Source organism: Treponema sp. R8-4-B8 (assembly GCF_054786175.1).
In genome coordinates, this window is sequence record NZ_BDHE01000002.1 from 57,672 (window position 1) to 107,625 (window position 49,954).

The window sequence follows — 49,954 nt, forward strand, 5'->3', positions numbered from 1 at the left end:
AAGGTGGTGGATTATGAACAATACAAGAAAAAGAAAAGAATTGAATGAAAACCTCACGATTTATTTAAAAGAAATGAATCGTATTCCGATGCTTAGCAGGGAAGAAGAGGAGTTAACCGCCCGTGAGGCGGCGGCTGGCAACAAAGCTGCCAGAGAGAAACTTATTAACGCTAATTTGCGCTTTGTTATTACAATAGCAAAAAAATACCAAGGGCTTGGGCTTCCCCTGGAAGATTTGATTAGCGAAGGCAATGTAGGACTTGTTAATGCGGCGGATCGCTTTGATGTTGAGAAAGGTTATCACTTTATATCTTATGCCGTATGGTGGATACGTCAGTCTATTTTAAACGCCCTCTGTGAGAAATCCAGAATGATAAGGCTTCCTGTAAACTGCGCGGCGGATCTTGTTAAAATTGAAAAAGCCGGGAAAATGATTGAGAAGCAGCTTTCACCGGAAGAAGAAATTAATGAAATTGCGGAAATGTTAAATATGGATAAAAACCATGTTAAGGAAATCGTCAATATTTCCAGAGAAATTGTTTCGTTGAATAACAATGTTAATAACAAAGAATTGCAATTGATGGATTATATTGAAGATAATCAGTATATATCCCCGGATAAATATGCGGAACAGAGTTACATGAAGGACGATATAAATAAAGTTCTTGATACCCTGAACGAAGATGAAGCTAACATTATCCGCTGCCATTACGGTCTTGGACAGAAGGAAATGTCATTGAATGAGATTGGCGCTTATTACAACCTGAGTAAAGAGCGTATCCGTCAAATTGAAGAAAAAGCCATTACAAGGCTTAGAAACCCAAAACGCGCCGATAAACTGGAGGCTTATGTTGCGTAATCAGTATACCGTATATAGAAAAGCACCCGGAAAAACGGGTGCTTTTTTTTCAGTGTTTTACTGTTTTTTCATGGTTACAGTGTATTTTGGTTTGTCTTCCCTAACAATGTCCAACACCACATTATTGTTGGTAAGATTCGCTTTAAATGAATAGTTCTTTTCGGTTTCAAAACAAGAAAATGAAATACCGGGTTGGGCGCCGTCAACAAAAACTTTAAAATTCTGAATTTTACCGGAAAAGTCAAAATAAACATCGCCGGTGTTAACGTTAAGGATTCTTATGTTGTTAGACGAAAATTCCCAAACAGCGTCCCAGTTGGGATCAAGCCATTTTCCTATCGGGAATTGTCCCAGTTGGACAGACTGTGCGAATACTACTGTCGCCGCAAAAAGTAAAACTAATATGATGATTAATTTTTTCATAATTTATCTCCTTTATTTGTAATTTTGCTTAATTATAGCAGAATAAATGGAAAAGTCAAGGAATGAATTTTGCACACAAATTGATAAATAAATGTAATTCTACCGTTGACATTATGCTTTTCTACCCATAAACTTAATATATGAATATATCCACATATACGGTTAAACCGAAACTTCCCCCAGTTTTAAAACCTTTGGAGGAGATTGCCCGAAATCTCTGGTTATCTTGGAATTATGACGCAGTTCAGCTTTTCATCAGATTAGACTATGACAGCTGGCTTTCGTCACAACAGAGTCCTGTGCGGACGCTTGGCATGGTGAGCCAGGAAAGGCTTGCACAAGCCGCCAAGGACGATTCCTATCTGGCGGCGTTAAAAGAAGTATATGACAGGTTTCAACGTTATAAAAAAGGAGAAACCTGGTACAGAGGCGGCCATAAGGATGTGGTAGCGTATTTCTCGATGGAATACGGAATGGATGCGTCCTTGCCTATTTATTCAGGCGGTCTTGGAATTCTTTCCGGTGATCACATGAAGACTTCTTCGGATTTAGGTCTGCCCCTTGTCGGTATCGGGCTTTTGTACAGGCAGGGTTATTTTACGCAGATGTTGAACGCCGACGGTTTCCAGCAGGAGAGTTATCCTGAAAACGACTGGTATAATATGCCTGTCGAGAAAAAAATCGGCAAAGACGGACTGCCTTTAAAAATTACTGTGGAATTGGCGGGCAGGCATGCGGTTGCCCAAATTTGGGAAGTTAAAGTAGGCCGTTCTTCACTGTACTTGTTGGATACAAATATCGAAGAAAACACACAGGATATGAGAAATATTACCTCGGCGCTTTATGGCGGTGATAAAGAGACCCGTATGCAGCAGGAAATTTTATTGGGTATCGGCGGTATCCGCGCCCTGCGGGCATTGGGAATTAATCCGGCGGCTACTCATATGAACGAAGGACATGCCGCGTTTATGGGGCTTGAAAAGATTCGTGAAATCATGAGCGAAATGAGTTTTTCTTTTGAAGAAGCGCGTGAAGCGGTTTGGCCGACAAGTATTTTTACTACCCATACTCCTGTTCCGGCGGGAAATGAGCGTTTTGATATCGCCATTATGGACAAATATTTCCGTTCATGGCCTCAGGTTTTGGGTATTTCATGGAAAGATTTTCTGGGTCTCGGCAGGATCAATGTAAACGACGAACAGGAAACTTTCTGCTTAACAGTTCTTGCGTTAAAAATGGCAGCCTATGCCAACGGTGTCGCAAGGCTTCACGGAGTAGTATCTCGCGATATGTGGAAAGGTCTGTGGCCGGGGCTTCCGCTTAATGAAGTGCCAATCCATCATGTTACAAATGGCGTTCATACGCGCACATGGATTTCTTCAGGTATGCTCGATCTTTTAGACAGGTATTTTGGACCTCACTTTGAAAGTAAGCCTACAGAACTGAATATTTGGGAGCGCATGGATCGTATCTCCGATGAAGAATTGTGGCGCACTCATGAACGCAGAAGAGAACGTCTTGTCGCTTTTGTGCGCGAGCGTATCCGCGAACAGTATAAACGGACAGGCGCGGTAGAGCGGCGGATTCGTCAGGCGGAAGATGTACTTTCTCCTTACACGCTGACTCTTTGTTTTGCGCGCAGGTTCGCAACTTATAAACGCGGTAACCTGCTTCTTCGCGATCCTGAACGCCTTTTACGGCTGGTAAGGGATAATGATCGTCCTGTACAGTTGATCTTTGCCGGTAAAGCGCATCCGCATGACATGCCGGGCAAGGAATTAATTCGCGAAATAATTCATTTTGCCGAAAAGTACGATGTAACAAACCGTATTGTCTTTGTTGAAAATTACGACATGAGCGTCGCGAAATATTTAACATCAGGCGGTGACGTATGGCTTAACACTCCCCGCCGTCCTATGGAAGCGTCCGGCACAAGCGGCATGAAGGCCGCGATGAATGGCGTTCTTAACTGTTCAATTTTGGATGGTTGGTGGGACGAAGCGTACAATGCTCAGGTTGGCTGGGCAATTGGCCACGGCGAACAGTACAACGATGAAAAACTTCAAGACGATGTTGAAAGCAAAGCATTATACGATTTGCTGGAACGTGAGATTGTTCCGATGTTCTACGACAGAGGGCGTGACGGTCTTCCGCGAGAATGGATAAAAATGATGAAAGACTGCATGAAGCAAATTGGGCAGTCGATGGCGTCCCACCGTATGTTGATGGATTACTCAAATCAATTTTACTTCCCCGCGCTTAAAAATTTCCGCCGTTTCAGCAAAGACGAATATGCCGAAGCAAAGTCACTCGCTGCGTATTTTAGCAAACTGCAGGAGTCATGGAACAACTTAAAAATAGTTAAGATTGATTCCAACGCCAAGCCGGTTATGCAGCGTGGCGATATGCTGACTGTTACGGCCTACCTTGATTTGGGCACTGTTTTACCTAACGACTTGCAGGTTGAATTGTACCACGGCACAGTGTCGAATCAGACTAGGGAAATTGTCGATGCGAGAAAGACAGAAATGAAGTGGCTTAAGAGCGATGGCAATTTAAACTTGTATCAAGTTCGCATTGAATGTATGGATACGGGAATGCAGGGGCACACGGTGCGTATTCTGCCAAAACATGACGCTTTGATTCATCCTTACAGATGTGGGTTTATTAAGTGGGCGTAAAGCCATAATAAATAGGCAGTTTCCTTGATAACCTGCCAATAGTTAAAACAGGGAGTTTTCTATGCAAAATCCAGTCTCTTTCAAGTATCTTGATGTGGTTGCGTCATTTTTTGTTGTTATCTTAGTGGTTAGCAATATTGCGTCTTCGGCGAAAATTGTCGATATTGGCATTTCGATTTTTTCAATCCCGCTTGCTTTTGACGGCGGGACGATTCTGTTTCCGTTTGCCTATGTGCTGGGCGATGTACTAACCGAGGTTTACGGGTTTAGGACGGCGCGGCGGGTTATTTTTACAGGATTTGCGGCTTTGGTATTAACCACTGTGGTTTTCTTTGTGCTGGGAAAATTGCCGTCGGAAGCGGGATGGGAAGCGGCAACTGGCGGAGATACCGCATTTAGCGCCATTCTTGGCGGGATTAGTTATGGCGGTATTGTGCTTGCAAGCCTGTCCGCTTATCTGGTTGGCGAACTTTCCAACGCGATAATACTTTCAAAACTGAAAGTTAAAATGAAGGGGCATCTTCTCTGGGTACGCACTATCGGTTCTACTTTGGTTGGCGAATTTCTGGATACGGCGATTTTTGTGCTGATAGCAAGCGCCGCCAGAGTCTTTAGCTGGGAAATATTTTGGTCGCTTGTTTTAACAAATTATATATTGAAATGCGGGATTGAAGCGGTTGTAACTCCTTTTACTTATTGGGCATCAGGGTTTTTAAAACGGAAAGAAGGGATTGATATTTATGATAAATAGTGATAACTTTTAACATAAGGAGAAGTTTTTTATGAAAAAGTTATTTTTTGTTCTTATTGTGTTTTGTATTGCTGGAACGTCTTTATTTGCGTGGGAACCGCAAGACCTTACAAAATTTCCACTTGGTCAGGACGGAAAAAGCTGGCTTTTAAATTTTGGTATAGGATTTGATAGTGGCATAGGATTACTTGGTAAAGATGATACATATATTCCGCCAATACGCGTATCATTAGATCGAAATATCGGAATAGGTGATAAAAAGCTTCCGTTTTTTGCAGGAGGTATTCTTTGTTATTCAGGGTATGGTTACAAGTATACAGGGTATTTATCGATGCTGATGAGTAAGACTGAATATTTTAGAAATCGTTTATCTTTAGGTGGGCGTTTTGGTTACCATTTTAATTGGAATATAAAAAATCTTGATACTTATGCAGTTACTACGGTAGGCTTGACTATTATTACCGAAGAAACAAAATATAGAAATAAAAGTCCCGATAGTAACGTTGAAGGCGAGTTCTTATTTGGTATTGATTTAGGCGCTCGTTATTATATAAATAATTGGTTTGGTTTCTGGGCTGAAATTGGATATTCTGCTAATAGTTTTTTAGATATAGGACTGACCTTTAAATTTTAGCCAAGTAACAGATGCCAGATTAATCGCCTAATATTTCATATAACCTATCAAGGTCTTCCATTGAATAATAGTCAATATGTATTTTGCCTTTGTTCATGTCGCCCTCTATTACTACCTTGGTTCCCAATTTGCCGATAAACTTTTCTTCCATTGCGCCTACTTCGGGCGGGCGTTTTGAAGCTTTGCTTTTATCTGCGGTTTTTGGCTTGTCTTGTTTTTCAATATTTATTACCGCCGCCCGCTTTTCGGTTTCCCTAACTGAGACATCGTTTGTAAGTATTTCCCTGTAAAGTTTATCCCTTGATTTTACGTCAATTACAGATAATAGCGCCCTTGCGTGTCCTGAGCTTACTTTACCCTCTTCGATGCTTTTTTGTATTTCAATGGGCAGTTTAAGAAGCCGTAGCGCGTTTGCGACAGTCGATCTGTTTTTTCCCACCCGTGCCGCAAGCTCGTCTTGGGAGAGATTTGAAAAGTCCATCAGGTTTTTGAATGCCGCCGCTTCTTCGATAGGGTTTAAATCGCTGCGCTGGATATTTTCTATTAGCGAAATTTCAAGACGCTTTTGATCGGTGTAATCGCGAATAATTACCGGGACCGTATCAAGGCCGGCCAGTTTTGCGGCGCGTGTTCTGCGCTCACCTGCGATTATTATGTAAGCGCCATCTCCCGTGTCCGCCGCAATTATTGGCTGTATGATGCCGTAAGTTTTTATTGAGTCAGCCAATTCCTGAAGTTCGGTCTCGTCAAAATTTTTACGGGGCTGGCCGGGATTGGGGACAAGTTTGCTCACTGGTAATTGAACAATGTCCTGCGCTTTATTTCTGGAAACGGTTGCGGGAGAGGAAACAGTTTGATCTTCAACCGGCGCGGCGGAAGATTCGTTATCGTCATTATTTTCCAGTAATGCGTCAAGGCCTTTTCCCAAACCGATTCTACGCGCCATTTGTCCCTCCTGTCTTGCGGAGCAGTTCTTGTGCAAGAGCGTGATATGCCCTGGCTCCGGGACATTGCGGGTCGTAAAGAGAAATTGGCATTCCGTAGGAGGGCGCTTCTGAAAGACGGATATTTCGCGGAATGATTGTATTTAAAACCGTGTCTTTATAAATGGCGCTGACCTGCTTGATTACGTCGTTTGCAAGCCTGGTTCTTGGGTCGTACATTGTAAAGAAAATGCCGCCGATTTTCAAAGACGGGTTCAGTCCTTTTTGAATAAGTTTGGTTGTGTGTAAAAGCTGTTTAAGCCCTTCCATGGCGAAGTATTCGCACTGCATTGGGATAAGTACCGAATCCGCGGCGGCTAGACCGTTCATTGTAAGCTGGCCCAGGCTGGGAGGGCAGTCAATCAGTATAAAGTCATATCTGTTTTTAATCGGGGTCAGGACTTTTTTAAGAAAGAAGTTACGCTCTTTCTGGTCAATTAACTCTACCGCCGCGCCTGAAAGATCGATGCTTGCTGGAATTACGTCCAATTTTTGAACGGCGGTTTTTTTTATTGCCTGTTCGGGAGTTGCCGTGCCGGAAAGCAATTCATAAATTCCGGGCTTAGGCGGATTAGCGCCGATGCCGCTTGAGAGGTTAGCCTGCGCGTCAAAATCAACCAAAAGGACGTTTTTTCCGGCATCCGCGAGATACGCCCCAATGTTTATTGCCGAGGTAGTTTTTCCAACGCCGCCTTTTTGGTTTACAAAGACGCAAATCTGTCCCATAGCTAAAATGTAGCAAATTAATAAACTTTTTTCCAGTCTGCCGGATTTTGATTTTTATATAAAACACTACAGTCTATCGGTCTGTATTGTATGCAAAAAGATAACCTTTTCAACTACTCTGAGCATGGTTTGTGTAAGAGTATAAAATCTTCCCTACACGATCTATATGCGCTTTCAATTCGGGATTTGATAATTGTGCATAAATTGAAACATCAACTAAATAAGGTATATCCGAATCGTCAATATCACCGGTAATATGCAAAAAATCGGTATGGGTAAAAGTTTTATCAGATTTTAGAGATATGTCTATATCGGAACCTGTACGGTAATTTCCTTTCGCTCTGCTACCGTAAAGAATGACTTCATTAATACCGGAATACTTGCAAAAAATTGAATCAAGTGTTTTTAAGGTTCTGTCGGACAATCCGTATTTCATATATTTAATTATAAGACCATGATGATTTTTTGTCGATACTCCCCACTCCCAGCAATCAGTTTCTTGGATTATAATGAATGATGGTATGGATTTTGTAGCGATAGATTTTGAGACAGCCAAGAAATCTCAGGAAAGCGCGTGTTCTGTCGGATTGGTCAAATTTCTGGACGGGAAGGCGGTCGATACTTATTATTCGCTGATACGCCCGCCCAGTCTTTATATTCGCCCTGATTTTACGATGATTCACGGCTTGACTGTTGATGATGTAAGGGACGCGCCAAAGTTCAATGATATTTGGGACAGCGGAATAAAGCCGTTCATCGGCGATTTGCCGTTGGCGGCGCATAATGCTCCTTTCGATATGGGCGTACTTTATGCGGTTCTTGACTGGTACGGGTTGGAAATCCCTTCGTTGCCGTATTTCTGCACCTGCAATCTTTCCCGCCGTGTATGGCCGCATCTAAAATCTCACGCTTTAACCGCATTGGCAAAACACTTCGGCATTGTCTACGACGCGCACAACGCGCTTGATGACGCGATGACTTGCGGTAAATTGGTAATAATGTCTGCGGAGAAATTGGGCTGTTCAAGTGTTGATAAATTGCTTTCAACTGTTGGGTTGGGATTTGGGATGCTTGGGTAAGGATTACTACACGATGTATGCCCAAAGAATTAATAGCGAAAAATATTATCACTCTATATAAAAGCCGTGCATACGCAAAGCCCTTCCGGTGATTAGTGGCGTGACATTATTTATCTCTATAACAACTCAAGCAACTTGCGTATTTTTTCTTTTGTTTGCTCTTTCGTGTTAGTATCAAAAGGTTCGGGAAAAAAATCTTGAGGATTCACTTTTAGGGCATCGGCAATTTTAATCAACGTAAGGACGGAAGGTTGTTTTTTCCCTTTTTCTAAATTGGCAATGAAACTCTGTGTTAAATTTGAACGCAGGGACAATTCCATTTGAGAAACCCCGTTTTTAACGCGAATTTCCTTTATTTTATCAATAATGTACTGTAACTGCCCACTTATATCCATGAGATATAAATAATACTCTATAGATATTGACACAATGTTCCATAGAATATAATATATATTCTATGGAAATATGAAATTTTCATACGAAAATAAATAAACCAAATGTTAAAAGGAGTGAGTTATGAAAAAATTATCTGTTTTTGGGGCAGTCATTGCTATAGCGTGTGCCGCAGTATTTACAGGATGTTCTTCTACAAACGAAGCGCAGAGGAACAGTCAAAATTGGGGAGCTTTTGGAGATGTTCTTGTCCCCGTGAAAGATTTCGAGTCCAAGGGAATTGTATTTACCGAAATTTCTTTTACGGTTAATGACGATGGAGAAATTAAAGGCAAGACATTCACGTATCAGGAATTGTTGAAGGCAGCGCAAAAGGTTGGAGCAGACGCCATCGTCAACGTAACAATCGACAAGGTGGTTGAAAAAGTAACGAAAGAGATGGGGTTTTCAAAAGACGCTGAGATAAAAGAAACATGGTACGGTTCTGCGCTTGCCATAAAATACACCACCGCGCTCACACAAAGCGATATTACTGTCAGTCCTATTCGCAATCGCACATTTAACAACGGAGCAGCTTCCACCTCTTCACAAGAAGAAAGAACAAGTTTGCTGGAACAACTTCAACAAAAATCGAGAAAAAAATGAAAAGATATTTAATCTTGGCGCTGTTACTGGCATTTATAACTGCAGGAGCGTTTGCCACAGACGTTGGTGTTGGTCTTATGTTTGGCATTGGGAGTAGAACAAGCCATGACTATAATGGTTATGATGATAGGGAATATACAAGCAGTGATTTTGGGTTAACCGGATTTTTTGGCTGGAAGTATTTTGATTTTATTTTAGGGTTATCATCTATAACTGCATCCGGTGAGGTTTCTTACAACTATATTGTTTTTCATACCGGTTTTGATTTTAAGATACCAATTACCATTTCAAATAAAATAAGAATCTACCCAATGATAGGTTTTGATTTTGCTTGTGGAGATGGACTTGAATTTTACACATTTGGACCGCATGGTGGCATTGGGGCGGATTTTCTTCTGTTTGGAAATATGTTTGTGCGGGGCAATCTCCTGTACGATTACCACTATCGTGAGTGTGTAGTCAATGATACTATGGAGATGAGCGGAATAGGAGGCAATGTTTTAATAAAAGCGTGCGCGGGCTGGAGGTTTTAATCCTACCGGGACACGCAATGTATCTGACATCACTTTTCCCTAGTGTCGTTATGCGACATTTATACGCTACCAGTAGTAGTCTATTGCTAATTGTTAATTGCTCATTCCTAATTACTGCTAGAAGATGTATGCCCAATAAAATCCTTAAGTACAGTCATGGCAGGGCTGCGGGTGGCAAAAACATCTTCTGTGGGTTCTACGCCGTAAGAGACTTTGGAACAAAACAAAGAAAATTCAGAGAAAAAACGTCCGGCGACAAACCCTAGATAAAGCTTTCTACCTAACGCTATTTAGTCGCCGGAAGGCTCACAGCCAAACAAACGCACGGCGTAGCCGTGTAGATCAATGATGCCGCCCGCTGAGAGCACCAATAAATGCCGCAGTCCCCAATAAAAGCAAGGCCGCCTTTAGGTGGCCGCCAGTGCGAGTCGGACTCTCCCAGAGTTTTTGCCACCCGCAGCCCTGCCCTGCCTGTACTAAATAAATTCTTTAGGCATACATCGTGTAGCGGTCATAAGCAACGCGCCCCACGATTGCTTTTGTCTGTTTTTTTTGCTATGCTTTTCTTATGGATTTTAAGATTCTTCCTCCCACGGATGACTGGATTTTTAAGCTTCTCTTTGGTGATGAACGCAATAAAAGCATGCTCATCGACCTGCTTAAAGCCTTTGTTGAACTGCCGCAAGAAGAATACGAATTGAGTTTTCTTGACACTTCCCTTAAACCGGAAAACGAAGATGACAAACTGGGCATTTTGGATGTGAAGGTTAAAACAAAAACCGGGAAAGTAATTGATATTGAAATTCAGGTTAATCCTGAAAGGAACATAGGACAGAGGCTTTCGTTCTACAAATCAAAACTTATAGTGGAACAAATAGGCAAGGGCGAACTGTACCATGTCATCCAAAAAGTAATATGTATTTGTATAACCAATTACGAATTGTTTTCGGAAACAAACGAATACGTAAACATTTTCAGGTTTACAAATAAAAAGAACGGGCTTATTTTTGAAGTAATACCTGAAGAAATATATACCCTGGAATTACCGAAGGTTCCCGCATTAAGCGACGGGAGCGCAGGCTGGGAATGGATGCAATTTCTGCGAGCTAAGCGGAAGGAGGAATTTGAAATGGTAGCGGTAAAAAATCCTGAAATACGGAAAGCGGTAGATACCCTGTATCAATTAAGCTCTGACGAGCAGATACAGGCAGAACATGAAAGGCGGCTAAAAGCCTGGCGGGATCGCGCATCCCAACTTGAAGGCTCCTATCTTGATGGTAAGAAGGAAGGTAAAATAGAAGATATTTTAAGAATGAAGGCTGATAATTTGCCTATAGAGCAAATTATCAAATACACCGGTTTTACCGAAGAGCAGATAAAGAGTTTATAGTCACGCAAATGTATCTCCTACTACTTTTTTATAGCGTACTAAACACAAGACATTATAAAATAGCAATCTAGCAATGGTAGATTGCAGCCGATAATTATATAATGAGACTTCTCTTTTCATCCCTATTCCTTCTAATCTCAATCAATCTTTTAGCCGCGCCGCTTGAAAGCGGGTATGCACTTGCGCCTAAAGTGACAGCTTCGCCGGAAGAGAAGGCAAGGGCTTATATTGAAGCGCGGCAGAGAGTGATAGAAGCGTCAAAAAAATACGAGGGGAGTCCTTATCGTTATGGCGGGATGACCGCTAAAGGGCTTGATTGTTCGGGGTTGATTTGCCTAAGTTTCAAAGACGCGTTGGGTGTCGCCTTGCCGAGGTCGGCATCCGGGCTTTATTCTTGGGCGGAGAGAATGACTTTTGAAGAAGCGCAGCCCGGCGATTTCTTGTTTTTTAAGACTGATAAATCGGGCAATGTAAGCCATGTCGGACTGTACCTTGGGGAACGCCGTTTTATTCACTCGGCTTCCAGTGGGGATAAGACAGGGGTAATTTATTCAAGCCTTGATGAAAAATACTGGGCAAAAGCTTACGTTGGCGCTGGCCGCGCTTTTCCTGAAACGCCGTCCAATTTAAAGATTGACAATTCTTCAATGACAGAACAATCAAGCGCGGGCGGAAAGGGAAACAGACAAATTGGTACAAAAAAACCGGCGGCTTCCAATTCGGGAAGCGGCGAGACCCGTCTTTTGGCGGGTATTGCGGTTGCGCCAATCTGGAATGGATTTGTAGAAGACGGGGATTTGTTGCGGGGCTTTACTTCCCAACTGAGTTTTAGCGTAGACGCCTATTCACTTGGGCAGCGAATGGTTATCGGTCTTGAGTTAAGGCCGGAATATGACGGCGCTCTAGGAGTTTTTCGTCTGCCCATAACATTATCATTGGGGCCTAATTATAAGTTTAGGGTATTTGCCGGCCCGGTACTCAGTTTTGGGGACGCGTCTCTTACCGTTGACGGGAATCAGCGCCATTATTCCAGCGGAATAAGCTTGCTTGGAACCGTAGGATTAACCGCCGCGCCATTCATTTTCAAGACCCAAAAAAACGAGATTGCTCCTTACATTGAAGCCGCCTGGCAGTCGTATTTTAGTGATGATAGCGACTTCGATTTTAAATCTGATTTTTACGCGGGCTTCCGTTTTTCTACCGGAATCAGGTGGCTGATCAATATTTTATAATCTCAATTTGTGATATAATATTTTTATGAAAGACAAATTAAATTCAAATCTGCTTATAAGCAAGATAAGTTACGCCAGCGGCGATATTTACGGCGGCGGCGCGTTTATGATCTTCAGTCTGCTGTTCATGAATTTTTTGGTATTGGTTGAAGGCCTGCCTGTTGTTGCGACTACGATCATTATTTTTGTTGGAAAGTTATGGGATGCCGTAACAGACCCGATTGTCGGTAGAATATCCGATAAAACGCGATCAAGATTCGGAAGGCGAAGGTTATATTTCTTGATAGGAATAATACCAGTCTATCTGTCGTTTGTCATGCTTTTTTATTCCTTTGGCATTGAAGGCGTAACTGCCAAAATTATTTATTATGTATTTGCCTATATGTTTTTTGGGACGGCGTTTACTATCGTTATGATTCCGTATAACGCCATTCTGTCGGACATGACATCGGATTACAACGAGCGCACAAGTTTTACCATGTTTAGGATGATTTTTTCCGGCGCCGCGTCGCTTCTATCCGCTGTCATACCCAGCATAATTATTAAGTCGATAGGCGGCGGACATATCGGCCCTAAGCAGATACCCGGCTACCTTGTCATGGCTCTTATATTCGGCGCTCTCTTTGCGTTAAGCTGGCTTATTGCTTTTCTTGGGACAAGAGAAAAGAAAGACCTGCCCGAGCCGGAAAAAATCACGCTCAAGTACTGGCTGTCTGTTTTTCAAAACAAAGCCTATATAAATTTCTTAGGGATATTCCTTCCTTTTCAAATTGCCGTCGATTTAGTGCTTGCGCTTTTTATTTTCTATATTGACATAGTTGTCCTGCAATATAAAAATTACGAACTTGTTGTCGGCTTGCTTCTTGTCTGCTCAATGCTTTTGATGACTGTAATGGGCGCAATTGCAAAAAGAAAAGGCAAAGCATTTCCCCTGTTAATCGGCATCCCCGTATGGATTGTTTCAACACTTAGTTTCATCTGGCTTGATTCAAGCGTAAATGTCGCAGTCCTTTGCGTTCTTGCCGTACTGATAGCCATAGGCACTTCCTCCGGCCAACTTTCAACATGGTCAATGCTCACCGACATTTTTGACATTGACGAGATACGCACCGGCCTCCGGCGCGAAGGCATTTACAGCGGCGTAACAACCTTCCTTCGCAAGTTTGCCAGCGGTGTCGCCGTTCTTCTAATGGGCTTCGGGCTTCAAGCTCTAGGTTTTGATCAGAACGAATACTCAGTCTTAAAAGCCAGCACGGACAATTTCGACCCCGCCACTTACGCGCAGAGCAATATTGTATCGGGCATAAAGTGGATGTTTGTTATCATCCCCTTTACGCTTCTGACAATTTGTCTCATCTTTACAATTAAGAACAAAATCAACAAGCGCCGATTCGACGCGGTGTTAAAGGGTATTGAAGAATTTAAAGCCCACGGCAACATTGACAACTTGAGCGAACAGGAGACGGCGGATGTGCTGATTGCTACAGGGGTGGGGAAAGATAAGTTGTGGGAACAGATAAACGCACCTCGTTAAGAGGTGTGGATGAAAAAATTAAGCGGTTGCTTGGCTTACACGTTTAGTATTCACGGAATTATCATCGGCATAAGCAGAGGAAGATTTGTTTTCTGTTTTAGGGTTTGAAAGGCACAATTTATCAAATTCACGCATTTCAGCTTCTGAAATAAATCCTAGTTTGAAGTCGATAGTTGCATTTTCATGTATCATTTTCGTTATTTCGCTTTCGTATTTCATTTTATTTCTCCTCTGTAATCTCAATAAAAGTTCCGTTTTGCAAATGAACCTTAATTTGCTCATCTGTAAATGAAAGCCTGTTTTTCGCATCACGCTTAAAAGATTTCAATTCTTTCTCGCTTATGTTGCCTCTGTCATTCTTGGAAAAACCATAAACGAAAAAGGTGCGGTGCTCGTTCCTAAAGTACACAATAACACGGTGTCCGCTTGATTTCCCTTCTCCTTGTCTGGCTATTCGTACTTTATATACATCGCCGCCCAGTTTTGCGTCCGCTTGGTCTGCCTCAAGTTGATCGACAATTTCCAGTAATTCACGGTCTGTAATGCCTTCCTTGCTTGCAAAACGATTGAACCATGTATATTTGAAAACCCGCACTTTTACATAATAACGGTAAAGTTGATGTATTTCAAGGGTACCTCGTAATGCCCCCGTGTCTTTTCTTTCTTCGTGTCCTTTGTCCCTTTGTGCTCTTTGTGAGAGTCTTTTTGACTACCGAGGAAACCTTTACTATATCCCCAAAAATCTGTATACTAATAAAATGGATGAGACAAATGGCTATTCTGCGCAAAATATTACCGTTTTAAAAGGGCTGGAGGCGGTTCGCAAGCGCCCGGGTATGTACATCGGGACGACCGGCATTGACGGTCTTCATCACCTGGTTTTTGAGGTTGTAGACAACTCTGTAGACGAGGCTTTACAGGGCTTTTGTACCAATATTCTTGTTGTTTTGGAAGGAAACGATATAGTCAGGGTCGAGGACGATGGCCGGGGCATCCCTGTCGATATTCACCCGACCGAGCATGTCAGCGCACTGGAACTGGTAATGACAAAATTGCACGCCGGTGGGAAATTTGATAAAAAATCGTATAAGGTTTCGGGCGGCTTGCACGGGGTCGGCGTTTCTGTCGTGAACGCCCTTTCTGAGTGGTGCGAAGCCTATGTTCATCTTGACGGGAAAGTCTACACGCAGCGTTATAAAATCGGGGTGCCGGAAAGTCCTGCTAAGGAAATTCAACCTACGGGGCTTCCCTATTCATATTCGCCAAGCCGTAAAGGGACTGTTGTCCGTTGGAAAGCCGATACATCGGTTTTTGAAACCACTACTTATAATTTTGACGCTCTTTCAAACCGTCTGAGGGAACTGGCGTTTTTAAATAAAGGCTTAAAAATCACTATCCGTGACGAGCGGCTATCCACGCCCAAAGTTCATGATTTTATGTTTGAAGGCGGCGTAAAAAGTTTTGTCGAGTATCTGAACGAAAATAAAACCGTACTTTACAATGAGCCGGTTTATCTTAATGGTGTCCGTGATGACGGTTTAGGCGGTCAGATTGAGGTGGAAACGGCTATCCAGTACAATGACGGCTTTAACGAAATAATGTTTTCGTTTGTGAACGATATTAACACACGCGAAGGCGGCACTCATCTTGTCGGGTTTAAATCCGCGCTTACCCGCACTTTGAATGAATTTCTTAAAAAATCCAAACACGCCAAAAAGTTAGACGAAACTCTCTCAGGTGACGACGTGCGCGAAGGACTGACTGCGGTATTGTCGGTTAAAGTGCCAGACCCGCAGTTTGAGGGGCAGACAAAGGGGAAACTCGGCAACTCAGAAGTTAAGGGCATAATTGAGTCCCTTGTAAACGAACAACTGGAGCTTTTCTTTGACCAGCACCCCGATGTAATTAATAACATACTCGAAAAATCAGTGTTAGCTGCAAAAGCGCGTATTGCCGCCCGGCAGGCAAGAGACGCTACCCGCAGAAAAAACGCGATGGATAGCGCGGGACTGCCGGGGAAACTTGCCGACTGCTCCGAAAAAGACCCTACAAAGTGCGAACTTTTTATCGTAGAGGGCGACTCCGCGGGCGGCTCCGCAAAGGGTGGCAGAGATCGCCGCACCCAGGCGATACTTCCGTTGTGGGGCAAGATGCTAAATGTAGAAAAACAGCGTATTGAGAAAGTAATAACAAACGATAAATTGCAGCCCGTCATCGCAAGCATAGGCGCCGGTTGTGGCAATGAGTTTGATGTTTCTAAAATTCGTTATCATAAAATAATCATCATGGCGGATGCCGATGTTGACGGCTCGCATATCCGCACATTGCTTTTAACGTTCTTTTACCGTTATATGACTCCGCTTATTGAGCAGGGGCATGTCTACCTTGCTATGCCGCCGCTTTACAAAGTAAGTTACGATAAGAAATCTTTCTACGCTTACGATGACGCTGAAAAAGACCGTATTCTTAGCGAGTCGGGAAAAGATGCGGAAAAAGTATCGGTTCAACGGTACAAGGGGTTAGGTGAAATGAATCCCGACCAGTTGTGTGACACGACAATGGACCCTAACAAGCGCAATATTATTCAGGTGCATTTGGACGATGTTCCCGAAGCGGAAAGAATTTTTACTACCCTGATGGGCGAGGTTGTCGGTCCGCGCCGCGAGTTTATTGAGGAAAACGCGCTGTTGGTCAGTAATTTGGACGTGTAGGGAAATCGTTATTTCCACAGCGCATAGAATCTTTTATGGTTGTTTATATCTTCACTAACTGTGTATGAAGAACCAGCCAAGTAAATGTTTTCTTCGTCTTCTTCTGCCGGATTTTCCGCCCATCCGCTGAAAATATAGTATTTTCCTTCTGGTTGATTCCATTTTTCCCATACACAGGCAGGCATTTGTATTTTATCATTCTGAACTATCACTAATACGTCTGGAGCTTTTATATCTGGAGCTTTTTCATCTCTTTTTATTATGCCGCCATTTGCGTCAAACGCTAATGTATAGGCATTGTAAAAAGTATAAACATAATCTGAATACCTGTAATCTACCATTATCGTTGACAATGATGTAAAAGTCCCCATTGAATGTCCTAATGTTTTTGACAGGGAATAATGCCATTCTCCTTCCGGTTCAAGACGGTATTCACCAAGTCTGTAGCCTGTGGTAAATTTAAAATCAATTGGATAGGAAGATTTATTAATTACTGCTATATTATATTCATCAGTACAGCTGGATATCAGTATTACAGTTATAATTAATAATAAAATAATGTTATTACGCATATAACCTCCGTTAATAGTAGTGACCAAAAGAAACACCTCCGCCAATTCTTACCGAAAATATTACAGCAAAAGGAAGAGGTTTATCTTTATTACTCACATCAATTGTATTGTTGTAATAATAACCGTCTCTGTTGCCAATCCCCATTGGCACAGAAAAGTAAAAATCCACATTATCCCAAGGGGTTAAGAGAAAACCCGGAATAATCTGCGCTGAGTTTTCCATTGGGGCATAACGTGTTTGTAAAAAAAGACGCGGATTGCCTTTTGACCATGGTTTGTATACAATGTTTAAGGCTATGTTAGCGCCGTCTATAAATGAATATTTAGTGGCATTATGTGTGTCTGTTTCATGTTGATACCAGTACGTATCTTTTTCTCCATTATATAAAAATTCTCCGTTTATCTCCAATTTTTTATCGAAAAAAGACCTGGCAAAACCAATATTAAATGATACATTCGTCTCATTAGTTTTGTCTTTTATAGCAACTAACAATTCATTGTATAACTCGAGTTTTTTAATAGTTGTTTTTATTGATAAAAATCCCCTGAAAGGCATTCCTTCCTGGGCGAAAAAACCAACATCTAAATCCGCAAGACGATGGGCAAAATTATATTTAGCTCCGTATCCAAAATCATTTAGTTTTGGAAGAACGGCGCTACTTGTTAAATTAAATCTTGTCATGGTAAGAACCTGAAAGCCGCCATTCCCGATAGGGACATCAGCTTTAAAAATATATGAATCTCCGTTGGGAGCGTCTTTTGGCACCCGTATCAACAAATTGGTAAAACCAAAATTAGGTGAAATACCCCAAGACATATTATACTTTCCGCCGCGAAGAAAAACAGCATCATAAAGTTTATAATCAAAAAAGAAATCACCCATATAAAAATATGCACCCGGTATTTCAAAATTAATATTATTCATAGCTCTAAAATTTTCTGTTATCTGCGCATCAAGCGAAAAAGTACTTATCATTGTAATAAACCGATCCAAATAATAATCTTCTTTGTGATAATATTCAGTTCCGGGCATTTCATACCAACCCGGCGCGACGCCCGTAATAAATCTGTAATCAAGTCCAAAAGTATAACCGCGTCTTTGAATTTTTTTTGTAACTTGCGTTGTCTGCTCTGGTGTCTTTGAAGATGTGGGCGGTTGAGCAGATGGTTCAGTTGTCGTAGGCGCAGGTTCATCAAAAATAGTGTCTATATCCCAATCCAGTGAATTTTGTTCCTGCGCTGAAAGACTCGCAAAAAGCAGTATTCCTATACAAACAAAAATTTGTTTTTTTAATAGGCAGACGCTATCACGATAATCAACAAATAATCGCCTTTTCATTTATTTACCGATTCGAGAAAGGTCTTTGAAAAAACTGAATCCGCCACTTTGCCGAAAGAAGGCCTGGAAATAGTAATTTGTGTTTTTTCATTAACAAATTTTCCGTTAATATTCGCTCCCATCAGGGCGTCTACAAATAAAATTTGTTTGGGAACAAAGCGTCCGTTGACTTGATAATAATCAGGAATTGCCGATGTCCTAAGTAATTGGCCTGAAAGGCTGTAATCCTCAGTTTTGCGTAATAAACCGTCTTCGCTGATCCAGACTTTCATTTTTGGGTATGTTACATCTTTTGTAGTGGCTTCAAGGGTCAAAAGCCGGCACTTAAAACGGCCTAATGTTACATCTTCCCCCGCTATTACTTTATAGTCCTCGGACATGGTAGAACGGGTGAAATCCGAATTTCTAGCATTGGTATTTTGAAAACGCTCAGCGTTACTTGTAGTATTAAAACTGCGGCTTTCCGGATCATAAAACCAAAGGGTTTTTCCCTGCTTCAGGTATCCCTGTCCTTTGCTGATTGAAGGTTCCATAATAACGATTACAAAAGTTTCTTTTGAGTCCCTTCTGAAAACTCCCGCTACGGTTGTGGAAAGCCCCTGACCTGGTTTTTCCTGTACAATCGTGTATTCGGCGGAAAAATCGACGCCATAATAACTGACAAGCGAATCGACTTTGACTAACAGTTCTTGATCCGACACTGCATGAATGGATACTGCAGTAAAAAAGAACAAAACCGATAAAATAAAATACTGATTTTTTTTCGACATCATAATGGTTCTCCTGATAAAAGTTCTGGCAGGTTTTTACGGGATGCGCGAATTGACGGCAATAGCGCCATCACAAAAAGCACGATAAAAACCAATAATATATTAACAAACATTGTCCATGGAAGATACAGGGGTAAAAGTTTTCCGTCCTTCATAAAAATCTCAAAACCGGGAAACCATGAAAAAGACAACAAAGAAACCGCCCAGCTTAAGATTTGCGCCAGTATAAAACCGGCTATTAGCGAGATAAATCCTATAACAAGAACCTCGGTCCAAAGAACCAGACGCAAGTCGCTTCCGTAAAAACCGATAATCCGCATAGTACCCAGTTCTTTTGCGCGTTCATGGAGTATCAAACGGTATGTAACGGCGGCGCTTACAAGAATTATTAAAAGCATCATAACATACAACAAATAGGTAATGATATTCATAGCATCTAACAATTCTGATATTTCCGATAAATAAACCGGCAATGTATACAAAAAAACTCTGATTCCTTCCCAGGGACGATCCCTTTCCAAAACCATTTGATCCCTGTTGTAAACCAGCGGACCTGTTTGTATCTGCTTTGATAAAACATTTTGTAATTGTACGCGTTTACGCTCGGCGGTTTCCGGTTTATCAAAGAAGAAACCAATAGAAGAACAATCCCCATCATCATAACCTTTAAGCCGATTAAGGCTAAGTCTGGAAATATAAGCTTTATAATAACCAAATATGGATGAGTCCTTTACAATTCCACTTACAATAAATATACCGGTATTTTTCTGTCCCCAACGGGTTACAGTTTCCAGAATAATATTATCCCCCATTTTAGCGCCAAGCTGCTGTGCTACAGGGGCAGAAAGAATAATGTCTTCGTTACCTAGAATTGGATCGGGGGGTTCTTCAAAATTCATTTTGTTCATCAAATGCGCTTCCCTGTCCCAGTCACAACCGATTAAATATTTTAGTTGTATTGCATTACCGTTAAAATGGATAATACTATCCATGCCATAATATGTACGCAATACCGTATACTGGGGATTTATTCCCGCTTGATCAGCCGCGTTCAGAATAGCAGATATTTCATTCTGCCCCAGACGATGAGTATATTCGGCATTAGTGTCAGTATCGTATCCAATTGCCACAATATCCCCGGCGTAATGCGATTGGGCGGAATAATATACGTTATCGTACATTCCGTCTTTTAATGAGGTGATAAAAGTGACTACCGCAAAACCAAAAATCAGGGCAACCATAAGAAAGCCGTAGCGCCGCCTGTAACGGTACAGATATTTAAGACCCAGTTTGAAAACGGCAAAAAACTTTTCCATTATCCCCTCTGTACCGCCACTATCGGCTCTATCCGCACTGTTACCTCCACTGGATAAAAAGACGCCGCCAATGAAAATAATACCGCCATAAAAAATGAAACAACGGCAATTTGCGGTATAACTTCCAGTTTTAAAACTTGACCGCCCAATAATGAAACAATCAGTTCGTTTGAGATATTAATACTTAAGCTGTTAATCCAAAACAGAAATAATATGCCGCATAACAGTCCTGTAAAGGCGGCAATTAGGGCGATAATTAAATTCTCTGAAAAGACAAGAGAACGGATATAAGTATCTGAGGCGCCAATTGCCCTGAGCGTGCCGATTTCCCTTGTCCGGCGAAAAACGGTAATTAAAAGAATATTGATTACGGTGATAACGCCTGCGACGCATACTAAAAAAATTCCCGAATTGAACAATACCTGAATCAGCAGTGAAAGAATAGCGGAGTTTCCCGCCGCTATTCTCCAGTTTACCGCAGTTATTCCATATTGCTGAATTTTTTTATTTATAGAAGAGATAAACGCTCCGGCGGATACTCCTTTTTTCAGGCGAAGAATGATAAAATTCCAGTCTCCGCCTGTTTCCTGTACAGTTTCAGTTTTAGAATCCCTTAAATAATTCTCCAACACTTCCGCTGAAAACTCGCCTTCTTCCGGTTCGTTGTTAGCTGCAAACGCCTCGCCAAAAATATCATCTGGATCAACTGTTAGGAGACTGGTGGAGCCTTTGCCGGTATCAACATTTATATAACCGTCTTTGCTGTAACTGCCCGCTACTTGTATTGAATTGAGTACTCTGACAGTTTGGGGATCGATGATAATAATCTCATTCATAAATTGACCGGGATTTTTATACTTGTAAATTCCAACTAACGGAACTTCCCTGATTTTAAACCCCATGGCGCCGCCTGATGTTAAAAGCAATGGCGCGCCGATATATGGACGCTGTCCGCTGTACATTTCAATTCTTTGCGCCCGTTCTTCAGTAATCATAGCGCCATATTCACCGGTGCCTAGAAGCCGGCCTTCTTTAAGAATAATGCCGGGGAAAAGCGAAAAATATGACTTCGCGTCAATACCGCACAGTAAAACCGGCTCGCGGACATTCATGAGGTCAAGATAGGCTTTGCCTGATACCTGGCTTGTTATTCTGTCAATTTTAGGTTCGGCAGATATAGTTTCCATGACTAAATTATAAGCGGGAAGAACAGGTATGTTAAAATATTCGCTGATAGCGGGAGTATTTGCGCTAAAAAGATTCATGGTAATATCTGACGTTTTTTCCAGTACTACATCGCCTGTAAGGCTTTCGATATACGCCTGACGAATGCCCCGCTCTATCATTCCGATGACGCTGTTCCCAATAAAAAAAATAAAAGTAATAATTGCGATAAGTAAAATAATAATAATGTTATTTTTTTTGTTTCTGATGATATTGCGAATGGCCAAATAAAAAACCATTACTGTCTTTTCTCCGATTTGATTATTCCGTCATGCAAAAAAACAACATGATTCGCCATCTCCCATATTTCAGGATCGTGCGTTGAAAAAATAAAAGTTGTTTTTTCTTCATGATTTAATTTCTGCATTAAATTTAAAACCTTTTCTCCCGTGCCTGAGTCAAGATTAGCGGTCGGCTCGTCGGCAATGACTATTTTTGGCATTGTAACAAGCGCCCGCGCAATGGCAACCCGCTGTTGTTCGCCGCCGGAAAGCTTTGCGGGAATGTGATTTTTCCGCTCTGTAAGTCCCACTTCTTCCAACAGATAATTTACCCTGTCGCGGCGTTCTTCCTTTGTTCCCCCTTTTTTTGCTATTATTAGGGGCAGTTCCACATTTTCAAAAACATTCAAGACGGGCAGAAGATTAAATGATTGGAACACAAACCCGATATATTCTCGCCTGAGCCGCGCCAGTTCCTGCCTGTTTTGATTAGTTATTTCCAAATTATTTACTTCCAGATAACCGCGGCTGCATTTGTCAATCAAGCCTATAATATTCATCAAGGTAGTTTTCCCAGAGCCGGAAGGACCCGCAATGGAAACAAATTCGCCTTCAGCTATTTCAAGATTAATGCCTTTTAACGCCTGAATTTCGACATTGCCCATGGCGTATATTTTCCACAGATCCGTTATCTTGATTATCACTGATTATTAACTCCTAATATGGCATTAAACTGTTTATGTCTGTTTTATTACCATTTTTATAGGTTAATGTCAAGGATTTCTATTTTAGGTTGTCTTTTTTTAAGTTTTTCCTGCTAAAACTTGATAAAAAAAGGTAATTGAGTTATTATACGCTTATAGAGGTGTAAAGACGAAGGGCATTATAGGTTTATTTCTTTGGCACATAAAGAGGATTGGGTGGATACTAATTAGTTTTGTACGAAGAAACAGACTATTGTATCTTTTCGCCAGGACTATAGTCTCATTAAGAAAAAATGGCTTCAAAGCGACAGTAAAGAGGCTTTTTGTTTATATTAAGAGAGATTTAAGAAATAAATTTTCCTCGCTTGGAAAAGAACTATTTTTGTCAATGAGCGAAAGATTCACCCAGGAAAACGCGGTATTCTCAAAGCAAGTCAAAATTAGCATTATTACACCGTTATTCAATACCAATGAAGAATACCTTGTAAAAATGATAGAATCCGTTGAAGCCCAGACATATGTTAATTGGGAACTATGTTTGGTTGATGGAAGTGACAAAACTCACGGAAATGTCAAGTTTATCTGTGAAGATTATGCATTACTGGATAATAGGATAAAATACAAAAAACTTGATGAAAATTTAGGCGTATCGAGTAATTCAAACAAGGCAATAGAAATATCAAGTGGAGAGTATATCGGGCTTCTGGAGCATGACGATGTGCTTCATCCCTCCGCCCTGTATGAAATAATGAATGTAATCTGTACAGAAAACAGCGATTTTATCTATACAGATGAGGCAATATTTTCTTCTAATGGAAAAATTACATTAAAACACTATAAACCGGATTATGCTGTTGATACTTTGTATTCGCACAATTATATTAGCCGTTTTACGATCTTTTCAAGGACGCTTATGGATAAGGCGGGAATGTTCCGCAGTGAATTTGACGGAAGTCAGGATTATGATTTAATTCTAAGGTATACGCATAATGCTTCTAAGATAAGGCATATTTCAAAATTGTTGTATTTTCACAGAAAACGTGAAAAATCAAATATTAGCAAAAAATTAACTGTTATTTTATCGGCGGAAAAGGCAATATCTGAGCATTTAAAATCCATAGGAATATCAGCCAAAGTAGAAAGTAAAATAGGGCTTCCCGGATATTATAGAATTATCTATAAATTAACAGAAAAACCGCTGGTTTCTATAATTATTCCAAACCGGGATAACGCTTCTCTTTTACGTAACTGCCTGTCATCCATAATGGAAAGAACAACTTATGACAATTATGAAATTATTATTGTTGAAAATAACAGTACAGACATTGCCACTAAAAATTTCTACCAAGAATTGAAACGATATACCAATATTCACCTTGTAAATTGGGAAGGAAAAGATTTTAACTTTAGTGAAATATGTAATTTAGGTTTTAGGCATGCAAACGGGCAACAACTGATATTTTTAAATAATGATATAGAAATAATCACGCCTAATTGGATAGAAGAGATGTTAATGTATTGCCAAAGGGATGATGTTGGAGCGGCAGGAGCCAAACTTTATTTCAGTAACCGGTCTATTCAACATGCCGGTGTTGTATTAGGAGTTGAAGGAACAGCGGGACATATTTTATACGGTGCGCCTTTTGGTTTTACCGGATATATGGGAAAATTACAGATCGTCCAGAATATGAGCGCTGTAACTGGCGCTTGTATGATGGTCAAAAGAAAAGTATTTGAGGATGTAGGTCTTTTTCCACCAGAATTTCATAATTCATACAATGATGTTGATTTATGTATCAGAATCAGAAAAGCCGGGTATCTAATTGTCTGGACGCCTTATGCGGAAGCCTATCATTTTGAGTCAAAATCACGCGGATATAATATAACGCACGAAAAAAAGCGAAAATTGGCCAGTGAAATGGCCTTATTTAAGGCAAAATGGAAGAAAGAACTTGCTGCCGGGGATCCCTATTACAACTGTAATTTTTCTCTGGATAGCGCCAATTATAGAATTAAGTAAATATTCTAATTCCCCTTCAATTTATGGAAAGTTTTAAGCATTGACTGATTTTCAGGAATAATATATACTGATTATTTGTGAAATATGACTAAATTTGACTGAATATTTGTTGTACTGTTGGTATATTATGGTTATTGTACCGGCAAATTCGGCAAGCCTGTTTCGGCGGCGGCTGGGTTTTTTATTGAGTTTTTTTTAAAAAAAGCCGTTTTTGAACGGTAAGGCATTTGTTTGGCTTGGTTTTTAGGTAAAAACAAGCGTATGCTTAACAATTTATTAAAGTGAGTTATAGAAATAGTATGAATATTATTGGAAAAACAATTTCACGTTTACAAATCTTTTTTAAATATAGAGAACTTTTCTTCCAACTTGTATCCCGAGATATAAAACTTAAATACCGCAGGAGTTTTTTAGGTTATATCTGGAGTATGCTAAATCCCCTGCTGACCATGCTGGTAATGGTTATTGTTTTTTCTAATTTATTTGCGCAAAAAGTTGTTGTAAATTTCCCTATTTTTCTTCTTATCGGGAATCTGCTCTTTACATTTATGTCAATCGCCGTATCAAGGTCGCTTACTTCGGTCTTGGGGAATGCAGGTCTTTTAAAGAAAGTTTATGTTCCCAAGTATATTTTTACTCTGGCGGTTGTAACCAGCGAATTTGTAACCTTTCTTTTTTCCTTGGGAGCTTTAATAATTTTAATATTTGCTACCAAGACTCCCTTTACAATACGTTTTCTGTTTATCGTTATTCCCATTATACAATTATTTGTATTTAGCATTGGGTTGGGTCTGTTTATGGCTCAGGCTACAGTTTTTTTTCGTGATATGGTGTACATTTGGCAGGTTTTTTCTACAGCATGGCTGTATCTTTCCTGCATATTCTATCCAGCAAGTATTCTGCCAGGCTGGCTCTACAATATTGTTACGCGCTATAACCCCATGTATTTTTACATTACGTTATTTCGTAATTTTACTTTAGAGGGCCCAAATGTGGGCAGTTTGGATTTGGCTATTCGAGGAACAATTGCGGCTGTTCTTATGCTGTTTGTAGGATTAATAACCTTTTCTTACAATAAAAATAAATTTATTTTATATATGTGAGGTGTTTTTTTTGGAACCGACTGTTATCCATGTGGAAAACGCGACAGTGCGCTTTAACATTGCCTCGGAAAAAATTGACAACATCAAAGAATATTTTGTAAAACTTGTTAAAGGCAGTCTTCATTTTAAGGAATTTTTTGCCCTTAAGGATATCAATTTTGAAGTAAAGCAAGGAGAATCCTGGGGCATAGTTGGCAGTAACGGCGCGGGGAAATCAACCTTGTTAAAACTTATTTGCGGCATTATTGCACCTAATACCGGTTCAGTTGCAATTAACGGTTCTATATCTCCAATGCTGGAACTGGGAGCCGGGTTTGATCCGGATTTAACGGCAGGAGAGAATATTTATCTGGAAGGCGCCCTGCTTGGTCATAGCCGGGCATTCATGCAGGAACATTATAACGAGATAGTAGAGTTTTCCGAACTCGCCGATTTTCTTGATATGCCAATTAAAAATTACTCTTCCGGTATGCAAGCCCGTATGGCGTTTTCAGTGGCAACCGTAGTAAAACCAAAGATTCTTATTGTTGACGAAGTTCTTGCCGTAGGAGATGCCGCTTTTCAGAGAAAATGCGAAGCCCGGATACATGAAATGATACAAAGCGCTACGACGATGCTTCTTGTGTCACATGACAGCGGTATGATTGAACGTTTATGCGATAAAGCGCTCTGGTTACGTAAAGGCGAAGCTGTAATGACAGGCGATGCAAGAGAAGTTTGCGCCGCTTATGCGGAGTTTTACAAATGAAAGGTATTATATTAGCCGGAGGCTCCGGTACAAGGCTTTTTCCTATTACTAAAGTTTTATCAAAACAAATATTACCGTTATACGATAAACCGATGATTTATTACCCTCTTTCCGTACTGATGCTTGCAGGCATTAGAGAAGTACTGATTATTTCTACTCCCAGGGATTTACCGTTTTTTAAAGAACTATTGGGAAATGGCAGTTGGCTTGGCATGAATTTTGACTATAAAATTCAGGAAACTCCAAGGGGACTTGCGGACGCTTTTATCGTAGGAGCCGATTTTATCGGTGATGGAAGCTCTGCTTTGATTCTTGGTGATAATGTTTTTTATGGCAGGGGATTTGCGCAAACCTTAAAAGAAATTAAATGTCGGATTGAAAAAAAAGGCGGAGGAACAATCTTTGGTTATTTTGTTAAAGATCCAAAAGCCTATGGTGTTGTGGAATTTGACAAAGACGGAAAGGCGATTTCTATTGAAGAAAAACCAAAATTCCCTAAAAGCCATTATGCCGTACCGGGACTTTATTTTTATGATAACGCTGTAATAGATATTGTAAAAAACATAAAACCTTCCGCCAGAGGTGAGATTGAAATTACCGCTGTCAATAACACCTATCTGGAACAGGGTACGCTTACCGTAGAGACTCTTGATAGAGGTATGGCATGGCTTGATACCGGTACTTACGATGGTTTGCTGGAAGCGGCGAATTTTATAGAGACCGTACAAAAGCGGCAAGGGATGTATGTTTCCTGTATAGAGGAGATAGCCTATACTAACGGCTGGATAAATAAAGAAGACCTTTTACAGCTTGCAAAAGAATATAAAACCGAATATGGCGAATATCTACGTTATATTGCGGAGAGCATGTAATGCCATTTGTTTTTACGCCATGTCCGATTCCCGGTTTGTTTGAAATACAGCCAAAAGTATTTGGAGATACACGAGGTTATTTTTTTGAGTGTTATTCCGAGCGGGATTTTCACGCTGTGGGAATTACACTTCCTTTTGTACAGGATAACCAGTCCTGTTCGGAGAAAGGTGCGCTTAGGGGATTGCATTATCAGAAAACACATCCCCAAGGAAAATTGGTTAGGGCTATACAAGGTGAAGTGTTTGATGCTGTAGTTGATTTACGACAAAATTCTTCTACATGGGGAAAATGGTATGGAGTTATTTTAAATAGCGAAAAACAAAACCAATTATATATACCTCCGGGATTTGCACATGGACTTTTAGCATTAACAAAACAAGTTATTTTTTCATACAAATGTACCGATTTTTATTATCCTGAAGATGAAAAAGGCATCACATGGAATGATCCGGATATAGGCATCAAATGGCCAGACTTGGGTATGGAATATTTATTATCCGATAAAGATAAAACTCTCCCATTTTTTTCATCGCTGATAGCCGAAAATAAAAAACAATGATATGGCTAATCGGCAACAAGGGTATGCTGGGAACAGAACTCTCTTTGCTTCTGGAAAAGAGCGGCTATTCATTCATTGGTACGGATCGTGAAGTTGACATTACCACTACTGCCGCTCTTGGGGATTTTATCCATACTCAGCAAGACAAAAAACAACCAATTGATTGGATAATAAACTGCGCCGCATATACAGCGGTAGACAAAGCCGAAGATGAGATTGAGATTTGTAAAAAGTTAAACACAACAGGCGCAGGCAACATTGCTTCTTGTGCAAAAAACATTAATGCAAAATTAATACATATTTCTACAGATTATGTTTTTAACGGGCAGGGAAACAGACCATACAAAGAGGAAGATGCCACCGATCCTATTGGCGTTTACGGGTTGACCAAAAGAGACGGAGAGATAAAAGTTTTTGAAGAAAATAAAAATACATACATAATACGAACCGCCTGGCTTTACGGCAAGTACGGCAATAATTTTGTTCATACAATGCTCAGGCTTATGAAGGAGAGAGACAAAGTAAAAATAGTAAATGATCAGAGGGGCAGTCCTACTTGGGCTTTTGATTTAGCTGAGGCGGTGATAGCTTTTATCAAAGCTGAACAAGCAGGCAAGGATGTTCCCTATTGGATTTATCATTTTACAAATGAAGGTGAAATTTCCTGGTTTGATTTTGCTAGGGAAATATATGATCAGGGACGTGCTATAGGCATTTTAACTAAAAACTGCGATGTAATGCCCTGTACCAGCGCAGAATTTCCTGCTAAGGTAAAGCGTCCCGCTTATTCAGTACTGGATAAAAGTAAGATAAAAGCCACTTTAAAAATTAACATCCCGACTTGGGATATAAGTTTAAAGGAATTTTTAAAAAGCAATGATGACCTTAAGCAATGAAGAAAAATTAAAACTAATGGGCAATCTTAACTGGGATTACCTTGACACGCATGAAGATATGCTTGCGGTAATTGAAGGACGGCTTAAAACTTCCGGGGCATTTACCCAAGATAAGCTTTTTGTCCGTTCTCTGGAACGGCTCCCCTGGCACTATGTAACTGCTCTTTGGGGAATTGAAAAAATAAAAGAATTATATACGCCGGAAATAGCAAAGCGTATTTGGCCAAAGAGCAGGAGGTATCATTTTGATTTTGCCCTCGCAGTATTACGAAGAGAACCTTTACCCCCTACAAGATGGGGTGATGAATATTTTACAACACAGCGGCACAGATTTTTTTCTGACAGGGGGAACAGCGCTTAGCCGAGCATACTATAATCATCGTTATTCCGATGATCTTGATTTTTTTGTAAATCAATCAAAAACGTATGATGAGCAATTGGATAAAGTTTTAGCGTTGCTTCAGGAAAATGGATATATCTGGGATATTCATAATGAATATACAAGAGCTAAAGATTTTACGACATTAAAAGTTAGAAAAGGTTCTGAAACATTATTAAAATTGGATTTTGTAAATGATCTTGTTCCTCATTATGGAGAAATTATTGAAACAGGCTTGTTTTATCGCACAGATTCAATTCGCAATATGCTTTCCAATAAATTATCCGCTATTTTTAGGTATGCGGCTAAAGATGTTGTGGATATAAGAGAAATTGCATTGCATGAAACTATAGATTGGCCAATAGTTATTAATGAAGCGCGGAATAAAGAAGCGGGTCTTGAACTTGTTTATATTTCTGAAATTTTAACAAGTATGCCCCAAAGCGAATTTGAAACTGTCACATGGACTAAAAAACCAAGTTGGCAGGAATTTCGAAATGACATTGACCGTATAATACATGATATGATAAGCGGAGGATCAACATAGTGCGTAGTTTAAAAAATATTCTTGTAACAGGCGGCGCAGGATTTATCGGCGTTAATTTTATTCGTTTTCTTTTTGGCGAAGCGGAGGAAAAACCGGAGTTTAAAGGACGGATAATTAATCTGGATAATCTTACTTATGCTGGAAATGCCGGAAGCTTAAAGGAAATAAAAGAAAAATTTGGTGGTAGCCGGTATTTTTTTGAAAGGGGAGATATTTGCGACCATTCGTTAGTTGAAAATATCTTTCAAGAGTACGATATTGATACAGTTGTTCATTTTGCCGCCGAAAGCCATGTAGACCGTTCAATTCTAGGACCTGAAGCATTTGTTAAAACTAATGTATTGGGAACCTTTACGCTCTTGGAATGTGCCAGAAGTATATGGAAAAACACTAAGGATGTGCTATTTCACCATATCAGTACTGATGAAGTATATGGTTCTTTAGGAGAAACAGGTTTTTTTACCGAGAGTACTCCTTATGATCCGCGCTCGCCTTATTCAGCCAGTAAAGCGGCAAGTGATCATCTAGTAATATCATACCATCATACCTACGGTCTGCCGGTTACAATATCCAATTGTTCAAATAATTATGGTCCTTACCAGTTTCCGGAAAAACTTATTCCCCTTATGATCATCAATATGCTTGAGGGCAAGCAGCTTCCAGTGTATGGCGATGGAAAAAATATCCGGGACTGGTTGTATGTGAATGATCACAATAATGCTATTTGGAACATATTGCAAAATGGCAGGGAAGGAGAAAAATACAATATCAGCGGTGAAAATGAATGGGAAAATATAAAACTTCTTAATGAACTTATCGACATCGTTGTCGCCAAAACAAATATGAATGCTACGGCAATTCGAAATACTATAACTTATGTCAAAGACCGTCCCGGTCACGACAGACGTTATGCGATAGATTGTTCAAAAATCAAACGCGAGCTGGGCTGGAAGCAGACTGTCAATTTCCGTCAGGGGATTGAGCGCACAGTAGACTGGTATTTGGCTAACAGGGAATGGATAGACAGTATACGCAACGGACATTATAAGCGTTGGATAGAAAAGAATTATGATAAACGTTAGATCCTAATGAATGAACAAGAATTGTTAAAAATTATTAACGGCGGTGAATCTAGCAAAGCGCAGTTCAAGGAATGTCTGCCCCACCCTGACAGTCTTGCCCATGAGATGATTGCCTTCTCAAATTCACACGGCGGAAAAATCATTTTTGGAGTAAATGATAAAACGGGAGAATTGCACGGACTTTCCTTTAGTGAAATACAGCAGATAAACCAACAAGTTGTGAATATCGCATTACAAAAAGCGTACCCGCCGGTTTATCTTGAAACAGAAACTGTTTCTGTAAAAGGTAATCAAATAGTTGTAGTTAGCCTTAATGAAGGAATATCTAAACCTTACAAAGATTCAAATGGGACTATCTATGTTAAAAACGGATCGGATAAAAGAAAAGTAACATCAAATGATGAAATTGCGCAATTATTGGGAAGTAAGAATTTACTTGCTGATGAAATTGAGATTTTTGATACAAGTATAAAAGATATGGATACCCATCTTTTTTCCGAGTATTTTAAAAAGGAATTTGGACAAAGTTATGAAGAAAAAGGGTTTACTTTAGAAGAAGCGCTTAAAGCAAAAAAAGTTATACGTAACAACCACTTAACACTTGCAGGTTTATTATTCTTTGGATATGAAATTCAAAATATAAAACCGCAATTTACAATAAAAGCAGCAATGTTTATAGGAAATGATATTTGCGGAAATAATTATAAAAGCAAACCTGAAGATTTAACCGGAATTATTCCTGAGCTTTTTAAGCAGGGAATGATGTATGTAAAAAGCTGTATTAAATATTTGCAAAACGGACAAGGTTTTAATTCACATGGCATACCAGAGGTTTCCATAATTGCTCTGGAGGAAGTTTTGCAAAATGCATTAATTCATCGTGATTATTTTAAAAACGCTCCGATACGTTTGCTTGTTTTTGATAATAGAATTGAAATAATTAGCCCTGGAAGACTGCCTAACAGCTTAACAGTTGAAGAAATAAAATACGGTAATCCTGTTATCAGAAACAATCAGTTAGCCATGTTTGCAAGCCGGATTCTGCCTTACAGCGGGTTAGGTTCTGGCATACGCCGTGCTTATGCCGAGCAGCCGGATATGGAACTGGTGAACGATGTAGAGGGTGATCAATTTATTGTGAGGTTTCCGCGTGTTAGCTGATATTGAGCATATTCCGATGATATTAATTAAAAGAATATTATGAACGACATATCTGACAAAATAAGTTTTATTTCCTGTATAATTCCAGAGTTTGCGGACTCATACAAAATGTCTATCCCTAATGCGTATAATTTTTTAAAAAAATACGGCGGATTAAAATATTTATTAAATAACTGGTGGGCTTTACACACTGAAAATATTATTTGGGCTGTAAGAGATATTTACGAAGTCTGTCGGAATAATGGCGGACCAAGGTAATGCTTGTATATCATGGCAGTTATACTTTTATAGACGAGATTGATCTTGAAAAATGCAGGCCATATACAGATTTTGGTAAAGGTTTTTACGTAACAAAATATAAACATCATGCAGAAAATTGGGCAAAGAGATCAGGGGATAGGCACAAAACTGATGGATGTGTTACCGTTTTTAATTATATTGATACATCATTTGTAGATTATATTTGTAAAAAAAAATATTTTAACGGATATACGGAAGAATGGCTTGATTTTATAGTTAATAACAGAAATGTAGATTCTGTTGAACAAGCGCACGATTTTGATATTGTAGAAGGTCCGGTTGCCAATGATAAAGTCCAGAATAATTTACAATATTATTTAACAGGAGAAATATCAAAAAGTGATTTTCTTAAAGAATTAACATATCATGAAGAAACACATCAAATTTGTTTTTGTACCATTGCTTCTTTACAAACGTTAAAATTTATTGACAGGGATTTAACTGTTTGTATAGAACAAATAAGTGAAAACATATTAAATAACATAGTTAAAGACAAAAATATTGATGTTGATTCGGCTTCCGATTTATTTTTTTCTTCTAAAACATTTGCTGATATTACAGATAAAAAACATGAATATTATAAAAATGATTGGCAGGAAATTTATAAGATGTTGCAAAAAGAATTGGATGCCTAATAGCAGATAACTTAAAAAATGAAATATTTATATATACTTGGTACAATTTTATTTACCGTTTACGGTCAGATGATTCTCAAATGGAGAATCACCAAATTAAATTGGTCAATGGTAGATGGCAATTTAATCGAAAGAGTAATTTGTTATTTAAAATTGCTCTTTGATCCGTTTATTTTAACAGGCTTCGCTTCTGCGTTTATTGCCTCTATTTGCTGGACAATGGCAATGTCAAAATTTGAGATAACTAAAGCATATCCCTTTATGAGTATTTCGCCTGCGATAGTTTTTTTATTAGGAGTGTTTTTTCTTAAAGAAACATTTACAATAGGAAAAGTAATAGGGCTTGTATTAATTATTTTAGGAACAATTATAACGGTAAAATTATAACAAATATGGATAATAAGCCTCATATATCTATAGTTTCTCCTGTTTATAAAGCGGAGAAAATCGTTACTGAACTAGTTCGGCAGTTACATGAAAATTTAACAACTATTACTGATAATTATGAAATTGTACTTGTAAATGACGCTTCACCTGACAATTCATGGGAAGCGATTATTGCTGAATGTTCTAAAGACAACCGTGTAAAAGGAATAAATTTAAGTAGAAATTTCGGGCAGCATTACGCAATAACTGCGGGGTTACATTATGCCAAAGGTGAATGGGTAGTGGTTATGGATTGCGATTTGCAAGACAGACCTGATGAAATTCCCAATCTTTACCGAAAAGCGCAGGAAGGCTGGGATATTGTCTATGCAAGAAGAGCAAATCGGCAAGATAGATTTATAAAACGAATGACTTCAAACATTTTTAACGCATTTTTTACGTATCTGTCGGGAATAAAAACTGATAACGTGGCCAATTTTGGCATTTATCATAAAAAAGTAATAGACGAATATAACAAAATGAAAGAATATGCGCGCTCATTTGGCACACTTATCAGGTATTTGGGTTTTAAATCATGCATAATTGATGTAAAACACTCATCACGCTTTGAAGGAAAAAGCTCATATACATTGGCAAAGTTGTTCCGATTAGGAACAGATGTTATTCTTTCTAATAGTGATAAACCGCTAAAAATGGCTGTTAAATTTGGTTTTTTTATATCAGTACTTTCGTTTGTGCTGGCAATATATAATATAATTGCCAAATTGACAGGAATTATACAGGTTACTGGTTTTACCACAACCATTTTTTCTATATGGTTTGTTGGCGGGATAATTCTTTTTGTATTGGGAGTTCTAGGTTTATATATTGAACGAATTTTTACCCAGGTTAAAGGGCGGCAGTTGTTTATTGTAAAAGATGAGATTAATGTTAATAAATAAATATAATATAAAAATAAAAACCAACATGGAGGAAAAATGAAAGAACAAATTTTCGCAATTCTTTCCGAATTACGCCCTGAATTTGATTTTACTCAAAGTGCGAATTTTATTGATGAGGGAATGTTAGATTCCTTTGATGTGGTTACGCTGGTAACAACACTGGATGAAAAATTTGGTATTTCTATCAGCGGCACTGACATTTTGCCGGAAAATTTTGAATCGGTCGAAAAGATAGAAGCTCTATTGAAAAAAAACGGGGTAAAATCAGAATAATAGTATGCAAATAAATATCCTTGAATATTTCCTGAAAACTGCCTCTGAATATCCGGCTAAAACAGCGGTAATAGAAGGCGATAAAACTGTTTCTTTTGAACAACTGCGTAAAAAATCAATTTCTCTTGCGTATGCTCTGATAAATGGAAATGATATTTTAAATCTTCCTATAGCAGTGTATCTTCCAAAATCTATAAATACCGTTGAGGCTGATGTGGCTATAACATATAGCGGAAATGCTTACATGAATCTTGATGTTAATGCGCCTATAGAGCGGATTCGCAATATTATTAACTTAATTAAACCTGCAATTTTAATTACTGATACTGTCAATTTAAATAACATAAAAACTATTTTATCTGATTCCCAGAAAATATTTCTGATTGACAAGGAATATTCACATAACGAACAACAGGAACACTTTTTATTGGAACGGCTTAACAAGCTGATAGATACCGATCCTTACTGTATTATTAACACGTCCGGGTCAACAGGAACGCCTAAAGGCGTTGTATTGAATCACAAAAGCTTTATTGATTTTACAGAATGGAGTTGTGAAACTCTGAAAATAGGCAGCAATGAAATTGTCGGTTCCTTATCACCTGCAATATTTGATATTTATAGTCATGAATTATGTATGATGATGTCAAAGAGCAGTACGATTGTTATACTGCCCGAACGTTTATCCGCTTTTCCGTTTAAAATACTGGAGATACTTGAAAAAGAAAAAGTCTCGTTTATTTTTTGGGTACCAACAATTATGGTAAATATCGCTAATATGGATTTACTAACCAAAATAAATCTGTCGGAGCTAAAAACAGTATGGTTTGCTGGAGAAGTATTACAGACAAAACAATACAACTATTGGCATAAAAATTTACCCAATACAAGATTTATAAATTTATATGGACCAATTGAGATAACATTGGATTGTACATATTTTATCATTGATCGTGAGTTCGATGACAGCGAACCGTTGCCTATAGGTTTTCCATGCAGGAATACGTCGATCTTAATTTTAAATGAAGATAATCAACTTTGTAAACCCGGAGAAGAAGGTGAACTTTGCGTCAGAGGGACATCACTTGCTATGGGCTATTACAATAATCCTGAAAAAACCGCCGTCGCTTTTACTCAAAATCCGTTAAACAAAAATTATCCTGAAATTATTTACAGAACCGGCGATATTGTTACAGAGAATGATCGTGGTGAAATATTGTTTAAGGGACGCAGAGACACGCTAATCAAACATTTAGGCTACCGGATTGAATTGGCCGAAATTGAGCATATAGTGGTAAATGTTTTACATTTGGTTGACAATGGATGTGTTGTTTATCAGAAACAGAATAAAGAAATATATCTTGTTTACGAAGCAAATGAAGATTTTCCGGCGGCTGAATTTCGCAAACGAATAGGACAAAATCTGCCAAAGTACATGATTCCTACAAAATATTTACGAATGGAAAAATTACCCATGAACGCCAATGGTAAGATAGACCGGCTGAAATTGAACCAACAGGTGAATGAGGTTAATTGATGACTGAAAATACAATTGAAGAACGAAGAAATAAAATTTATTAAACGGTATACAATTATGAATAACAAACAGGAACTATGGGTTTCCATGATAATAAGCGGATATTCTAAAAGATTGAATATAACTATTTCAGAGGCTACCCGGGTGATTCTTTCCAACGGTTGCCTGAATTATTTGGAAGAATACTATGAAACATTGCACCTTTTATCAAATGAAGATGTTATTAGTGAACTGGTTGATATGGCCGGAATAGGGGCTAAAAAATGATTTTATTTCACGGAAGTAATGCAGAAGTATCCAATATAGATTTATCAAAATGCGGAAAATATAAAGATTTTGGGCAAGGTTTTTATTTAACATCAATAAGACAGCAAGCTATTGACTGGGCAAATAAAATTACAAGAAGGTTCGAAACAGGCAGGCCAATATTAAATTTGTATGAATTTGACAATATTTTAAATGATTTAAATTACATAATATTTACTGAGCCAAATGAAGAATGGGCAGTTTTTATTATAAATAACAGAAACAAGGATTTTGTAAACCATAATGACAGACTATCAAATCAAGATAATAAATACGATTTTGTACACGGGCTTGTCGCAAATGACGATATTTCAGCGATTTTGGAAACATTTTTGCTCGGTATCTTACCAATGACGGAACTTTCTAAAGCTTTGATACACAAGGAACTCAATGATCAGTTTTCTTTTCATTCGGTTAAAGCTCTTTCACATTTAAAATTTTTGAAGAGCGAAATTTTATGACAGAAAAACAAAGATTTTTGGTTTATGTACATTTTGCTGGATTGTTGTCAAGCATCAGAAAAAACAACAAACTAAGTATCAGCGAAGCTGTAAAAATAATGCTTTCAAATGGAATTATAAATAAATTAGAAGATTTGGAAACAGGTTATTATTTAGAAAGCGACGCATACCTGGAAAATGCATTAATAAAACAGAACCTTTAATTGAACAAATCTTAAAATTTGGAGAACCGATATATCTGTAATCAACTATTGATAAAGAGAACAATTAAAGAGGATATCAATTATAGAATGAGCCGGACCAATTACTGGAATAATGTTTAAAATAAGATAATATTGAACCAACAGGTAAATACTGATAATCTATGAAACAAAACCTAAACAAGGAAATTCTAACTAGTTATGCAAATATTATTAACGCTATTGACACAATTAAATCTTATAAAGAAGGCTATATTACCAACTTTTTTCTTGGAGAAGATCGTTGTAATCTGTTAATCAAAAATAAATTACTGAATATTGTTTGTTATGAGAAATGCTTCTTTATTTTGCATGAAGACCATGATTTTTTCCATCTTTATTTTATTTGTTCAAATGAAAAAACACTTGCGGATTCATTAAAAGAATTAATAAGTAATTGTACCGAACATACTTTTGTAACAGATATTATTGGAACAGAAATAAACATAAAAAAAACAGCAGATATTTTTTTACAAATTGGTTTTAATAAGTACACTACTTTGTATAGAATGAGCCGTATTAAAAATCTTAATGAACCGCAGATTGCCGATACAAAAACAGAAAATGCAACGCTAAATCACACAGAACAAATATTGAATATTTTTGAAAAGTATTTTGATAAATACAGCGAGCAATTACCATTACTGGAAGAAATTACGCAATTTATTAACAATAATAATGTTTTTGTTATTACAGAACAACAAAAGGTATTGGCCTTTGTTATTTTTGAAATAAAAGGCATGACATCTTATTTGCGTTACTGGTTTGTTCTTCCCGAATATCGCGATAAGAAATTTGGGTCAGTCTTATTAAGACGTTTTTTTAACGAAAGCCGTAATACAAAAAGGCAAATTTTCTGGGTATTGGCATCAAATGAAAATGCCATTGTAAGATATAAACATTATGGTTTTGAGGCTGAAACAATGCTTGATCAGGTAATGATTAGATCCAATAATGATTGCAAGAGGTTATAAATATGAGTATTCATTTTACTTTTAAAAACAAACGAATTAGCGGCGTACTATCGATTCTTCCCAATCAAGAAGTTACTTTTGAAGAAGAAATGGGAAACTATAATTTTTCAGAAGCAAAATCGCTAAAATTAAAATTGGCAATGGGATACAACAAACATAGAATTGTTAAAGAAAATACAAATGTCTCTGATATGTGCATATATGGAATTAATTATCTTTTTGATAACAATCTATTAAAAAAAGAAGATATAAGCGCCTTAATTCTGGTAACCCAGTCGCCTGAACATTTTATGCCGCCTACCAGCAATATAATACATGGAAAACTTGAGTTGGATACAAATGTATTATGTATGGATATAAACCAGGGTTGCGCGGGATTTATTATTGGTCTATTGCAAGCCTATATGTTGCTTGAACAGGAATCAATCAAAAAAGTAGTATTGATGAATGCCGATGTCCTAAGCCGGAAAGTAAGCAAGCGTGATCGAAACAGCAACCCTTTGGTTGGCGATGCCGCCTGTATCACTATTGTAGAAAAGAGCAAAGAACAGGCGAATATAAACATGGTATTAAATATGAACGGCAAGGGAGCGTATGCCCTTCAAATACCTGCTGGCGGATTTAAGATTCCCTGTAGTCCTGAAACATCTGAAATGAAAGAAGATGATAATGGAAATTTTAGGGCTTTGGAAAATTTGGTTATGAAGGGCGATGAAGTTTTTAATTTTGTTCAAACCGAAGTTCCTCCGATGATTGAAGAATTATTGGGTATGGCAGGGAAAAAACCTGATGATATTGATTATTGGCTGTTTCATCAACCAAATAAATTTATGCTCAATAAATTGGCCGATAAAATCGGAATATCACGAGAAAAAATGCCGTCAAACATTGTGGAAAATTTCGGAAATGCAAGCGGCGCGACTATTCCAACCAATATCAGTTTTAATTTGGGGGAAGCCGCTTGTATAAAAACGTTTAATGTCTGTTTTGCAGGATTTGGCGTTGGGTTGACATGGGCGGCAATAGAACAACAGCTTGGCAATTTATCATTTAATAAGATAATATATTATTAGGAAGGAGTTATTTATGGCAAATTTAGCAGAAAAAATCAAAGAATTACTTGAAATTGAGGAATTGGATCTTAATGCAAAGTTCAAAGATCTTGAAGAATGGGACTCATTGTCAGTATTATCCACTTTGGCGCTTTTGGATTCGGATTATAAAATCCATATGTCTCAGCAAGAAGTTGAGGCGTTTTCATCAATAGCGGAATTTATTGAATATGTAGAGAAGAATGGAAAATAAACCTTATATACTTATTAGTGGCTCTACTTCTGATATTGGAACGTCAATAGCCGAAACTTTATCCAATGATAATCCGTTATTATTACATGGTCGCGATATTAATAAATTGGAACAGCTAAAAAACAAAATACATTCATCTAATCCAATTGATTTTTGGGTTTCTGATTTATCACAGATAGAAGAAACAAAAAAAACATTAAAAGATTTTCTACTATCCAAACAAATTCAAATAAGCGGTTTTGTTCATTGTGCCGGTACTTTAAAAATTTTACCTTTAAAAAATTTTCGTGAGGATTATATTCAAGAAATCTTTAATGTTAATCTGTTTAGCGCTATTGCTATTTTACAAACATTATTAATGAAAAATAACATATCGTCTCTTAAAAGAATAATTTTTATTTCCGCTCTCTACAGTAAAAGGGGGAACAAAGGTAATTCGATTTATGCGGCAAGTAAAGGAGCGATTGATTCTCTTGTCAAATCTCTGGCGTTAGAATTAGCGCCTAATATTACTGTTAATTCTATTTTGCCGGGCGGTATACGCACTAAAATGAGCGAACCAATATTTAATGATCCTGAAAAATTGGCGAAACTTACAGATAAATATCCTTTAGGTTTTGGGCAATGCTCTGATATTGCGTTGATGGTAAAATATTTGCTTGGGGAGGGCGGACGTTGGATTACCGCTCAAAATTATTGTGTTGATGGCGGAGCATCAATGTTCTGATGTTAAAATACATCTGGAAGGTTAATATATGAATGAAAATATTCTTTTCAAAGGCAATACAGGCTCGCTAATAACTAATAAACAAATATCTGATTCTTTAAAGAATCTTGGCGCGAATAAATGTGATATTCTCTATGTGCATACAGCGTTGAATTTCGGAATTCCAATGATTAAGAAGTTAAGTTTATTAGAGGAATTGTATTTAATATTTATGGATTTGGCCGTTCCAACATTAATATTTCCTACATTTACATTTAGTTTTCCAAATAAGGAAGATTTTAATGTTCAAAACAGCAAAACGCCAATGGGCTTATTTAATGAATATTTTCGTAATCAGCAAGATGTAATTAGATCAATCGATCCATTAATGTCTAATGCTTTATTAGGAAAACATACGGAATTTATTAAAGATATTGGTAAAAACTCATGTGGAAATGGTTCCACCTTTGACTTGCTTCATAAAACAGAGTTAAATGTAAAATTTCTATTTTTTGGCACTCGTATTGGAGATTGTTTTACATTTATGCACTATATCGAAGATAAATTAAAAGTTCCATATAGATATGAACGTCCATTTACCGGAAATATTATTAACAATGATGTTGTTTGCACAGATACATATAATTTATGCGTTAGATATAGCAATGTGTTTCCGGGGCCTGGTTCTTATATTTATGAAAACATATTGCTTGAAAGAGGAATTGCAAAACAAACAACATTAGGAGACAGTCAAATTATTATTGTACCTGAACAAGCTGCGTTTACTATATATCAGGATATTATACAATCATACCCTTGTTTTTTTTTATCAGCCCCATTCGATGAGACAAAAAAAACAACTGAATTTAAAGTTGAGAAAATGGTAGCGCTTTAATGTATGAAAATAATAAAAATTATAAATCAGCCTGTATCTTCTAATTGTTTTATTGTGTTTAATGAGAATAAAAGCTCTTGTATTGTTATAGATCCCGGTTCAGAAGATTCATCTGTTATTGAACAGTCAATAGGTGAACAAAAGGTTGATTTTATTTTTTTAACTCATGAACATTTTGATCATATTTGGTGCGCTGATAAAATAAGGACTAAATATAATGCGAAGCTCTGTTGTTCTTTGGACACTGCTAATGCTATTACAAACAAAAAGAAAAACATGTCAGTTTTTTATAATCAAATTGGATTTGAATTAAATCCTTGTGATATTGTACTAACTGACGAACATCTAATAGATTGGGGAGGAATACAAATCGAAATTATTCATACGCCAGGTCATACAAATGGTTGTATTTGTATTAAAATAAACGATAATCTCTTTACAGGAGATACTTTAATTAAAGATGTTCCTACAGTTACAAAACTTCCTGAGGGAAACAAAGATAAGTTGCAAAAAAGTATAGAAAAACTTGAGCAAAAAGGATTGTACAAACTTAATCTATATTGTGGACATGGTGAAGATGATATAAGAGAGTAATTAAATAATTGGAAACATTTCAAAAATATGATATTATATTAGAACGCTTGACTCTTGATAAGATAGAACTTGTCAGAAATTGGAGAAATGACCCAAAAATTTCCCAGTATATGGACTTTAAAGAATATATATCTCCTGAAATGCAATTAAAATGGTTTAACAAAATTAACAATGATAATAATTATTATTTTATAGCAGTGTACAATAATGAAAATATAGGATTAGTAAATATAAAAGATATTGATTATGACAAAAAATGCGGAGAACCGGGAATATTTATTTACGAAGATAAATACATGAATACGGGTATTGGTATTCGGATGGCTTTATGTAATACAGATTTTGCATTTGAGTGCTTAAAACTTGAATATCTTTCCGGGCATATAATGGCTAATAATAAAAGAGCTATTCGTTTTAACAAAGCATTTGGTTATTTGATAGATGAAGGTCAAAAAGATAAAGAAAAACAGCGGTATATTCTAACAAAAGAAAGATACCTTGAATATAAAGAAAAAATGATTAAACTTCTTATATGAAAATGATCCCTTTTAATAAACCTTATCTAACAGGAAAAGAAACTCAATATATCGAACAGGCTGTTCGTTCAGGAAAAATTTCCGGTAACGGAGAATTTACAAAAAAAAGCCAGACATTTTTTGAGCAGAAATATGGTTTTAAAAAGTGCCTGCTCACTACTTCCTGTACAGACGCTCTTGAAATGTGCGCAATCCTAGCTGATATTCAACCAGGCGACGAAGTAATTGTACCGAGTTACACATTTGTATCTACGGCATTAGCGTTTGTAAGGCAGGGAGCAAAAATTGTTTTTGCTGACAGTCAGGATAATCATCCAAATATTGACGTAGACGCTATTGAAGCATTGATTACTCCAAAAACAAAAGCAATAGTACCTGTGCATTATGCTGGTATGTCATGTGATATGAAAAAAATTATGCAGATTGCTGATAAATACAATTTATTGGTTATTGAGGATGCCGCACAAGCAATAGATTCATCTTATACAGATGGGATTATAAAACCGAAGCCATTAGGGAGCATTGGACATTTAGCGGCTTTTTCTTTTCATGAAACAAAAAACATCATTTCCGGTGAAGGTGGAATGTTAGTAATTAATGATGAGCGATTTATACGCCGTGCGGAAATTATTTGGGAGAAAGGGACTAACCGCGCTGAATTCTTTCGCGGAGAAGTAAATAAATATGGATGGGTAGACACTGGCAGTTCGTTTTTACCATCAGAAATTGTAGCAGCTTTTCTTTGGGCTCAAATTGAGTGTTTAGATGATATTCAGGCAAAACGAAAACAAATTTGGGATATTTATTTTGAAAATTTAAAACCATTAGCAGATAAAGGATATTTTATTTTACATGAAATACCAAATTATGCTACAAATAATGCGCATATGTTTTATTTGGTTTGTAATTCGTTGGAAGACAGAACAAGATTAATCACACATTTAAAAGAAAATGGTATTTTAGCTGTATTTCACTATCTTAGTTTGCATTCCAGTGAATATTACAAAACAAAACACGATGGACGTAGATTAGAAAACTGTGATAAATTTGCAGATTGCTTGGTACGATTACCATTCTATTATGAATTATCACAAAAAGATGTTGAATATATTTGTGAAACTATAAAAAAATGTTTTAAGTAGAAATGATGACATGCCGTAAAGGTGAAGAAACATTGAAGGAATAATCTATGAAAAGACGCTTACCGATAGGCATACAGGATTTTGTCAGTATCCGCGAGGAAGGTTTTATTTATGTTGATAAAACCGCCCAGATTCACAGCTTAATAACCGGATCGGGCAGGGCGTTTTTTCTTTCACGTCCCAGACGTTTTGGGAAATCGCTGTTGTGTTCAACTTTAGGAGCGGTATTTGAAAACAGGCGGAATCTGTTTGGCGAGATAGCAGGACAACCGGCCCTTGCGATTGACTCCATGGAATGGGAATGGAAGAAACATCCGATAATTCATATTGATCTCAATCCGGGAAATTATCCAGCCGGAGGAGTAAACACACTTTACGAAATAATTAATATGGCGCTTGATTCTTGTGCAAGAAAATATTCTGTGTCTTTGGATGCCGGTATCTGTGCAGGACGTTTTATCCGCCTCATTGAAACACTATATCATACTCAGAATGAGAAGGTTGTTGTTATAGTTGATGAATATGATAAGCCCCTACTTGCTACCATTGACAATCCGCAGCTTCACGCCATGATGAGGGATGAATTAAAAGGATTTTATGGAGTTTTGAAATCGTATGATAAGTATTTGCAGTTTGTGTTTCTAACTGGAGTAACTAAGTTTTCCCATGTTAGCGTATTTTCGGATTTAAACCACCTTGTTGACCTTACCCTTGATCCACGTTACGCCGATCTCTGTGGCATAACCCAAGAAGAGATGGAACAAAACTTTGGACCGGAGATAGAGGCGGTATTGGAAGACTCAGATAAGAGCCGAGAAACGTATCTTGGAGAATTACGCCGGTTTTATAACGGTTATAGATTTTCCCATAAACTTCTTACGGTGTATAACCCATTTGGTTTACTTAATCATTTTGACAAGAGTGGAAAATTTTTACCATATTGGTATGAAACGGGAACGCCTACTTTTTTGATAAACCTTATTATCAAACAAAAAATAAACATTGTTGATCTTACCGATATGCGAGTAGGATATGAAGATTTCCGCAAGTATGACATAGAGACAATGAGGGCGGAACCACTGCTTTATCAAAGTGGGTATCTGACGATAAAAGATTATGATGAGGAGTTGAATCAATATATTCTTGATTATCCGAATGATGAAGTACGCACTTCCTTTTCAAAAGCGCTTTTGGAACAGTATTTACAGCCATCTGTTGAAGCTTCTCGCGGATTGAATACCCAACTTATTGCGGCGTTGCTCAAAGGCGATGTAGACGGGGCGATAAATTCACTTAAAATATTTTTAGCGTCAATACCTTATGATATAATAAAGGAAAGCGAAAACTATTACGAAACCGTAATACACTTGATATTTACGATGCTGGGTTTAAATTGCCAATCGGAAGTACGAATAGCATCGGGGCGTATAGACACGCTGGTAGAGACAAAACGCTTTGTGTACTGTTTTGAATTTAAATTGAACGGAACTGCGGAAGAAGCACTGGAGCAAATAGACACAAAAGATTATTTGTTGCCCTGGGCAGGAAGCGGAAAGCAATTATTCAAAGTAGGCGTTAATTTTGATTATGAGAAGCGTAATATTGGAGAGTGGAAATACGCAGGGTATGATAATTGATAAGAAGATTAAAATAGTTAGGAAAGAGATATAACTTATGATTACTTCAAAAGACACTGATATGGTGGGGAAAAGTTCAGAGAAAATAATAAAGGATAATCCTTTTGTTACAATAGAAGAATTATCTGTTTTGCTGAATAAAACAACAGTTGAAAACATTAAAAATGGAATTTCTATTTTACGGAATCCTATACTTTTGTCAACAGTACAGTATATACTGCCATATAAAGGCTTGGGAACTGGAATTACGCGTTCATTTTCGCTTTATCCTGATATAACAATGGAAAATAAAATAGATGAAAACCAATTTAAAGTAATTATTTATCATCCTAAATGAAATGATTTGTAAAATGTCATGTCGTAAAATGTCAGAAACAAATAAAGTGATTAATGTTTTGGATTTATAGTAGATAAAAATTAAATTTTGTTGTTGGAAAAAGGAATCAATCGCGATAAATTTTTTCGCGGAGAAGTAAATAAATTATGGAGGAAAAATGAAAAATTTTGAAATGTTGTTAAAACAAATTAATAATCCAACGGTGTTAAGAAAATTGGCAATAATATTTGTATTTACGGGTATGGTAATTTGTCTTTTATTATTGTTAGAGCCGATAAAAAATATGCCTAATTTATTTATATTCCTATCTAAAATTGGCATAATGTTTTTTTTACTGGCTTTTTTCTGCCTGTATTCTAAAACGATTGCCGAATTTATTGAGGATACTAAAAATTCAAAATTAATTATCATAATTAATGTCTTAATATGTGTGTTGTTGTTAGGTTTTCTCAGTATTTTATCATATAAATACTTATGGAAATTTTCGAATAGCGATCATGCAGCTCATATGGTATTGGGAAAGCTATTAGCTGAAGAGAATGCTTTTGTTAGTCGCAACTGGTATAGCTCAACCGAGATGGCTCTGATTGGCTCAAATTTGATCACAATGCCGCTTTTTAAATTATTAGGACGATATGAAAATTGGAAGTTGATTCGCGCTCTTTTTGTATTTTTAAGCAATTTAATATTGATATTGTCATATTTGTTTATGGCTAGACAAATTAAAATTAAAACAAAATGGATATTTATTACCTGCAATTTTTTAATTATGCCGCTGTCATGGGTTTATTTTGATATGATAACATTTAGTGGTTCTTATACTTTCATTATTGCCGCGCTTTTTTGCTGTCTTGGTTTGTTTATTAAACTTGCATATCATGTCAGTACAGCGAAGAAATTATTAACTAATTTTATCTTGTATACGTTATTGTTATTCGTTACCGGTGTACAGGGAATCCGTTATTTTATTATTTTCAATATTCCTCTACTTATTACATGCCTTTATTGTTATTCAAAAATAATACAAAAAAAGAAATACTTTCTTTTTCTGGGATGTTATAGTTTAATTGTGTCTGGTATCGGTTATTTAGTAAATAATCTACTGCATTCTTATTTTTATTTTTACTCATATGAGGTTATGAACCTAGACAGATTAAACGCCAACTTTTTTCCAAAACTCGGAGAAATTCTTTATTCAATTGTGAATTTCCTTGGATTTTCTTACGGAATTCCTCTTTTATCTATTAATGGTTTATTCAGCATAATAGCGATAATCGGAACATTTTTTTTGTTTTGGGCGGTTTTAAAATCATTGACCTACGCGAAGATTCAAAATAACATCGAGGTACAATTAGCAGAACAACAATTTATAACATCCTTTTTTATTATTTCCTTCATTTTTAATATATTTGTATTAATTGTTATTGAACAAGAAATTATTAGCAGATATTTTATTCCGTTTATGGTATTTTTTATTCCTCTTATTGCGATCTTCTTTGAACATATTGAAAAATCGTACGGACATCTGAAACGTATAGCAATTATATCTGGAATAATTTTATTTATTCTTGGACAGAGTTATTTAACTGTTAGATACGAATATACACAAGATAGATATAGTAATAGTAGTAGGAATGGTTATATACGGTATTTATTGGACAATCAGCTTAAGTATGGCTTCGCTACATTTTGGAATGCGAATATAACAACTGAATTAAGTAATGGAAAGATTGAAATATCCAGTCTTATGCCCGACTTGACATATTATTATTGGTTAACTCCAATGAAATATACAAACTCTTCTTATCATCAGGGCGAAATTTTTTTATTGTTATCTCAAGATGAATGGAAAGATTTACAGTTAAAAAAACTTTATACACAACATGAACCTGATTATGAGGATAATAGTTTTATCATAATTAAATATTCTTCCATTGAAGCGTTTCGTTCTTATGAAATAAATTCTTTAATTAAAAAATTTTCTGATCATGTAATAAAAGGATTTTCTGGTCAGGAAAATACTCTTATATGGACAGATCAGGAAGAAGCAGAAATAAGTATCCCTATTCAAAAAATTGAATCTGACTTAAGATTAACGATAAGAGGTAATAGGCTTTCACCGTTACAAACAGTAAAATTTATTGTAAATGATCATGTCTATGGAAATCTGGAAGACGGAGACAATGAATTTATAATCAAAGCAAGAGAATTGGTAAATAAAAATTATTTAGACATTAAAATAATTACATCAAAACTATACACACCAAAAGAATTAGGAATAAATGAAGATATGAGGACTTTAGGGTTTTGTTTACAGTCTATTGGTTTATATGAATATAAAGCAATAGATTAAAATTGCATGGCTATGAAGATCAATTATTTAAAATAAAGGAGATTAATTTACAATGAAAAACGCGTTAATAACAGGAATTACAGGGCAAGACGGTTCATATCTTAGCGAATTGCTTTTAGAAAAAGGCTATAACATATACGGCATTATGAGGCGTAAAAGCGTTGTCGATTATGGCAATGTCGCTCATTTAAAGGACAAAATACATTTTATTTATGCCGACATGACGGATGTTGTTTCTCTTGTTTCCGCCATGCGAGTTTCACAAGCAGACGAAGTGTATAACCTTGCTGCTCAGTCTTTTGTTGCTACAAGTTGGGAACAGCCTATTATCACGGCTGATATTAACGCGGTTGGAGTAACGCATTTACTTGAGGCAATTCGCATTGTAAAACCACAAGCGCGTTTCTATCAGGCATCAACCAGTGAAATGTTTGGTTTAGCGCAGGAAATGCCCCAAACAGAAAAAACTCCTTTTTATCCTCGCAGTCCTTACGGGGTAGCAAAATTGTACGGACATTGGATAACAAAAAATTACCGTGAAAGTTACGGTATGTACGCCTGTTCCGGTATTTTGTTTAACCATGAAGGTGAAAGACGTGGTAAGGAATTTGTTACGCGCAAAATTACAGACGCAGTTGCGCGTATTAAACTAGATTTGCAAGATCATGTTGAATTGGGAAATCTTGACGCAAAACGCGATTGGGGTCATTCTCAGGACTATGTGAATGCAATGTGGCTCATGCTCCAGCAAAATATGCCGGACGATTATGTTATTGCCAGCGGCGAAACCCGTACTATTAGGGAATTTGTTGAAACAGCCTTTTCTCGTGTAGATATAAAAATACAGTGGCAAGGAAGCGGTAAAGAAGAAATAGGAATAGACAAAGCTTCCAGCAGAACCTTTGTAAAAATAAATCCGCGTTTTTTTCGGCCTGCGGAAGTTGAAATCTTGCTTGGGAATCCTGAAAAAGCGGAACGTCAGCTTGGTTGGAAAAGAAAAATATCATTTTCAGAGTTAGTTGCACGTATGGTAGATAATGACCTAGCACTTGTCGGTAAAGAGAAAAAATGAAAGCCCTTATAATTGGAGCGGCAGGATTTGTCGGAAGACATCTTATTATTCACCTAAAATCATTAGGATGGGAAGTAAGTGCGACCCGGTTGCCCCAAGAAGAAATAAAAGAAGATGTTCCAAACTATGAGCTTGATATACTCAATCAAGCTTCTATAAGTTCTTTGCTTGATAAGATACGCCCTGATTACCTTTTTCATCTTGCCGCGCAAAGTTCTGTTGCCCTGTCTTGGGAAAAGCCTGCGTTAACAGCGGATATAAATATTAAAGGCGCTGTTAATCTTTTGGAAGCGTTGCGCGTTATGCAAAACCCTCCTCGGGTTCTTCTTATTGGGTCAGGCGAAGAATATGGTTATATTCTGCCGGAGGAATTACCCATTAAGGAAAATACCTTAATGCGTCCGGGAAATATATACGCTTGTACTAAAGTTGCGCAAGATTTACTAGGTCATGTTTATGCCCACGCTTATAAACTTGAAATTATCATGGTTAGAGCTTTTAACCATACAGGGCCGGGACAAATTGATACTTTTGCAACTGCCAATTTTTGCAAGCAAATTGCGGAAATTGAAGCGGGCTTGCATCCTCCGATAATTTATGTTGGTAATCTTTCTTCTATGCGCGATTTTACAGATGTACGGGATATTGTTAAAGCGTATGCTCTGCTTATTCAAAAAGGAAGAGCCGGAGAAGCGTATAATGTAGGAAGCGGTAAAGCCATTGCTATGCAGGAAGTTCTTGAGATAGCGCTTTCTCTCGCAAAAACTCAGATTACTGTCAAACAAAACCCTGCGTTGATGCGTGTTTCTGATACCCCGGTTATTCAAGCGGATATTTCACGCCTTACTCATGTAACCAGCTGGAAACCGGATATTCCTTTACGGGATACTATTACTGATATGCTGGACGATTGGCGGAAGAAGATTGTATCTAACAAAATATGATAATGCTTATTAGTTTATATGTATTATTTTAAGAAAATATGAAATATCCGTTAAAATTAAATTATAAAAAAACGCGTTCCCATTGGCATAGTAATTTATATGCAAAAATAGATAAATGTATTTCTCATATTCTGAGAGTACCCCCCCCCCCCCCGAATGCCTCCTTTAAAAATTTGTTCATATGGCATCTTTTGCCGGTTCAATTTCAGAGGATAATTACGAAAAATAGTTTTCAAAAAGAGATGTATTTATATAAAAATGATCAAAATGTTTTTACTACAATTTATAAAAA

The 49,954-nt window shown here is 37.6% G+C and carries 57 protein-coding genes; 44 read left to right on the forward strand and 13 right to left on the reverse strand.

The window, feature by feature from the left end; genetic code table 11:
- The first annotated feature begins 13 nt into the window (after window positions 1-13).
- Entirely contained in the window at window positions 14-859 is an 846-nt protein-coding gene (locus ACYVRA_RS00605) for a sigma-70 family RNA polymerase sigma factor (RefSeq protein ID WP_461250804.1), read from the forward strand.
- 57 nt (window positions 860-916) lie between these two features.
- Here ACYVRA_RS00605 and ACYVRA_RS00610 read toward each other — a convergent pair whose 3' ends face one another.
- Complete coding sequence (locus ACYVRA_RS00610; protein WP_461250805.1) at window positions 917-1,282, reverse strand: hypothetical protein; 366 nt, start codon at window positions 1,280-1,282, stop codon at window positions 917-919.
- Between the two features lie 140 nt (window positions 1,283-1,422).
- On the opposite strand from ACYVRA_RS00610, the gene glgP reads away from it, so the two are divergent.
- The 3 genes from glgP to ACYVRA_RS00625 all read left to right on the forward strand — a co-directional run bounded on the left by glgP (window position 1,423) and on the right by ACYVRA_RS00625 (window position 5,348).
- Entirely contained in the window at window positions 1,423-3,963 is a 2,541-nt protein-coding gene (glgP, locus tag ACYVRA_RS00615) for an alpha-glucan family phosphorylase (RefSeq protein WP_461250806.1), read from the forward strand.
- A 61-nt stretch (window positions 3,964-4,024) separates the two neighbouring features.
- Window positions 4,025-4,714, forward strand: a complete 690-nt coding sequence (locus tag ACYVRA_RS00620) for a queuosine precursor transporter (RefSeq protein ID WP_461250807.1) — start codon at window positions 4,025-4,027, stop codon at window positions 4,712-4,714.
- A gap of 31 nt (window positions 4,715-4,745) precedes the next feature.
- A complete protein-coding gene (locus ACYVRA_RS00625) occupies window positions 4,746-5,348 on the forward strand; it encodes an outer membrane beta-barrel protein (protein ID WP_461250808.1) in 603 nt (200 codons plus the stop codon).
- 19 nt (window positions 5,349-5,367) lie between these two features.
- Here ACYVRA_RS00625 and ACYVRA_RS00630 read toward each other — a convergent pair whose 3' ends face one another.
- The 3 genes from ACYVRA_RS00630 to ACYVRA_RS00640 all read right to left on the reverse strand — a co-directional run bounded on the left by ACYVRA_RS00630 (window position 5,368) and on the right by ACYVRA_RS00640 (window position 7,493).
- Window positions 5,368-6,294 carry a ParB/RepB/Spo0J family partition protein gene (locus ACYVRA_RS00630; RefSeq protein WP_461250809.1) on the reverse strand — a complete coding sequence of 309 codons (927 nt, stop codon included), beginning with the start codon at window positions 6,292-6,294 and terminating at the stop codon, window positions 5,368-5,370.
- Window positions 6,284-7,057 (reverse strand): ParA family protein, encoded by a 774-nt coding sequence (locus tag ACYVRA_RS00635; RefSeq protein WP_461250810.1) that lies wholly within the window; start codon window positions 7,055-7,057, stop codon window positions 6,284-6,286. Before ACYVRA_RS00635 ends, ACYVRA_RS00630 begins: the two co-directional genes overlap by 11 nt.
- Window positions 7,058-7,166: 109 nt before the next feature.
- Entirely contained in the window at window positions 7,167-7,493 is a 327-nt protein-coding gene (locus ACYVRA_RS00640) for a nucleotidyltransferase family protein (protein WP_461250811.1), read from the reverse strand.
- 73 nt (window positions 7,494-7,566) lie between these two features.
- On the opposite strand from ACYVRA_RS00640, the gene ACYVRA_RS00645 reads away from it, so the two are divergent.
- Window positions 7,567-8,136: a 3'-5' exonuclease gene (locus ACYVRA_RS00645; protein WP_461250812.1), complete on the forward strand. Its 570-nt coding sequence runs from the start codon at window positions 7,567-7,569 to the stop codon at window positions 8,134-8,136.
- Between the two features lie 116 nt (window positions 8,137-8,252).
- On the opposite strand, the gene ACYVRA_RS00650 is transcribed toward ACYVRA_RS00645, so the two are convergent.
- Entirely contained in the window at window positions 8,253-8,531 is a 279-nt protein-coding gene (locus ACYVRA_RS00650; protein WP_461250813.1) for a helix-turn-helix domain-containing protein, read from the reverse strand.
- Between the two features lie 121 nt (window positions 8,532-8,652).
- Between ACYVRA_RS00650 and ACYVRA_RS00655 the strand changes: the two genes are divergently transcribed.
- The 5 genes from ACYVRA_RS00655 to ACYVRA_RS00675 all read left to right on the forward strand — a co-directional run bounded on the left by ACYVRA_RS00655 (window position 8,653) and on the right by ACYVRA_RS00675 (window position 13,863).
- Entirely contained in the window at window positions 8,653-9,174 is a 522-nt protein-coding gene (locus tag ACYVRA_RS00655) for a hypothetical protein (protein WP_461250814.1), read from the forward strand.
- On the forward strand, window positions 9,171-9,707 hold the full coding sequence (locus tag ACYVRA_RS00660) for a hypothetical protein (RefSeq protein ID WP_461250815.1): 537 nt from the start codon (window positions 9,171-9,173) through the stop codon (window positions 9,705-9,707). Before ACYVRA_RS00655 ends, ACYVRA_RS00660 begins: the two co-directional genes overlap by 4 nt.
- 568 nt (window positions 9,708-10,275) lie before the next feature.
- A complete protein-coding gene (locus ACYVRA_RS00665; protein ID WP_461250816.1) occupies window positions 10,276-11,097 on the forward strand; it encodes an Rpn family recombination-promoting nuclease/putative transposase in 822 nt (273 codons plus the stop codon).
- Window positions 11,098-11,198: 101 nt separating this feature from the next.
- The gene (locus tag ACYVRA_RS00670) at window positions 11,199-12,329 is read left to right on the forward strand and encodes a C40 family peptidase (RefSeq protein ID WP_461250817.1); all 1,131 of its coding nucleotides are present in this window, start codon (window positions 11,199-11,201) and stop codon (window positions 12,327-12,329) included.
- A 25-nt stretch (window positions 12,330-12,354) separates the two neighbouring features.
- Window positions 12,355-13,863, forward strand: a complete 1,509-nt coding sequence (locus ACYVRA_RS00675) for an MFS transporter (protein WP_461250818.1) — start codon at window positions 12,355-12,357, stop codon at window positions 13,861-13,863.
- 18 nt (window positions 13,864-13,881) lie between these two features.
- Here the strand turns inward: ACYVRA_RS00675 and ACYVRA_RS00680 are convergent, their stop codons facing one another.
- Both ACYVRA_RS00680 and ACYVRA_RS00685 read right to left on the reverse strand, forming a co-directional pair.
- Window positions 13,882-14,082, reverse strand: coding sequence for a hypothetical protein (locus ACYVRA_RS00680; protein ID WP_461250819.1), 201 nt, complete (start codon window positions 14,080-14,082; stop codon window positions 13,882-13,884).
- A 1-nt stretch (window position 14,083) separates the two neighbouring features.
- Window positions 14,084-14,458 (reverse strand): type II toxin-antitoxin system RelE/ParE family toxin, encoded by a 375-nt coding sequence (locus tag ACYVRA_RS00685; protein WP_461250820.1) that lies wholly within the window; start codon window positions 14,456-14,458, stop codon window positions 14,084-14,086.
- Window positions 14,459-14,621: 163 nt separating this feature from the next.
- On the opposite strand from ACYVRA_RS00685, the gene gyrB reads away from it, so the two are divergent.
- Entirely contained in the window at window positions 14,622-16,574 is a 1,953-nt protein-coding gene (gyrB, locus tag ACYVRA_RS00690) for a DNA topoisomerase (ATP-hydrolyzing) subunit B (RefSeq protein WP_461250821.1), read from the forward strand.
- An 8-nt stretch (window positions 16,575-16,582) separates the two neighbouring features.
- Here the strand turns inward: gyrB and ACYVRA_RS00695 are convergent, their stop codons facing one another.
- Genes ACYVRA_RS00695 through ACYVRA_RS00720 form a run of 6 tightly spaced genes read right to left on the reverse strand, consistent with a single transcriptional unit; the run spans window position 16,583 to window position 22,717 of the window.
- Entirely contained in the window at window positions 16,583-17,146 is a 564-nt protein-coding gene (locus ACYVRA_RS00695) for a hypothetical protein (RefSeq protein ID WP_461250822.1), read from the reverse strand.
- A gap of 10 nt (window positions 17,147-17,156) precedes the next feature.
- Window positions 17,157-18,485 carry a hypothetical protein gene (locus tag ACYVRA_RS00700; protein WP_461250823.1) on the reverse strand — a complete coding sequence of 443 codons (1,329 nt, stop codon included), beginning with the start codon at window positions 18,483-18,485 and terminating at the stop codon, window positions 17,157-17,159.
- The gene (locus ACYVRA_RS00705) at window positions 18,482-19,258 is read right to left on the reverse strand and encodes an outer membrane lipoprotein-sorting protein (protein ID WP_461250824.1); all 777 of its coding nucleotides are present in this window, start codon (window positions 19,256-19,258) and stop codon (window positions 18,482-18,484) included. The genes ACYVRA_RS00700 and ACYVRA_RS00705 overlap by 4 nt, the downstream gene beginning before the upstream one ends.
- Window positions 19,255-20,571, reverse strand: coding sequence for an ABC transporter permease (locus ACYVRA_RS00710; RefSeq protein ID WP_461250825.1), 1,317 nt, complete (start codon window positions 20,569-20,571; stop codon window positions 19,255-19,257). Before ACYVRA_RS00710 ends, ACYVRA_RS00705 begins: the two co-directional genes overlap by 4 nt.
- Complete coding sequence (locus tag ACYVRA_RS00715; RefSeq protein ID WP_461250826.1) at window positions 20,571-22,034, reverse strand: ABC transporter permease; 1,464 nt, start codon at window positions 22,032-22,034, stop codon at window positions 20,571-20,573. Before ACYVRA_RS00715 ends, ACYVRA_RS00710 begins: the two co-directional genes overlap by 1 nt.
- Window positions 22,034-22,717, reverse strand: a complete 684-nt coding sequence (locus ACYVRA_RS00720; RefSeq protein ID WP_461250861.1) for an ABC transporter ATP-binding protein — start codon at window positions 22,715-22,717, stop codon at window positions 22,034-22,036. Before ACYVRA_RS00720 ends, ACYVRA_RS00715 begins: the two co-directional genes overlap by 1 nt.
- A 391-nt stretch (window positions 22,718-23,108) precedes the next feature.
- Between ACYVRA_RS00720 and ACYVRA_RS00725 the strand changes: the two genes are divergently transcribed.
- From ACYVRA_RS00725 to ACYVRA_RS00885, 33 genes are all read left to right on the forward strand, one after another.
- The gene (locus ACYVRA_RS00725) at window positions 23,109-24,740 is read left to right on the forward strand and encodes a glycosyltransferase family 2 protein (RefSeq protein WP_461250827.1); all 1,632 of its coding nucleotides are present in this window, start codon (window positions 23,109-23,111) and stop codon (window positions 24,738-24,740) included.
- Window positions 24,741-25,039: 299 nt separating this feature from the next.
- Entirely contained in the window at window positions 25,040-25,843 is an 804-nt protein-coding gene (locus tag ACYVRA_RS00730) for an ABC transporter permease (RefSeq protein ID WP_461250828.1), read from the forward strand.
- Between the two features lie 10 nt (window positions 25,844-25,853).
- Window positions 25,854-26,591, forward strand: a complete 738-nt coding sequence (locus ACYVRA_RS00735; protein WP_461250829.1) for an ABC transporter ATP-binding protein — start codon at window positions 25,854-25,856, stop codon at window positions 26,589-26,591.
- The gene (rfbA, locus tag ACYVRA_RS00740) at window positions 26,588-27,463 is read left to right on the forward strand and encodes a glucose-1-phosphate thymidylyltransferase RfbA (RefSeq protein WP_461250830.1); all 876 of its coding nucleotides are present in this window, start codon (window positions 26,588-26,590) and stop codon (window positions 27,461-27,463) included. Before ACYVRA_RS00735 ends, rfbA begins: the two co-directional genes overlap by 4 nt.
- Window positions 27,463-28,023: a dTDP-4-dehydrorhamnose 3,5-epimerase gene (gene rfbC / locus ACYVRA_RS00745; RefSeq protein WP_461250831.1), complete on the forward strand. Its 561-nt coding sequence runs from the start codon at window positions 27,463-27,465 to the stop codon at window positions 28,021-28,023. Before rfbA ends, rfbC begins: the two co-directional genes overlap by 1 nt.
- Window positions 28,020-28,919 (forward strand): dTDP-4-dehydrorhamnose reductase, encoded by a 900-nt coding sequence (gene rfbD, locus ACYVRA_RS00750; RefSeq protein WP_461250832.1) that lies wholly within the window; start codon window positions 28,020-28,022, stop codon window positions 28,917-28,919. Before rfbC ends, rfbD begins: the two co-directional genes overlap by 4 nt.
- The gene (locus ACYVRA_RS00755) at window positions 28,900-29,280 is read left to right on the forward strand and encodes a hypothetical protein (protein WP_461250833.1); all 381 of its coding nucleotides are present in this window, start codon (window positions 28,900-28,902) and stop codon (window positions 29,278-29,280) included. Before rfbD ends, ACYVRA_RS00755 begins: the two co-directional genes overlap by 20 nt.
- Window positions 29,222-29,845, forward strand: a complete 624-nt coding sequence (locus tag ACYVRA_RS00760) for a nucleotidyl transferase AbiEii/AbiGii toxin family protein (RefSeq protein WP_461250834.1) — start codon at window positions 29,222-29,224, stop codon at window positions 29,843-29,845. Before ACYVRA_RS00755 ends, ACYVRA_RS00760 begins: the two co-directional genes overlap by 59 nt.
- Complete coding sequence (gene rfbB / locus ACYVRA_RS00765) at window positions 29,845-30,927, forward strand: dTDP-glucose 4,6-dehydratase (RefSeq protein ID WP_461250835.1); 1,083 nt, start codon at window positions 29,845-29,847, stop codon at window positions 30,925-30,927. The genes ACYVRA_RS00760 and rfbB overlap by 1 nt, the downstream gene beginning before the upstream one ends.
- Before the next feature lie 6 nt (window positions 30,928-30,933).
- Window positions 30,934-32,088 (forward strand): RNA-binding domain-containing protein, encoded by a 1,155-nt coding sequence (locus ACYVRA_RS00770; protein WP_461250836.1) that lies wholly within the window; start codon window positions 30,934-30,936, stop codon window positions 32,086-32,088.
- A 39-nt stretch (window positions 32,089-32,127) separates the two neighbouring features.
- Window positions 32,128-32,346: a DUF3791 domain-containing protein gene (locus tag ACYVRA_RS00775; RefSeq protein ID WP_461250837.1), complete on the forward strand. Its 219-nt coding sequence runs from the start codon at window positions 32,128-32,130 to the stop codon at window positions 32,344-32,346.
- Window positions 32,346-33,023, forward strand: a complete 678-nt coding sequence (locus ACYVRA_RS00780; RefSeq protein WP_461250838.1) for a DUF3990 domain-containing protein — start codon at window positions 32,346-32,348, stop codon at window positions 33,021-33,023. The genes ACYVRA_RS00775 and ACYVRA_RS00780 overlap by 1 nt, the downstream gene beginning before the upstream one ends.
- 18 nt (window positions 33,024-33,041) lie before the next feature.
- Complete coding sequence (locus ACYVRA_RS00785; RefSeq protein WP_461250839.1) at window positions 33,042-33,410, forward strand: EamA family transporter; 369 nt, start codon at window positions 33,042-33,044, stop codon at window positions 33,408-33,410.
- Window positions 33,411-33,415: 5 nt separating this feature from the next.
- Window positions 33,416-34,351, forward strand: coding sequence for a glycosyltransferase family 2 protein (locus ACYVRA_RS00790; RefSeq protein ID WP_461250840.1), 936 nt, complete (start codon window positions 33,416-33,418; stop codon window positions 34,349-34,351).
- 36 nt (window positions 34,352-34,387) lie between these two features.
- The gene (locus tag ACYVRA_RS00795; protein WP_461250841.1) at window positions 34,388-34,624 is read left to right on the forward strand and encodes an acyl carrier protein; all 237 of its coding nucleotides are present in this window, start codon (window positions 34,388-34,390) and stop codon (window positions 34,622-34,624) included.
- A 4-nt stretch (window positions 34,625-34,628) separates the two neighbouring features.
- Window positions 34,629-36,161, forward strand: coding sequence for an amino acid adenylation domain-containing protein (locus ACYVRA_RS00800; protein ID WP_461250842.1), 1,533 nt, complete (start codon window positions 34,629-34,631; stop codon window positions 36,159-36,161).
- Between the two features lie 57 nt (window positions 36,162-36,218).
- A complete protein-coding gene (locus ACYVRA_RS00805) occupies window positions 36,219-36,428 on the forward strand; it encodes a DUF3791 domain-containing protein (RefSeq protein ID WP_461250843.1) in 210 nt (69 codons plus the stop codon).
- Window positions 36,425-36,928, forward strand: a complete 504-nt coding sequence (locus tag ACYVRA_RS00810; RefSeq protein WP_461250844.1) for a DUF3990 domain-containing protein — start codon at window positions 36,425-36,427, stop codon at window positions 36,926-36,928. Before ACYVRA_RS00805 ends, ACYVRA_RS00810 begins: the two co-directional genes overlap by 4 nt.
- Window positions 36,925-37,131, forward strand: a complete 207-nt coding sequence (locus tag ACYVRA_RS00815) for a hypothetical protein (RefSeq protein WP_461250845.1) — start codon at window positions 36,925-36,927, stop codon at window positions 37,129-37,131. Before ACYVRA_RS00810 ends, ACYVRA_RS00815 begins: the two co-directional genes overlap by 4 nt.
- Before the next feature lie 161 nt (window positions 37,132-37,292).
- The gene (locus tag ACYVRA_RS00820; RefSeq protein WP_461250846.1) at window positions 37,293-38,141 is read left to right on the forward strand and encodes a GNAT family N-acetyltransferase; all 849 of its coding nucleotides are present in this window, start codon (window positions 37,293-37,295) and stop codon (window positions 38,139-38,141) included.
- 2 nt (window positions 38,142-38,143) lie between these two features.
- Window positions 38,144-39,214: a 3-oxoacyl-ACP synthase III family protein gene (locus ACYVRA_RS00825; RefSeq protein WP_461250847.1), complete on the forward strand. Its 1,071-nt coding sequence runs from the start codon at window positions 38,144-38,146 to the stop codon at window positions 39,212-39,214.
- 13 nt (window positions 39,215-39,227) lie between these two features.
- Complete coding sequence (locus ACYVRA_RS00830) at window positions 39,228-39,446, forward strand: phosphopantetheine-binding protein (protein WP_461250848.1); 219 nt, start codon at window positions 39,228-39,230, stop codon at window positions 39,444-39,446.
- Complete coding sequence (locus ACYVRA_RS00835) at window positions 39,436-40,173, forward strand: SDR family NAD(P)-dependent oxidoreductase (protein WP_461250849.1); 738 nt, start codon at window positions 39,436-39,438, stop codon at window positions 40,171-40,173. The genes ACYVRA_RS00830 and ACYVRA_RS00835 overlap by 11 nt, the downstream gene beginning before the upstream one ends.
- A gap of 28 nt (window positions 40,174-40,201) precedes the next feature.
- Window positions 40,202-41,047, forward strand: a complete 846-nt coding sequence (locus ACYVRA_RS00840) for an AAC(3) family N-acetyltransferase (RefSeq protein ID WP_461250850.1) — start codon at window positions 40,202-40,204, stop codon at window positions 41,045-41,047.
- 3 nt (window positions 41,048-41,050) lie between these two features.
- Window positions 41,051-41,641, forward strand: coding sequence for an MBL fold metallo-hydrolase (locus ACYVRA_RS00845; RefSeq protein WP_461250851.1), 591 nt, complete (start codon window positions 41,051-41,053; stop codon window positions 41,639-41,641).
- 8 nt (window positions 41,642-41,649) lie between these two features.
- The gene (locus ACYVRA_RS00850) at window positions 41,650-42,177 is read left to right on the forward strand and encodes a GNAT family N-acetyltransferase (RefSeq protein WP_461250852.1); all 528 of its coding nucleotides are present in this window, start codon (window positions 41,650-41,652) and stop codon (window positions 42,175-42,177) included.
- Entirely contained in the window at window positions 42,174-43,319 is a 1,146-nt protein-coding gene (gene rffA / locus ACYVRA_RS00855; protein ID WP_461250853.1) for a dTDP-4-amino-4,6-dideoxygalactose transaminase, read from the forward strand. The genes ACYVRA_RS00850 and rffA overlap by 4 nt, the downstream gene beginning before the upstream one ends.
- Window positions 43,320-43,366: 47 nt before the next feature.
- On the forward strand, window positions 43,367-44,956 hold the full coding sequence (locus tag ACYVRA_RS00860; RefSeq protein WP_461250854.1) for an ATP-binding protein: 1,590 nt from the start codon (window positions 43,367-43,369) through the stop codon (window positions 44,954-44,956).
- A gap of 37 nt (window positions 44,957-44,993) precedes the next feature.
- The gene (locus ACYVRA_RS00865) at window positions 44,994-45,293 is read left to right on the forward strand and encodes a hypothetical protein (RefSeq protein WP_461250855.1); all 300 of its coding nucleotides are present in this window, start codon (window positions 44,994-44,996) and stop codon (window positions 45,291-45,293) included.
- Between the two features lie 157 nt (window positions 45,294-45,450).
- Window positions 45,451-47,646 (forward strand): hypothetical protein, encoded by a 2,196-nt coding sequence (locus tag ACYVRA_RS00870; RefSeq protein WP_461250856.1) that lies wholly within the window; start codon window positions 45,451-45,453, stop codon window positions 47,644-47,646.
- A 52-nt stretch (window positions 47,647-47,698) separates the two neighbouring features.
- On the forward strand, window positions 47,699-48,718 hold the full coding sequence (gene gmd, locus ACYVRA_RS00875; protein ID WP_461250857.1) for a GDP-mannose 4,6-dehydratase: 1,020 nt from the start codon (window positions 47,699-47,701) through the stop codon (window positions 48,716-48,718).
- Window positions 48,715-49,662, forward strand: coding sequence for a GDP-mannose 4,6-dehydratase (locus ACYVRA_RS00880; protein ID WP_461250858.1), 948 nt, complete (start codon window positions 48,715-48,717; stop codon window positions 49,660-49,662). The genes gmd and ACYVRA_RS00880 overlap by 4 nt, the downstream gene beginning before the upstream one ends.
- 38 nt (window positions 49,663-49,700) lie before the next feature.
- Window positions 49,701-49,954 (forward strand): hypothetical protein (locus tag ACYVRA_RS00885; RefSeq protein ID WP_461250859.1); only part of this gene is annotated, 254 nt, incomplete at its 3' end.

Bases quoted from the DNA above. Each gene is read 5' to 3' on its own strand.
- ACYVRA_RS00605 (WP_461250804.1), top strand. From the start codon at position 14: ATGAACAATACAAGAAAAAGAAAAGAATTGAATGAAAACCTCACGATT.
- ACYVRA_RS00610 (WP_461250805.1), bottom strand. From the start codon at position 1,282: ATGAAAAAATTAATCATCATATTAGTTTTACTTTTTGCGGCGACAGTA.
- glgP (WP_461250806.1), top strand. From the start codon at position 1,423: ATGAATATATCCACATATACGGTTAAACCGAAACTTCCCCCAGTTTTA.
- ACYVRA_RS00620 (WP_461250807.1), top strand. From the start codon at position 4,025: ATGCAAAATCCAGTCTCTTTCAAGTATCTTGATGTGGTTGCGTCATTT.
- ACYVRA_RS00625 (WP_461250808.1), top strand. From the start codon at position 4,746: ATGAAAAAGTTATTTTTTGTTCTTATTGTGTTTTGTATTGCTGGAACG.
- ACYVRA_RS00630 (WP_461250809.1), bottom strand. From the start codon at position 6,294: ATGGCGCGTAGAATCGGTTTGGGAAAAGGCCTTGACGCATTACTGGAA.
- ACYVRA_RS00635 (WP_461250810.1), bottom strand. From the start codon at position 7,057: ATGGGACAGATTTGCGTCTTTGTAAACCAAAAAGGCGGCGTTGGAAAA.
- ACYVRA_RS00640 (WP_461250811.1), bottom strand. From the start codon at position 7,493: ATGAAATACGGATTGTCCGACAGAACCTTAAAAACACTTGATTCAATT.
- ACYVRA_RS00645 (WP_461250812.1), top strand. From the start codon at position 7,567: ATGAATGATGGTATGGATTTTGTAGCGATAGATTTTGAGACAGCCAAG.
- ACYVRA_RS00650 (WP_461250813.1), bottom strand. From the start codon at position 8,531: ATGGATATAAGTGGGCAGTTACAGTACATTATTGATAAAATAAAGGAA.
- ACYVRA_RS00655 (WP_461250814.1), top strand. From the start codon at position 8,653: ATGAAAAAATTATCTGTTTTTGGGGCAGTCATTGCTATAGCGTGTGCC.
- ACYVRA_RS00660 (WP_461250815.1), top strand. From the start codon at position 9,171: ATGAAAAGATATTTAATCTTGGCGCTGTTACTGGCATTTATAACTGCA.
- ACYVRA_RS00665 (WP_461250816.1), top strand. From the start codon at position 10,276: ATGGATTTTAAGATTCTTCCTCCCACGGATGACTGGATTTTTAAGCTT.
- ACYVRA_RS00670 (WP_461250817.1), top strand. From the start codon at position 11,199: ATGAGACTTCTCTTTTCATCCCTATTCCTTCTAATCTCAATCAATCTT.
- ACYVRA_RS00675 (WP_461250818.1), top strand. From the start codon at position 12,355: ATGAAAGACAAATTAAATTCAAATCTGCTTATAAGCAAGATAAGTTAC.
- ACYVRA_RS00680 (WP_461250819.1), bottom strand. From the start codon at position 14,082: ATGAAATACGAAAGCGAAATAACGAAAATGATACATGAAAATGCAACT.
- gyrB (WP_461250821.1), top strand. From the start codon at position 14,622: ATGGATGAGACAAATGGCTATTCTGCGCAAAATATTACCGTTTTAAAA.
- ACYVRA_RS00695 (WP_461250822.1), bottom strand. From the start codon at position 17,146: ATGCGTAATAACATTATTTTATTATTAATTATAACTGTAATACTGATA.
- ACYVRA_RS00700 (WP_461250823.1), bottom strand. From the start codon at position 18,485: ATGAAAAGGCGATTATTTGTTGATTATCGTGATAGCGTCTGCCTATTA.
- ACYVRA_RS00705 (WP_461250824.1), bottom strand. From the start codon at position 19,258: ATGATGTCGAAAAAAAATCAGTATTTTATTTTATCGGTTTTGTTCTTT.
- ACYVRA_RS00710 (WP_461250825.1), bottom strand. From the start codon at position 20,571: ATGGAAAAGTTTTTTGCCGTTTTCAAACTGGGTCTTAAATATCTGTAC.
- ACYVRA_RS00715 (WP_461250826.1), bottom strand. From the start codon at position 22,034: ATGGTTTTTTATTTGGCCATTCGCAATATCATCAGAAACAAAAAAAAT.
- ACYVRA_RS00725 (WP_461250827.1), top strand. From the start codon at position 23,109: ATGAGCGAAAGATTCACCCAGGAAAACGCGGTATTCTCAAAGCAAGTC.
- ACYVRA_RS00730 (WP_461250828.1), top strand. From the start codon at position 25,040: ATGAATATTATTGGAAAAACAATTTCACGTTTACAAATCTTTTTTAAA.
- rfbA (WP_461250830.1), top strand. From the start codon at position 26,588: ATGAAAGGTATTATATTAGCCGGAGGCTCCGGTACAAGGCTTTTTCCT.
- rfbC (WP_461250831.1), top strand. From the start codon at position 27,463: ATGCCATTTGTTTTTACGCCATGTCCGATTCCCGGTTTGTTTGAAATA.
- rfbD (WP_461250832.1), top strand. From the start codon at position 28,020: ATGATATGGCTAATCGGCAACAAGGGTATGCTGGGAACAGAACTCTCT.
- ACYVRA_RS00755 (WP_461250833.1), top strand. From the start codon at position 28,900: ATGATGACCTTAAGCAATGAAGAAAAATTAAAACTAATGGGCAATCTT.
- ACYVRA_RS00760 (WP_461250834.1), top strand. From the start codon at position 29,222: ATGAATATTTTACAACACAGCGGCACAGATTTTTTTCTGACAGGGGGA.
- ACYVRA_RS00770 (WP_461250836.1), top strand. From the start codon at position 30,934: ATGAATGAACAAGAATTGTTAAAAATTATTAACGGCGGTGAATCTAGC.
- ACYVRA_RS00775 (WP_461250837.1), top strand. From the start codon at position 32,128: ATGAACGACATATCTGACAAAATAAGTTTTATTTCCTGTATAATTCCA.
- ACYVRA_RS00780 (WP_461250838.1), top strand. From the start codon at position 32,346: ATGCTTGTATATCATGGCAGTTATACTTTTATAGACGAGATTGATCTT.
- ACYVRA_RS00785 (WP_461250839.1), top strand. From the start codon at position 33,042: ATGAAATATTTATATATACTTGGTACAATTTTATTTACCGTTTACGGT.
- ACYVRA_RS00790 (WP_461250840.1), top strand. From the start codon at position 33,416: ATGGATAATAAGCCTCATATATCTATAGTTTCTCCTGTTTATAAAGCG.
- ACYVRA_RS00795 (WP_461250841.1), top strand. From the start codon at position 34,388: ATGAAAGAACAAATTTTCGCAATTCTTTCCGAATTACGCCCTGAATTT.
- ACYVRA_RS00800 (WP_461250842.1), top strand. From the start codon at position 34,629: ATGCAAATAAATATCCTTGAATATTTCCTGAAAACTGCCTCTGAATAT.
- ACYVRA_RS00805 (WP_461250843.1), top strand. From the start codon at position 36,219: ATGAATAACAAACAGGAACTATGGGTTTCCATGATAATAAGCGGATAT.
- ACYVRA_RS00810 (WP_461250844.1), top strand. From the start codon at position 36,425: ATGATTTTATTTCACGGAAGTAATGCAGAAGTATCCAATATAGATTTA.
- ACYVRA_RS00815 (WP_461250845.1), top strand. From the start codon at position 36,925: ATGACAGAAAAACAAAGATTTTTGGTTTATGTACATTTTGCTGGATTG.
- ACYVRA_RS00820 (WP_461250846.1), top strand. From the start codon at position 37,293: ATGAAACAAAACCTAAACAAGGAAATTCTAACTAGTTATGCAAATATT.
- ACYVRA_RS00825 (WP_461250847.1), top strand. From the start codon at position 38,144: ATGAGTATTCATTTTACTTTTAAAAACAAACGAATTAGCGGCGTACTA.
- ACYVRA_RS00830 (WP_461250848.1), top strand. From the start codon at position 39,228: ATGGCAAATTTAGCAGAAAAAATCAAAGAATTACTTGAAATTGAGGAA.
- ACYVRA_RS00835 (WP_461250849.1), top strand. From the start codon at position 39,436: ATGGAAAATAAACCTTATATACTTATTAGTGGCTCTACTTCTGATATT.
- ACYVRA_RS00840 (WP_461250850.1), top strand. From the start codon at position 40,202: ATGAATGAAAATATTCTTTTCAAAGGCAATACAGGCTCGCTAATAACT.
- ACYVRA_RS00845 (WP_461250851.1), top strand. From the start codon at position 41,051: ATGAAAATAATAAAAATTATAAATCAGCCTGTATCTTCTAATTGTTTT.
- rffA (WP_461250853.1), top strand. From the start codon at position 42,174: ATGAAAATGATCCCTTTTAATAAACCTTATCTAACAGGAAAAGAAACT.
- ACYVRA_RS00860 (WP_461250854.1), top strand. From the start codon at position 43,367: ATGAAAAGACGCTTACCGATAGGCATACAGGATTTTGTCAGTATCCGC.
- ACYVRA_RS00865 (WP_461250855.1), top strand. From the start codon at position 44,994: ATGATTACTTCAAAAGACACTGATATGGTGGGGAAAAGTTCAGAGAAA.
- ACYVRA_RS00870 (WP_461250856.1), top strand. From the start codon at position 45,451: ATGAAAAATTTTGAAATGTTGTTAAAACAAATTAATAATCCAACGGTG.
- gmd (WP_461250857.1), top strand. From the start codon at position 47,699: ATGAAAAACGCGTTAATAACAGGAATTACAGGGCAAGACGGTTCATAT.
- ACYVRA_RS00880 (WP_461250858.1), top strand. From the start codon at position 48,715: ATGAAAGCCCTTATAATTGGAGCGGCAGGATTTGTCGGAAGACATCTT.